This is a genomic window from Streptomyces sp. NPDC058812 (assembly GCF_042744565.1).
Lineage (GTDB): Bacteria > Actinomycetota > Actinomycetes > Streptomycetales > Streptomycetaceae > Streptomyces > Streptomyces thinghirensis.
On sequence record NZ_JBHYOB010000029.1, the window covers coordinates 1 to 57,368 of the forward strand.

At 71.6% G+C, this 57,368-nt stretch carries 51 protein-coding genes and 1 pseudogene (1 of these 52 running past the window's edge); 40 read left to right on the forward strand and 12 right to left on the reverse strand.

Going from position 1 to position 57,368, the window contains the following annotated elements:
• The 3 genes from ACFW48_RS35795 to ACFW48_RS35805 form a co-directional block, all read left to right on the forward strand.
• Nucleotides 1-1,077: vitamin B12 dependent-methionine synthase activation domain-containing protein (locus ACFW48_RS35795; RefSeq protein ID WP_386322419.1), on the forward strand; the 1,077-nt coding region annotated here is incomplete at its 5' end.
• 140 nt (nt 1,078-1,217) lie between these two features.
• Nucleotides 1,218-1,919, forward strand: coding sequence for an HAD family hydrolase (locus ACFW48_RS35800; RefSeq protein WP_386322421.1), 702 nt, complete (start codon nt 1,218-1,220; stop codon nt 1,917-1,919).
• Nucleotides 1,920-2,361: 442 nt separating this feature from the next.
• Nucleotides 2,362-3,963, forward strand: a complete 1,602-nt coding sequence (locus ACFW48_RS35805) for an ABC transporter substrate-binding protein (protein WP_386322422.1) — start codon at nt 2,362-2,364, stop codon at nt 3,961-3,963.
• A gap of 105 nt (nt 3,964-4,068) precedes the next feature.
• Here ACFW48_RS35805 and ACFW48_RS35810 read toward each other — a convergent pair whose 3' ends face one another.
• Together ACFW48_RS35810 and ACFW48_RS35815 are read right to left on the reverse strand one after the other, a co-directional pair.
• Nucleotides 4,069-4,740 carry a response regulator transcription factor gene (locus ACFW48_RS35810; protein WP_121746033.1) on the reverse strand — a complete coding sequence of 224 codons (672 nt, stop codon included), beginning with the start codon at nt 4,738-4,740 and terminating at the stop codon, nt 4,069-4,071.
• Nucleotides 4,741-4,754: 14 nt separating this feature from the next.
• Entirely contained in the window at nt 4,755-5,732 is a 978-nt protein-coding gene (locus ACFW48_RS35815; RefSeq protein WP_386322424.1) for a RecB family exonuclease, read from the reverse strand.
• Between the two features lie 174 nt (nt 5,733-5,906).
• On the opposite strand from ACFW48_RS35815, the gene ACFW48_RS35820 reads away from it, so the two are divergent.
• The 3 genes from ACFW48_RS35820 to ACFW48_RS35830 all read left to right on the forward strand — a co-directional run bounded on the left by ACFW48_RS35820 (nt 5,907) and on the right by ACFW48_RS35830 (nt 9,570).
• Complete coding sequence (locus ACFW48_RS35820) at nt 5,907-7,760, forward strand: site-2 protease family protein (RefSeq protein ID WP_386322426.1); 1,854 nt, start codon at nt 5,907-5,909, stop codon at nt 7,758-7,760.
• Nucleotides 7,761-7,843: 83 nt separating this feature from the next.
• Complete coding sequence (locus ACFW48_RS35825; protein ID WP_189230504.1) at nt 7,844-8,746, forward strand: tRNA (adenine-N1)-methyltransferase; 903 nt, start codon at nt 7,844-7,846, stop codon at nt 8,744-8,746.
• 245 nt (nt 8,747-8,991) lie between these two features.
• A complete protein-coding gene (locus tag ACFW48_RS35830; RefSeq protein WP_386322429.1) occupies nt 8,992-9,570 on the forward strand; it encodes a hypothetical protein in 579 nt (192 codons plus the stop codon).
• A gap of 74 nt (nt 9,571-9,644) precedes the next feature.
• Here ACFW48_RS35830 and ACFW48_RS35835 read toward each other — a convergent pair whose 3' ends face one another.
• A complete protein-coding gene (locus tag ACFW48_RS35835; RefSeq protein WP_386322431.1) occupies nt 9,645-9,950 on the reverse strand; it encodes a ferredoxin in 306 nt (101 codons plus the stop codon).
• A gap of 245 nt (nt 9,951-10,195) precedes the next feature.
• Here ACFW48_RS35835 and arc point away from each other — a divergent pair, with 245 nt between their 5' ends.
• The 6 genes and pseudogenes from arc (at nt 10,196) to prcA (ending at nt 16,011) form a co-directional block, all read left to right on the forward strand.
• The gene (arc, locus tag ACFW48_RS35840) at nt 10,196-11,962 is read left to right on the forward strand and encodes a proteasome ATPase (protein WP_310874198.1); all 1,767 of its coding nucleotides are present in this window, start codon (nt 10,196-10,198) and stop codon (nt 11,960-11,962) included.
• Between the two features lie 232 nt (nt 11,963-12,194).
• On the forward strand, nt 12,195-13,706 hold the full coding sequence (gene dop, locus ACFW48_RS35845; RefSeq protein ID WP_348273494.1) for a depupylase/deamidase Dop: 1,512 nt from the start codon (nt 12,195-12,197) through the stop codon (nt 13,704-13,706).
• A 178-nt stretch (nt 13,707-13,884) separates the two neighbouring features.
• Nucleotides 13,885-14,103, forward strand: a complete 219-nt coding sequence (locus tag ACFW48_RS35850; RefSeq protein WP_053128307.1) for a ubiquitin-like protein Pup — start codon at nt 13,885-13,887, stop codon at nt 14,101-14,103.
• Between the two features lie 149 nt (nt 14,104-14,252).
• Nucleotides 14,253-14,378: pseudogene (locus tag ACFW48_RS35855) on the forward strand (recombination endonuclease VII); the annotation flags it as partial.
• Nucleotides 14,330-15,175, forward strand: coding sequence for a proteasome subunit beta (gene prcB / locus ACFW48_RS35860; protein WP_386322434.1), 846 nt, complete (start codon nt 14,330-14,332; stop codon nt 15,173-15,175). The pseudogene ACFW48_RS35855 and the gene prcB, both read left to right, overlap by 49 nt.
• A gap of 59 nt (nt 15,176-15,234) precedes the next feature.
• Nucleotides 15,235-16,011 carry a proteasome subunit alpha gene (prcA, locus tag ACFW48_RS35865; protein ID WP_386322436.1) on the forward strand — a complete coding sequence of 259 codons (777 nt, stop codon included), beginning with the start codon at nt 15,235-15,237 and terminating at the stop codon, nt 16,009-16,011.
• Nucleotides 16,012-16,071: 60 nt separating this feature from the next.
• Here prcA and ACFW48_RS35870 read toward each other — a convergent pair whose 3' ends face one another.
• A complete protein-coding gene (locus ACFW48_RS35870) occupies nt 16,072-17,088 on the reverse strand; it encodes a LacI family DNA-binding transcriptional regulator (RefSeq protein WP_386322437.1) in 1,017 nt (338 codons plus the stop codon).
• Nucleotides 17,089-17,195: 107 nt separating this feature from the next.
• On the opposite strand from ACFW48_RS35870, the gene ACFW48_RS35875 reads away from it, so the two are divergent.
• The 16 genes from ACFW48_RS35875 (at nt 17,196) to ACFW48_RS35950 (ending at nt 33,500) form a co-directional block, all read left to right on the forward strand.
• Complete coding sequence (locus tag ACFW48_RS35875) at nt 17,196-18,455, forward strand: MFS transporter (protein ID WP_386322439.1); 1,260 nt, start codon at nt 17,196-17,198, stop codon at nt 18,453-18,455.
• A 9-nt stretch (nt 18,456-18,464) separates the two neighbouring features.
• Nucleotides 18,465-19,826, forward strand: coding sequence for a Pup--protein ligase (pafA, locus tag ACFW48_RS35880; RefSeq protein ID WP_109033662.1), 1,362 nt, complete (start codon nt 18,465-18,467; stop codon nt 19,824-19,826).
• Between the two features lie 145 nt (nt 19,827-19,971).
• On the forward strand, nt 19,972-20,973 hold the full coding sequence (locus tag ACFW48_RS35885) for an FKBP-type peptidyl-prolyl cis-trans isomerase (protein ID WP_386322441.1): 1,002 nt from the start codon (nt 19,972-19,974) through the stop codon (nt 20,971-20,973).
• A gap of 61 nt (nt 20,974-21,034) precedes the next feature.
• On the forward strand, nt 21,035-21,406 hold the full coding sequence (locus ACFW48_RS35890) for an FKBP-type peptidyl-prolyl cis-trans isomerase (RefSeq protein WP_121746021.1): 372 nt from the start codon (nt 21,035-21,037) through the stop codon (nt 21,404-21,406).
• Between the two features lie 137 nt (nt 21,407-21,543).
• Entirely contained in the window at nt 21,544-22,521 is a 978-nt protein-coding gene (locus ACFW48_RS35895; protein WP_337305418.1) for a WYL domain-containing protein, read from the forward strand.
• Nucleotides 22,522-22,539: 18 nt separating this feature from the next.
• Nucleotides 22,540-23,592 carry a helix-turn-helix transcriptional regulator gene (locus ACFW48_RS35900; protein WP_386322443.1) on the forward strand — a complete coding sequence of 351 codons (1,053 nt, stop codon included), beginning with the start codon at nt 22,540-22,542 and terminating at the stop codon, nt 23,590-23,592.
• A 29-nt stretch (nt 23,593-23,621) separates the two neighbouring features.
• A complete protein-coding gene (locus ACFW48_RS35905) occupies nt 23,622-23,882 on the forward strand; it encodes a hypothetical protein (RefSeq protein WP_053142264.1) in 261 nt (86 codons plus the stop codon).
• A 10-nt stretch (nt 23,883-23,892) separates the two neighbouring features.
• A complete protein-coding gene (locus tag ACFW48_RS35910; RefSeq protein ID WP_386322445.1) occupies nt 23,893-24,087 on the forward strand; it encodes a hypothetical protein in 195 nt (64 codons plus the stop codon).
• Between the two features lie 266 nt (nt 24,088-24,353).
• Nucleotides 24,354-24,641 carry a Sec-independent protein translocase subunit TatA gene (tatA, locus tag ACFW48_RS35915; RefSeq protein ID WP_210961737.1) on the forward strand — a complete coding sequence of 96 codons (288 nt, stop codon included), beginning with the start codon at nt 24,354-24,356 and terminating at the stop codon, nt 24,639-24,641.
• A gap of 47 nt (nt 24,642-24,688) precedes the next feature.
• Nucleotides 24,689-25,639: a twin-arginine translocase subunit TatC gene (gene tatC / locus ACFW48_RS35920; protein ID WP_386322447.1), complete on the forward strand. Its 951-nt coding sequence runs from the start codon at nt 24,689-24,691 to the stop codon at nt 25,637-25,639.
• Nucleotides 25,640-25,694: 55 nt separating this feature from the next.
• Nucleotides 25,695-28,547: a DEAD/DEAH box helicase gene (locus tag ACFW48_RS35925; RefSeq protein ID WP_386322449.1), complete on the forward strand. Its 2,853-nt coding sequence runs from the start codon at nt 25,695-25,697 to the stop codon at nt 28,545-28,547.
• A 360-nt stretch (nt 28,548-28,907) separates the two neighbouring features.
• Entirely contained in the window at nt 28,908-30,524 is a 1,617-nt protein-coding gene (locus ACFW48_RS35930; RefSeq protein ID WP_386322451.1) for a sensor histidine kinase, read from the forward strand.
• A gap of 26 nt (nt 30,525-30,550) precedes the next feature.
• Nucleotides 30,551-30,928, forward strand: coding sequence for a roadblock/LC7 domain-containing protein (locus ACFW48_RS35935; protein ID WP_247696687.1), 378 nt, complete (start codon nt 30,551-30,553; stop codon nt 30,926-30,928).
• Nucleotides 30,925-31,341, forward strand: coding sequence for a DUF742 domain-containing protein (locus ACFW48_RS35940; RefSeq protein WP_386322453.1), 417 nt, complete (start codon nt 30,925-30,927; stop codon nt 31,339-31,341). The genes ACFW48_RS35935 and ACFW48_RS35940 overlap by 4 nt, the downstream gene beginning before the upstream one ends.
• Nucleotides 31,322-31,942, forward strand: coding sequence for an ATP/GTP-binding protein (locus ACFW48_RS35945; protein WP_310874209.1), 621 nt, complete (start codon nt 31,322-31,324; stop codon nt 31,940-31,942). Before ACFW48_RS35940 ends, ACFW48_RS35945 begins: the two co-directional genes overlap by 20 nt.
• 67 nt (nt 31,943-32,009) lie before the next feature.
• The gene (locus tag ACFW48_RS35950; RefSeq protein WP_386322455.1) at nt 32,010-33,500 is read left to right on the forward strand and encodes a cytochrome P450; all 1,491 of its coding nucleotides are present in this window, start codon (nt 32,010-32,012) and stop codon (nt 33,498-33,500) included.
• Here ACFW48_RS35950 and ACFW48_RS35955 read toward each other — a convergent pair.
• On the reverse strand, nt 33,494-34,459 hold the full coding sequence (locus ACFW48_RS35955) for an RluA family pseudouridine synthase (protein WP_386322457.1): 966 nt from the start codon (nt 34,457-34,459) through the stop codon (nt 33,494-33,496). The genes ACFW48_RS35950 and ACFW48_RS35955 overlap by 7 nt on opposite strands.
• Nucleotides 34,460-34,538: 79 nt before the next feature.
• Between ACFW48_RS35955 and ACFW48_RS35960 the strand changes: the two genes are divergently transcribed.
• Complete coding sequence (locus ACFW48_RS35960; protein ID WP_386322459.1) at nt 34,539-35,120, forward strand: GNAT family N-acetyltransferase; 582 nt, start codon at nt 34,539-34,541, stop codon at nt 35,118-35,120.
• A 727-nt stretch (nt 35,121-35,847) separates the two neighbouring features.
• Here the strand turns inward: ACFW48_RS35960 and ACFW48_RS35965 are convergent.
• Entirely contained in the window at nt 35,848-36,693 is an 846-nt protein-coding gene (locus ACFW48_RS35965) for a siderophore-interacting protein (protein ID WP_386322461.1), read from the reverse strand.
• 140 nt (nt 36,694-36,833) lie between these two features.
• On the reverse strand, nt 36,834-37,778 hold the full coding sequence (locus ACFW48_RS35970; RefSeq protein ID WP_386322463.1) for a 5'-3' exonuclease H3TH domain-containing protein: 945 nt from the start codon (nt 37,776-37,778) through the stop codon (nt 36,834-36,836).
• A 203-nt stretch (nt 37,779-37,981) separates the two neighbouring features.
• On the opposite strand from ACFW48_RS35970, the gene ACFW48_RS35975 reads away from it, so the two are divergent.
• The 4 genes from ACFW48_RS35975 to ACFW48_RS35990 all read left to right on the forward strand — a co-directional run bounded on the left by ACFW48_RS35975 (nt 37,982) and on the right by ACFW48_RS35990 (nt 43,333).
• On the forward strand, nt 37,982-39,067 hold the full coding sequence (locus ACFW48_RS35975; protein WP_386322465.1) for a glycine betaine/L-proline ABC transporter ATP-binding protein: 1,086 nt from the start codon (nt 37,982-37,984) through the stop codon (nt 39,065-39,067).
• On the forward strand, nt 39,060-41,675 hold the full coding sequence (locus tag ACFW48_RS35980; RefSeq protein WP_386322467.1) for an ABC transporter permease/substrate binding protein: 2,616 nt from the start codon (nt 39,060-39,062) through the stop codon (nt 41,673-41,675). Before ACFW48_RS35975 ends, ACFW48_RS35980 begins: the two co-directional genes overlap by 8 nt.
• A 352-nt stretch (nt 41,676-42,027) precedes the next feature.
• The gene (locus ACFW48_RS35985) at nt 42,028-42,597 is read left to right on the forward strand and encodes a helix-turn-helix domain-containing protein (protein ID WP_386322469.1); all 570 of its coding nucleotides are present in this window, start codon (nt 42,028-42,030) and stop codon (nt 42,595-42,597) included.
• 10 nt (nt 42,598-42,607) lie between these two features.
• The gene (locus ACFW48_RS35990) at nt 42,608-43,333 is read left to right on the forward strand and encodes a helical backbone metal receptor (protein ID WP_386322471.1); all 726 of its coding nucleotides are present in this window, start codon (nt 42,608-42,610) and stop codon (nt 43,331-43,333) included.
• On the opposite strand, the gene ACFW48_RS35995 is transcribed toward ACFW48_RS35990, so the two are convergent.
• Entirely contained in the window at nt 43,260-44,417 is a 1,158-nt protein-coding gene (locus tag ACFW48_RS35995; RefSeq protein WP_386322473.1) for a TDT family transporter, read from the reverse strand. The genes ACFW48_RS35990 and ACFW48_RS35995 overlap by 74 nt on opposite strands.
• 70 nt (nt 44,418-44,487) lie before the next feature.
• Between ACFW48_RS35995 and ACFW48_RS36000 the strand changes: the two genes are divergently transcribed.
• Nucleotides 44,488-45,438 (forward strand): LysR family transcriptional regulator, encoded by a 951-nt coding sequence (locus tag ACFW48_RS36000; RefSeq protein WP_386322475.1) that lies wholly within the window; start codon nt 44,488-44,490, stop codon nt 45,436-45,438.
• 289 nt (nt 45,439-45,727) lie between these two features.
• On the opposite strand, the gene ACFW48_RS36005 is transcribed toward ACFW48_RS36000, so the two are convergent.
• Both ACFW48_RS36005 and ACFW48_RS36010 read right to left on the reverse strand, forming a co-directional pair.
• Nucleotides 45,728-46,420, reverse strand: coding sequence for a gamma-glutamyl-gamma-aminobutyrate hydrolase family protein (locus ACFW48_RS36005; RefSeq protein WP_386322477.1), 693 nt, complete (start codon nt 46,418-46,420; stop codon nt 45,728-45,730).
• A gap of 93 nt (nt 46,421-46,513) precedes the next feature.
• Nucleotides 46,514-47,272, reverse strand: coding sequence for a FadR/GntR family transcriptional regulator (locus ACFW48_RS36010; RefSeq protein ID WP_386322479.1), 759 nt, complete (start codon nt 47,270-47,272; stop codon nt 46,514-46,516).
• 74 nt (nt 47,273-47,346) lie between these two features.
• Between ACFW48_RS36010 and ACFW48_RS36015 the strand changes: the two genes are divergently transcribed.
• Genes ACFW48_RS36015 through ACFW48_RS36030 form a run of 4 tightly spaced genes read left to right on the forward strand, consistent with a single transcriptional unit; the run spans nt 47,347 to nt 51,936 of the window.
• Entirely contained in the window at nt 47,347-48,711 is a 1,365-nt protein-coding gene (locus tag ACFW48_RS36015) for a glutamine synthetase family protein (RefSeq protein ID WP_386322481.1), read from the forward strand.
• 17 nt (nt 48,712-48,728) lie between these two features.
• Nucleotides 48,729-50,111, forward strand: coding sequence for an aldehyde dehydrogenase family protein (locus ACFW48_RS36020; protein WP_386322505.1), 1,383 nt, complete (start codon nt 48,729-48,731; stop codon nt 50,109-50,111).
• Nucleotides 50,112-50,117: 6 nt separating this feature from the next.
• The gene (locus ACFW48_RS36025; protein WP_386322483.1) at nt 50,118-50,900 is read left to right on the forward strand and encodes a 3-oxoacyl-ACP reductase; all 783 of its coding nucleotides are present in this window, start codon (nt 50,118-50,120) and stop codon (nt 50,898-50,900) included.
• 37 nt (nt 50,901-50,937) lie between these two features.
• Entirely contained in the window at nt 50,938-51,936 is a 999-nt protein-coding gene (locus tag ACFW48_RS36030) for a DUF2510 domain-containing protein (protein ID WP_386322507.1), read from the forward strand.
• Nucleotides 51,937-52,010: 74 nt separating this feature from the next.
• Here ACFW48_RS36030 and ACFW48_RS36035 read toward each other — a convergent pair whose 3' ends face one another.
• Nucleotides 52,011-53,213: an amino acid deaminase/aldolase gene (locus tag ACFW48_RS36035; RefSeq protein WP_386322485.1), complete on the reverse strand. Its 1,203-nt coding sequence runs from the start codon at nt 53,211-53,213 to the stop codon at nt 52,011-52,013.
• 1,202 nt (nt 53,214-54,415) lie between these two features.
• On the opposite strand from ACFW48_RS36035, the gene ACFW48_RS36040 reads away from it, so the two are divergent.
• A complete protein-coding gene (locus ACFW48_RS36040) occupies nt 54,416-55,228 on the forward strand; it encodes a hypothetical protein (protein WP_386322487.1) in 813 nt (270 codons plus the stop codon).
• Nucleotides 55,225-56,430 (forward strand): type VII secretion-associated serine protease mycosin, encoded by a 1,206-nt coding sequence (gene mycP / locus ACFW48_RS36045; protein ID WP_386322489.1) that lies wholly within the window; start codon nt 55,225-55,227, stop codon nt 56,428-56,430. The genes ACFW48_RS36040 and mycP overlap by 4 nt, the downstream gene beginning before the upstream one ends.
• On the opposite strand, the gene ACFW48_RS36050 is transcribed toward mycP, so the two are convergent.
• Nucleotides 56,415-57,368, reverse strand: partial view of a serine hydrolase gene (locus ACFW48_RS36050; RefSeq protein ID WP_386322491.1) — the 3' portion only. The gene runs 54 nt beyond the window's last position; the window shows 954 of its 1,008 coding nt (coding positions 55-1,008); the start codon falls outside the window, past its right edge — the gene reads right to left on this strand; the stop codon is at nt 56,415-56,417. The two genes, mycP and ACFW48_RS36050, sit on opposite strands and share 16 nt — an antisense overlap.

The window sequence follows — 57,368 nt, forward strand, 5'->3', positions numbered from 1 at the left end:
CGCAAGCTGGCCGCCGACTATCCCGTCATCCTCGGCGGCGCGGCCCTCACCCGCGCCTACGTCGAACAGGACCTCCACGAGATCTACGACGGCGAAGTCCGCTACGCCCGCGACGCGTTCGAGGGCCTGCGGCTGATGGACGCCCTGATCGGCATCAAGCGCGGTGTGCCCGGCGCGAAACTGCCCGAGCTGCGCCAGCGCCGGGTCCGCGCCGCCACGGTGGAGGTCGAGGAGCGTCCCGAGGAGGGCCACGTCCGCTCCGACGTCGCCACCGACAACCCGGTCCCCGAGCCGCCCTTCCGGGGCACGCGCGTCGTCAAGGGCATCCAGCTCAAGGAGTACGCCTCCTGGCTCGACGAGGGCGCCCTGTTCAAGGGCCAGTGGGGTCTGAAGCAGGCCCGCACCGGCGAGGGACCCTCGTACGAGGAACTGGTCGAGTCCGAGGGCCGGCCGCGACTGCGCGGGCTGCTGGACCGGCTCCAGACGGAGAACCTGCTGGAGGCGGCCGTGGTCTACGGCTACTTCCCGTGCGTCTCCAAGGACGACGACCTGATCGTCCTCGATGACGCCGGCAACGAGCGCACCCGCTTCACGTTCCCGCGCCAGCGGCGCGGCCGGCGTCTGTGCCTGGCCGACTTCTTCCGCCCGGAGGAGTCCGGCGAGATCGACGTGGTCGGCTTCCAGGTCGTCACCGTCGGCTCCCGGATCGGCGAGGAGACGGCCCGGATGTTCCAGGCCAACGCCTACCGCGACTACCTCGAACTGCACGGCCTGTCCGTACAGCTCGCCGAGGCCCTCGCCGAGTACTGGCACGCCCGCGTCCGCTCCGAACTCGGTTTCGCCGGGGAGGACCCCGCCGAGATGGAGGACATGTTCGCCCTGAAGTACCGGGGCGCCCGCTTCTCCCTCGGCTACGGCGCCTGCCCGGACCTGGAGGACCGCGCGAAGATCGCCGACCTGCTCCAGCCGGAGCGCATCGGCGTGCACCTGTCGGAGGAGTTCCAGCTCCACCCCGAGCAGTCCACCGACGCCATCGTGATCCACCACCCCGAGGCGAAGTACTTCAACGCCCGCTGAGGCCGCCGTGGGACGCCTCCGTACCGCTTCGGCGGCCACACCAGGCGTTCCTGTCCCGCACGACGTACACTGGTCGGTCCACCGCAGGCCGGTTCCCTTCGTGGGAACCGGCCTGATCGTCCCTTCAAGGAGGTACGTGGATGACCAGTACGGTCCCCGCGCTCGGAACCCGTACGGCCGAAGGCTCCGCCCTGCAGGCCGTGCTCCTGGACATGGACGGCACCCTGGTGGACACCGAGGGCTTCTGGTGGGACGTCGAGGTCGAGGTCTTCGCCTCCCTCGGCCACACCCTCGACGACTCCTGGCGCCACGTGGTCGTCGGCGGCCCCATGAGCCGCAGCGCGGGATTCCTGATCGAGGCCACCGGGGCCGACATCACGCTCGCCGAACTCAGCGTGCTGCTCAACGACGGCTTCGAGAAGCGCATCGGCCGTACCCTGCCGCTCATGCCGGGAGCCGCCCGGCTGCTCGCGGAGCTCTCCGCACACGAGATCCCCACGGCCCTGGTCTCCGCCTCGCACCGGCGCATCATCGACCGCGTGCTGACCTCGCTGGGTCCCCAGCACTTCGGCCTCACCGTCGCGGGCGACGAGGTGCCGCGCACCAAGCCCCACCCGGACCCGTACCTGGCCGCCGCGGCCGGCCTAGGCGTGGACCCGGCCCGGTGCGCCGTCGTCGAGGACACCGCGACCGGCGTCGCCGCCGCGGAGGCCGCCGGCTGCCACGTCGTGGCCGTGCCCTCGGTCGCTCCCATCACCCCGGCCGTCCGCCGCACGGTGGTCGACTCGCTGGAAGAGGTCGACCTGACATTTCTGCGCGGCCTGATGACACAAATGCGCTAGGCGTTCACCCAGCGTGCGCCGGCGTTAACGCGGCAATTCCGGGAACGTCCGCGCGAGACAACGCGGGGCGCGCGGCGGGGAATTCCGCCGCTCCGGATGGCCGAATTCAGGCACCCGACGACAGCAGCTCCCGTGTGACGTTCGTCACCTTGTCAGGGGTCGACAGGGTGACGTCGGTGTGCTGGCTCGCGCCTGGCGAACGTTGTCGAGGCGCCCTTGTGTCCTGATTGGTGAAACCCTGCACTAATCCTTCCACTGTCGGGTTTTCGGTGTGTCCACGACCGGTTTCGCTCCGTGATGAGTCCTCAACTCCGGTGGCTGCGAGCCCCCGAGCGGGCGCGGACTAATCTCGTCGCGAGAACATCGGCCACTACCCCCGTGATCCGCCGCGACACCCCTGCATGCCGGATACACGGACCGACAGCTCTGGAGAAACTCGAGCATGAACCGCAAGACTTTGGTGCTGCCGGCCGTAGTCGGCCTGCTCGCGCCGGTGCTCGCCGCCTGCGGCGGGTCCGACAGCGGCAGTGGCGGGGACGCGATCGTCGTCGGCACCACGGACCGGTTCACCGCCTCGGAGGAGGCACCCGCGCCCTTCGACCCGGCGTACGCCTACGATGTCGGCTCCTGGAACATCCTGCGTCAGACCACGCAGACCCTGATGATCCAGCCCCGCGGCGACGGTGAACCCGTACCCGAGGCCGCCGAGAAGTGCGGATTCACCGATACCGGCAACGAACGCTATGCCTGCACCCTGCGCGACGGCCTGAAGTTCGCCAACGGAGACGCCGTCACCGCGGAGGACGTGAAGTTCTCCATCGAGCGTGCCCTGTCCATCAAGGCCGACAGCCAGGTCTACGGCCTGCTGTCGACCGTCGACACCATCGAGACGCAGGGCGACCGCGAGGTCATCTTCCACCTCAACACCGCCGACGCCACCTTCCCGTTCAAGCTGTCGACCCCGGTCGCGGGCATCGTCAACCCGGACGACTACGAGAAGGGCAAGCTGCGCGAGGGCTTCGAGCTGGACGGCTCCGGCCCGTACACCATGAAGGCCGAGGTCAAGAACGACGAGATGACCAAGGCCGTGTTCACCAAGAACCCCGATTACAAGGGGAGCCTGAAGGTGAACAACGACAAGGTCGAGATCGTGTCGTTCAACGACGCCGAGGCCATGGGCGCCGCGCTCGACAAGGGTGACATCGACGTGATGACGCGTGCGATGACGCCCGACCAGATCCGGAAGCTCTCCAACGCCACGGACGGCGACGTCGACCTGGTCGAGGTGGCGGGTCTCGAGATCCGCTACCTGGGCTTCAACACGGACGCGCCGACGGTGAAGGACAAGGCCGTCCGCCAGGCGATGGCCCAGCTCATCAACCGCAGCGAACTCGTCTCCGAGGTCTACGGCTCCCAGGCCGAGCCGCTGTACTCGATGGTCCCGGCCAGCATCACCGGTCACTCCAACTCGTTCTTCAACAAGTACGGCGACCCGAGCGTGGACAAGGCCAAGGGGATGCTGGAGGACGCGGGCATCAAGACGCCGGTGAAGCTGACCATGCACTACACGACGGACCACTACGGTGCCGCGACCAAGCAGGAGTTCGAGCAGCTGCAGAAGCAGCTGAACGACAGCGGTCTCTTCGACATCGACATCAAGGGCACGCCCTGGGACAAGTTCCGCCCGGCGGAGCTGAAGGGCGAGTACGACGTCTTCGGCATGGGCTGGTTCCCCGACTTCCCGGACGCGGACAGCTTCATCGCGCCGTTCCTCGACAAGGACAACACCCTCAACTCGCCGTACACGAACACGGAGATCAGGAACACGCTGATCCCCGAGTCCCGTCGCGAGGCCGACCGGCTCTCCGCCGTGGACAGCCTCACCGAGATCCAGGACATCACCGCCACCGACGTCCCGGTGATCCCGCTGTGGCAGGGCAAGCAGTACGTCGCCTCCGGGGACGACGTCACGGGCACGGCCTACGTCCTCAACTCCTCCTCGACGCTCCAGCTGTGGGAGCTGGGCCGGGGTGTGAGCGGCTGACGCCCCGCCGGACAGAACCGAAGGGCGCCCTCTTCTCGCGAGAAGAGGGCGCCCTTCGGGTTTCGTACGCGCCGGTGTCGCGCGGTCGGACGCGTGTGGAGCGGTCTACTGCGCGCCGGGGCGGACCAGGCCGCTCTCGTACGCGTACACCGCGGCCTGCACCCGGTCACGCAGACCCAGCTTGGTCAGCACATGACCCACGTGTGTCTTCACGGTGGTCTCGCTGACGAAGAGGTCGGCGGCGATCTCCGCGTTGGACAGGCCGCGGGCGACCAGCTTCAGCACCTCCACCTCACGCTCGGTCAGCGTGTGCAGCGCGTCCGGCACCGGCTCGTCGCCGGAGGGCAGGTGCGTGGCGTACTTGTCGAGCAGCCGCCTGGTGATGCTCGGCGCGAGCATCGCCTCGCCGCTCGCCACCACGCGGATCGCCTGCACCAGTTCGTTGGCCGGGGCGTCCTTGAGCAGGAAGCCGCTGGCGCCCGCCTTCAACGCCTCCACGACGTACTCGTCGAGGTCGAAGGTGGTCAGCACCAGCACCTTCGCCGGGCCGTCCCGCTCGGGCCCGGTGATCTGCCGGGTCGCTTCCACACCGTCCATCCGCGGCATGCGGATGTCCATCAGCACCACATCGGGCTGCAGGGCCCGCACCTGGTCGAGTGCTTGGAGGCCGTCTCCGGCCTCGCCGACGACCGCGATGTCCTGCTCGGCCTCAAGAATCATCCGGAAGCCGGTGCGCAGCAGCGGCTGGTCGTCGACCAGTAGGACGCGGATGGCCACGTAAGTCTCCTTCGCTAGTCCGGCCCCATTCTGCCCTGCTCGGTGCCGCCGGAGTCGGCCGCCCTCACCGGGAGCGGATAGGGCGGGGGAGTGCCACCGAACTCCGGGCAGTGCGCCTGGTGATCGCACCAGCCGCACAGCTTGGTGGGACGCGGTCGCCAGTCACCCGTCTCGGTCGCCAGCCGGATGGCCTCCCACAGCGCCAGCAGCTTGCGCTCGACCCGCTCCAGATCGGCGAGGACCGGGTCGTACGTGAGCACGTCGCCGCTGCCGAGATAGACGAGTTGCAGGCGCCGCGGGACGACCTTCCTCAGCCGCCACACCACCAGCGCGTAGAACTTCATCTGGAACAGCGCGCCCTCCGCGTACTGCGGCCGGGGTGCCTTGCCCGTCTTGTAGTCGACGATCCGCACCTCGCCGGTGGGCGCCACGTCGACCCGGTCGATGATGCCGCGCAGGCGCAGCCCGGACTCCAGCTCGGCCTCGACGAACAGCTCGCGCTCGGCGGGCTCCAGCCGGCTGGGGTCCTCCAGGGTGAACCAGCGCTCGACGAGCTGTTCCGCCTCGCCGAGCCACCGAGCCAGCCGCTCGCCCTCCGGGTCGTCCGCGAACAGCTCGTCCACCTCCGGCCTGCTCTCCCGAAGCCGGTCCCACTGGCCCGGGACCAGCGCCTTCGCCCGCGGTGCCGTGCGCTCGGCCGCCGGGGCGTCGAAGAGCCGCTCGAGCACCGCGTGCACCAGGGTGCCCCTCGTCGCCGCCTCGCTCGGCTTCTCCGGCAGGCGGTCGATGACCCGGAACCGGTACAGCAACGGACACTGCATGAAGTCGCCGGCCCGGGAGGGCGAGAGCGAGGCCGGCGCTGTGGCCACGGGCACGGGCGAGGGGGCGGCGGCCGCCGGGCCCACCGTCGTGTCTCCGTGGTCCGCCACCGTCGCCGCCGGTCGGGCGGGTCCGCCGGCGTCCTCCGCGACATCCTCGATGCTCGTCTCCATGCCCACAGACCTTACGGCCCGCCACCGACAGTGACCCAGCCCGCGGCCGGGACCCGTGCGACGGAAGGGAAGGACAGGGGTGCCGGGACGGAACGGGCCGCGACGGACGCATACCATCGACACGAGACCCTCTCGCCCGGCAGGCGCGGGAGACGCTTCGAACGAGGGGACACCGTGGACGTGAGCGGCGGGAGCGGGCAGCCGCGGTCCGGCAACGACGAGTCGGCCGAGCCCCAGGCAGGACCCACGGCCCCGGCCGCCGAGTCCGCGCAGCCGGACCCCGCGGACTCCAGCCCGCCCGAGCATCGACCCGCGGACCGGCCCCGGACGACGGGACAGGGCCGGGGGGACCAGCCCCGAACGGCGACCGACCCCGCAGAGGAGCACCCGCCGACGCCGGGTCCCAAGACGCCGGGCCGTCCGTCGCCGGCTCCCGAGACGCCGGGCCGTCCATCGCCGGGTCCCGAGACGCCGGGCCCCGAGACGCTACGGAAGAACACCGCGGGAGCCACCGCTCGGAACGAGAGCGCACGGAACGCCACCGCACGGAACACCCCGCAGGACGCCGCCCCGGATCCGGACCCGGACCCGAACCCGCAGACCCCATTCCGCGAGGCCGACCCCGTCGGCCCCGCGCGGGGCCCCCTGCCCGAGCGCGCCGGCGCGGGCGACCCGCGGGGCGGGCAGGCCCCGGGCGGGGACGGCGCCGTCCGACCGTCCACCGAGCCGTCCGTGAGCGGCGCGGGCGCCGAGGGCCGCCGACCCGACCCGTCCTCCGGCGGTGACCGCCCCGCCCACGCGCCCACGGAGCCCCATCGCGACGGTCGCGAGGCCCAGACCGAGGTCGGTCCCGGTCCCGGCCGGCCCCCGCAGCGAAAGCCGGAGCCCGGGGGCGGCCTGCTGATGGGCAGGCCCTTCGGCGTGCCCGTGTACGTCGCGCCGAGCTGGTTCCTGGTCGCCGCCCTGATCACCTGGGTGTTCGGCGGTCAGCTCGACCGCGTGCTGCCCGAGCTGGGCGCCGCCCGCTACCTGGTCTCCCTCTTCTTCGCGGTCGCCTTCTACGCCTCCGTCCTCGTCCACGAGCTGGCCCACACCGTCGCCGCCCTCCGCTTCAAGCTCCCGGTCCGCCGCATCCAGCTCCAGTTCTTCGGCGGCGTCTCCGAGATCGAGAAGGAGGCCGAGACCCCCGGCCGCGAGTTCGTGCTGGCCTTCGTCGGTCCCCTGCTCTCCCTCGTCCTCGCCGGCGTCTTCTACGCCGCCCTGCTGCCCGTCGAGCCCGACAGCGTCCCCGGCGTCCTGCTGGCCGGCCTGATGGTCTCCAACCTCCTCGTGGCCGCCTTCAACCTGCTGCCCGGCCTTCCCCTCGACGGCGGCCGGATGCTCCGCGCCGTCGTCTGGAAGATCACCGGCAAGCCGATGCACGGCACGATCGCCGCCGCCTGGGTCGGCCGGGCCCTCGCCATCGCCGTGCTGGTCGGGCTGCCGCTGCTCACTCAGTCCCTCGGTTCCGGCGCCGCGGACGACGTCGGCATGGACACCGTCCTGGACGCCCTGCTCGCCGCGATCCTCGCCGCGATCATCTGGACCGGCGCCGGAAACAGCCTGCGCATGGCCCGCCTGCGCGAGCACCTCCCGGAGCTGCGGGCCCGCGCCCTCACCCGGCGCGCCGTCCCCGTCCCGGCCGACACGCCGCTGTCCGAGGCGCTGCGCCGCGCCAACGCCTCCGGGGCCCGCGCCCTGGTCGTCGTCGACGGCGACGGCACCCCCGTCTCGCTGGTCCGCGAGGCCGGCATCGTCGGCGTACCCGAGCACCGTCGCCCCTGGGTGGCGGTCAGCACCCTCGCCCAGGACCTCACCGACGGCATGCGCCTGTCGGCCGAGCTGTCGGGCGAGGAACTCCTGGACGCCCTGCGCGCCAACCCGGCCACGGAGTACCTGGTGGTCGAGGAGACCGGCGAGATCTACGGCGTGCTGTCCGCGGCCGACGTCGAGCGGGCCTTCGTCAAGGCCATGGCCCGCCCCTCCTGACCACCGGCCCGACCACCGGCCCGACCACCGGCCCGACCACCGGCGTGGTCGGCGGCCCCGCCGGGGACCGGTAGGCTGGTCACATGTCCGAACCGACCGGTGCCGCCCGCAGGCGCGGGCCCTTCAAGGTCGGGGACCAGGTTCAGCTGACCGACCCCAAGGGCCGCCACTACACGTTCACGCTCGAGGCCGGGAAGAACTTCCACACCCACAAGGGTTCCTTCCCCCACGACGAACTGATCGGTGCTCCCGAGGGCAGCGTTGTCCGCACCACCGGGAACGTCGCCTACCTCGCGCTGCGCCCCCTGCTCCCCGACTACGTCCTGTCCATGCCCCGCGGGGCAGCCGTCGTCTACCCGAAGGACGCGGGGCAGATCCTCGCCTTCGCCGACATCTTCCCCGGCGCACGCGTCGTGGAGGCCGGTGTGGGCTCCGGCTCCCTCAGCAGCTTCCTGCTGCGCGCCATCGGCGACCAGGGCATGCTGCACTCCTACGAGCGCCGCGAGGACTTCGCCGAGATCGCCCAGCAGAACGTGGAGCGCTACTTCGGCGGCCCGCACCCCGCCTGGCAGCTCACCGTAGGCGACCTCCAGGACAACCTGTCCGACACCGACGTCGACCGCGTCATCCTCGACATGCTCGCCCCCTGGGAGTGCCTGGAGGCCGTCTCCAAGGCGCTCGTGCCCGGCGGCATCCTGTGCTGCTACGTCGCGACGACGACCCAGCTCGCCCGGACCGTCGAGTCCATCCGCGAGATCGGCTGCTTCAACGAGCCGACCTCCTGGGAGACCATGATCCGCAACTGGCACGTCGAGGGCCTGGCCGTCCGCCCGGACCACCGGATGATCGGCCACACCGGCTTCCTGCTGACCGCCCGCCGCCTCGCGGACGGCGTCGAGCCGCCCATGCGCCGCCGCCGCCCCGCCAAGGGCGCCTACGGCGAGGACTACGACGGCCCCAACGCCGGCGGAGGCTCCGGCCGCTGAGGCGGCCCGTGCCGCGATCAACGTACAGGCGCCGTGGTGGAGTTCCCGAGACCGCTCGGGAACTCCACCACGGCGCTTTCGTGTTGACCCGGCGGCCCGGCGGCCCGGCGGCCCGGCGGCCCGGCGGCGCGGCAGGCGGCGGCGCAGTCCGGCCGAGTACCCACCCCGGCGTTCCCCCGCACTGTGACGTGTGGCACGATGCTGGCCACCCCCCGCCGGCACAGCCCTCACAGGAGACACTCCTCGTGCAGCACCCCGCCGTTCCGGATCTGTCACACACCCACACCCGCCCGATTCACTGGGTCGCCACCGCCACGGCCCTCGCCGCCGTGGTGGCCCTCTCCTCGGTCCTTCAGCCCGACGCCGCGACGGCGGCGCAGACCGCCGCACCCGAGACGAAGAACGCCCCGGCGCACGGCACCCCGCCCGATCCGGCGGCCGTCGCCTTTCCCCTGGAGTGCGGTCCGGTCGAGGCGGTCGTGCAGAAGAAGGCCTCCGGCGACCTCGACGGCGACGGCCAACCCGAGACGGTGGCCGTCGTGCACTGCGACGCGCCCATGGGGACCCCGCCCGACGGGGTGTACGTCATCACGCGGGACGCCGGCGGCGGCAAGCCCCGCGTCGTGGCCACCCTCGTGAACCCCAGGGACCGCCGGACGGTCACCGACTTCGCGGTGCGCGGCGGCGCCGTCCACGCCACGCTTCTCGGCTACTCGTCGGCCGACGTGCCCAGTTGCTGCCCCGACGTCACGGACGACGTGAAGTGGCAGTGGGAGAACGGTGCGTTCGTCCGCGACACGCCGTCCCAGGCGCGGACCGTATGACCCACGGCCCTGCGACAGATGGTGTGAGACATCAGACAGCGGTCACGGAGAGTGTGGATTGAGTCACGGTTTGGTTACTCTGCGTCCGGGCCGTAGACCTCGGCCCTGTCCGAAACGCGACGTACGTGGATGCACTCGCCCGGACACTCCTTCGCGGAGTCGACCACGTCCGTGAGAAGCGGCAAGGGTACGGGCGTTGTCGCTCCCGCGGTCTGGAGAAGCTCGTCGTCCGCGCCCTTGACGTAGGCCAGACCGTCGATGTCCAGCTCGAACACCTCGGGCGCGTACTGGGCGCAGATACCGTCGCCGGTACACAGGTCCTGATCGATCCAGACCTCCAGTGCCTCGCCGTCGACTCCGGCCTCCTGCTGCACGGTCATCTCTCCTGCCGTTTCCTGCGCCGAGCCGTTCGGGAATCCGGCCAGCTCTGACGGGTGTTGAACGCTTCGACCCTACCTCCGGCTGGGTTCCACTCACGTTCCGTGGGTATTCCCCTGGCGTGAGGGAGAGCGCAAGGGTGAAGATCGGACACACCCCGACAGTCTTTGTGATCTAGGGGTTTCAATCGACACCCACCCAGGTAGGGTCTGGAAGCGTCCAGCTCCCCTTGGAGGAGGTGAGGACCGTGGCAGCCCACGACGACGACATGAACCGCGGCATCCGCCCGGGACGCGGGTCCGAGGACCCGGCCGGGCAGGTGGCCTACCTTGAGCAGGAGATCGCCGTCCTGCGACGCAAGCTCGCCGAATCTCCGCGGCACACGAGAATTCTCGAAGAGCGGATTGTCGAGCTGCAGACCAACCTGGCCGGCGTGTCCGCCCAGAACGAACGACTCGCCGGAACACTCCGCGAGGCCCGCGACCAGATCGTGGCCCTCAAGGAAGAGGTCGACCGGCTGGCCCAGCCACCGGCGGGCTTCGGTGTCTTCCTACAGGCGAACGAGGACGGCACCGCCGACATCTTCACCGGCGGCCGCAAGCTCCGGGTGAACGTCAGCCCGAGCGTCGAGCTCGACGAGCTCAGGCGCGGCCAGGAAGTGATGCTCAACGAAGCACTCAACGTGGTCGAGGCCATGGAGTACGAGAGCGTCGGCGACATCGTCACCCTCAAGGAGATCCTCGAGGACGGCGAGCGAGCCCTGGTGCTCGGCCACACCGACGAGGAGCGGGTGGTGCGCCTCGCGGAGCCGTTGCGCGGGATCAACATCCGCCCCGGCGACGCACTCCTGCTCGAACCCCGCTCCGGCTATGTCTACGAGGTCGTTCCCAAGAGCGAGGTCGAGGAACTCGTCCTCGAAGAGGTCCCCGACATCGGCTACGAGCAGATCGGTGGCCTCGGCGGACAGATCGAGGCCATCCGCGACGCGGTCGAGCTCCCCTATCTCTACCCCGACCTGTTCCGGGAGCACGAGCTGCGTCCGCCCAAGGGCGTCCTGCTCTACGGGCCTCCCGGATGCGGCAAGACGCTCATCGCCAAGGCGGTCGCCAATTCGCTGGCCAAGAAGGTCGCCGAGGTGACCGGCCAGGCCGCCGGCAAGAGCTTCTTCCTCAACATCAAGGGTCCCGAGCTGCTCAACAAGTACGTGGGTGAGACCGAGCGGCAGATCCGCCTGGTCTTCCAGCGGGCCCGGGAGAAGGCCAGCGAGGGTACTCCGGTCATCGTCTTCTTCGACGAGATGGAGTCCCTCTTCCGCACCCGTGGCTCCGGTGTCAGCTCGGACGTGGAGAACACCATCGTCCCGCAGCTGCTCGCCGAGATCGACGGCGTGGAGGGCCTGCAGAACGTGGTCGTGATCGGTGCCTCCAACCGTGAGGACATGATCGACCCCGCCATCCTGCGGCCCGGCCGGCTCGACGTGAAGATCAAGATCGAGCGTCCGGACGCCGAGGCGGCCAAGGACATCTTCGGCAAGTACCTCACCGAGCGCCTCCCGCTCCACGTGGACGACCTCACGGAGCACGAGAAGGACCGTGCGGCCACCGTCCAGAGCATGATCCAGACCGCGGTGGAACAGATGTACGCCGAATCCGAGGAGAACCGCTTCCTGGAGGTCACCTACGCCAATGGCGACAAGGAAGTCCTCTACTTCAAGGACTTCAATTCCGGTGCCATGATCGAGAACATCGTGGGCCGCGCCAAGAAAATGGCGATCAAGGACTTCCTGGAAGCGAACCAGAAGGGCCTTCGCGTCTCCCACCTCCTCCAGGCATGCGTGGACGAGTTCAAGGAGAACGAGGACCTGCCCAACACCACCAACCCGGACGACTGGGCCCGGATCTCCGGAAAGAAGGGCGAGCGGATCGTTTACATCCGTACGCTCGTCACCGGAAAGCAGGGCGCGGACACCGGACGCTCCATCGACACGGTGGCGAACACCGGTCAGTACCTGTAAAAGGCGGGGCGGCTGCGGGTGCCCTCAGCGGGTACCCGCAGCCGACTGTTTTCCGGAGCCCCGACTGGAGCAAGGCAATGCCGCAAATGATCTCCCCACCAGCGCAAAGGCGTTCTAGGCTCTTCCGTACCGCCGAGTCGCGCAGTGCGGGGACGGGCACCGCACACGCATCGGAGCGCCAGCGGTACTTGAGCGGCGCCCAGGACGGGCGCCGCCGGGCAAGGAGGGCCGCATGACCGTACGGCGAGTAATGGGCATCGAGACGGAGTACGGGATCTCCGTCCCCGGCCACCCGAACGCCAATGCCATGCTCACCTCGTCCCAGATCGTCAACGCCTACGCGGCGGCGATGCACCGGGCCCGCCGGGCCCGCTGGGACTTCGAGGAGGAGAATCCGCTGCGGGACGCGCGGGGCTTCGACCTCGCCCGCGAGGCCGCCGACTCCAGCCAGCTCACCGACGAGGACATCGGCCTGGCCAACGTGATCCTCACCAACGGGGCCCGGCTCTACGTCGACCACGCCCACCCCGAGTACAGCGCTCCGGAGGTCACGAATCCGAGGGACGCCGTGCTGTGGGACAAGGCCGGCGAGCGGATCATGGCCGAGGCCGCCGAGCGGGCCGCCCAGCTGCCCGGTGCCCAGCCGATCCACCTCTACAAGAACAACACCGACAACAAGGGCGCCTCCTACGGCACGCACGAGAACTACCTGATGAAGCGGGAGACCGCCTTCTCGGACATCGTGCGCCACCTGACGCCCTTCTTCGTCTCCCGCCAGGTCTTCACCGGAGCCGGCCGCGTCGGCATCGGTCAGGACGGGCACGAGCACGGTTTCCAGCTCAGTCAGCGCGCGGACTACTTCGAGGTCGAGGTGGGCCTGGAGACGACGCTGAAGCGGCCCATCATCAACACCCGCGACGAACCGCACGCGGACGCCGAGAAGTACCGGCGACTGCACGTGATCATCGGTGACGCGAACCTCTCGGAGATCTCGACGTACCTGAAGCTGGGTACGACGGCCCTGGTCCTGTCCATGATCGAGGACGGGTTCATCGCCGTCGACCTGGCCGTGGACCAGCCCGTGCGCACCCTCCACCAGGTCTCGCACGACCCGTCGCTGAAGCGCCTGGTCACGCTGCGCAGCGGCCGGACACTGACCGCGGTGCAGCTCCAGATGGAGTACTACGAACTGGCCCGCAAGTACGTCGAGGAACGGTACGGCGCGGACGTCGACGACCAGACCAAGGACGTCCTGGGCCGCTGGGAGGACACCCTCAACCGGCTCGAGAACGATCCGATGAGCCTGGCCGGCGAGCTGGACTGGGTGGCCAAGCGGGAGCTCATGGAGGGCTACCGCCGCCGCGACGACCTGGACTGGGACGCGGCCCGGCTGCACCTGGTGGACCTCCAGTACGCCGATGTACGGCCCGACAAGGGCCTGTACAACCGCCTGGTGGACCGCGGCCGCATCAAGCGGCTGCTGGACGAGACGGAGGTCGAGCGGGCCCGTACGAAGCCGCCGGAGGACACGCGCGCGTACTTCCGCGGGCGCTGCCTGGAGCAGTACGCGGACGACGTCGCGGCGGCCTCCTGGGACTCGGTGATCTTCGATCTGCCGGGCCGGGACTCGCTCCAGCGGGTGCCAACCCTGGAACCGCTTCGCGGAACGCGTAATCACGTCAAGGAGCTCCTGGACCGCTGCCGCACCGCGGAAGACCTGGTCAAGGTGTTGTCGGGCGGGTGACCTGGCCGAGCGGGTACACGGGAGGAATCGGCCGGACAGGGTGGAAACACCCGGGTCCGGGAACCATCGAGGTGGCACCCGTACGTTGGAGAAACTGCGGGGCCGATGTCGGACCCGGCTTGTAGGGTCTGATCTTGACCGAGCAACTGTGTCGGGCGAACCGAGCGGGGTGAGGGTTATGGCGACCAAGGACACCGGCGGCGGGCAGCAGAAGGCCACGCGTTCCACGGAGGAGGTCGAGGAGCAGGCGCAGGACGCACAGGCTTCCGAGGACCTCAAGGAGCGCCAGGAGAAGCTGAACGACGACGTGGACTCCGTCCTGGACGAGATCGACGACGTCCTCGAGGAGAACGCGGAGGACTTCGTGCGGTCCTTCGTGCAGAAGGGTGGCCAGTAGGCCTGCTGAAGGCCTGCTTCTCCTTCGCTTCACAGGCCCGAGGGCCGCATGAGGGGCGGACGAGCAGAACGTGAGGGGTCGCGCGCGGTGCGGTGGAAACCGTGCCGCGCGCGGCCCGAGACGGGGGCCGGGGTGTTCGTTCCATGGTTCCCGCCGAGTATGTGGATCACTGCCCGCAGCCGGGTAGGGTCCGTGGCATAGCTGTCGCATACGTGGAAGGAATCGCGTGGAAGCCAACACTCGTAGCACCGGGCGTCTACCAGCTGCCTTCCTGACGCCTGGGTCCTCTTCGTTCATGGATTTCCTCGGTGAGCACCAGCCGGAGATGCTCCCGGGCAACCGGCAACTGCCGCCGGTGCAGGGTGTGATCGAGGCGCCGCACGGCACCACGATCGTGGCGGTGACGTTCCCCGGCGGTGTCGTCCTCGCCGGTGACCGGCGGGCCACCATGGGCAACATGATCGCTCAGCGGGACATCGAGAAGGTCTTCCCGGCCGACGAGTACTCGGCGGTGGGCATCGCCGGCACGGCGGGACTGGCCGTGGAGATGGTGAAGCTGTTCCAGCTGGAGCTGGAGCACTTCGAGAAGGTCGAGGGCGCCCAGCTGTCCCTGGAGGGCAAGGCCAACCGCCTGTCCACGATGATCCGGTCCAACCTGGGCATGGCGATGCAGGGGCTGGCCGTGGTGCCGCTGTTCGCCGGGTACGACGTGGACCGGGGCAGGGGCCGCATCTTCTCGTACGACGTGACGGGCGGGCGCTCCGAGGAGCAGAACTACGCGACCACCGGGTCGGGGTCGATCTTCGCCCGGGGCGCGATGAAGAAGCTCTTCCGCGAGGACCTGACCGAGGAGCAGGCCACGACGCTCGTGGTCCAGGCACTGTACGACGCGGCAGACGACGACTCGGCGACCGGTGGTCCCGATGTCGCCCGCCGGATCTACCCGATCATCACTGTGATCACCGAGGACGGCTACCGCCGGCTGAGCGAGGACGAGGGCTCGGCGCTCGCCCGCGCGGTGCTGGAGCGGCGGCTCGAACACCCCGACGGCCCGCGGGCCGCGCTGCTGTAGCGGGTGCGTCCGTGTTGTCAGGTGGTCCAGTGACTTCTCCAGAAAGGGATGGATAACCGGTGTCGACGCCGTTCTATGTCTCACCCCAGCAGGCCATGGCCGACCGGGCGGAGTACGCCCGCAAGGGCATCGCCCGTGGCCGCAGCCTGGTCGTGCTGCAGTACGCCGACGGCATCGTGTTCGTCGGCGAGAACCCGTCCCGTGCGCTGCACAAGTTCAGCGAGATCTACGACCGGATCGGCTTCGCGGCCGCCGGCAAGTACAACGAGTACGAGAACCTGCGGATCGGTGGCGTGCGCTATGCCGACCTGCGCGGTTACACGTACGACCGTGACGACGTGACGGCTCGCGGCCTGGCCAACGTGTACGCCCAGACACTGGGCACCATCTTCTCCAGCCAGGCCGAGAAGCCGTACGAGGTGGAGTTGGTCGTCGCCGAGGTCGGCGACAGCGCCGACGGTGACCAGATCTACCGGCTGCCGCACGACGGCTCGATCGTGGACGAGCACGGCTCGGTCGCGGTCGGCGGCAACGCCGAGCAGATCAGCGGGTACCTGGACCAGCGGCACCGGGACGGTATGACGCTGGCCGAGGCGCTGAAGCTGGCGGTGCAGTCGCTGTCCCGCGACACGAACGGCAGCGAGCGGGAGATCCCGGCGGAGCGTCTGGAAGTCGCGGTGCTGGACCGCACGCGTCCCCAGAAGCGGAAGTTCAAGCGGATCGTGGGGGCGCAGCTGTCGCGGCTGCTGGATGAGGGAGCGGCAGCGGGAGCCGCCGGCACTGAGGACCTGCCCCTGCCGGACGAGGACGAGGGCGGGGACAAGGGCGAGGAGTAGCGGACAGCCGCTGCGCAGGAGCCTTCGCGCGGCGCCGGGTGCCATGTGCCCCGGCGCCGCTCACTCTTGCCGTGGCGGTGCCGTGGAGCCCCGTACGACCAGGTGCACCGGGATGTCGCCCTCCTCGGGTGCCTGTCCCTCCATGACCGCCAGCAGGGCGCGCATCCCGCGCTCACCGAAGAGTTCCGCGTCCAGGCGTACGGTCGTCAGCTCGGGGTCGATGGCCGTGGCGAGGCCGAGGTCGTCGAGGCCGGTGACCGACAGGTCGTCCGGAACGCGGAGCCCGGCCCGCCGGGCCGCCTTGTACGCGCCGACCGCTAGTTTGTCGTCGTCGCAGACCAGCGCCGTGGGCCGGGGCTCCGGAGCGGCGAGCGCGGCCTCCGTGGCCCTCTGGGCGCCCTCGATAGAGATGGGGGCGCGGACGGTGCGGAGGCCGGCGCCGGGGGCGGCGGCAAGCCGTGTGGCCAGTTCCCGGGCGCGTACCTCGAAGGTCCAGGACGGGACGTCCGCCGCGAGGTGCAGGAAGCGGCGGTGGCCGAGGGACAGAAGGTGCTCCGCGACCTGGCGGATGCCGTCGGCGATGTCCAGGTTGACCGTCGCGGCGCCCAGGCTGCCCTGCGGGTCGCTGTCCAGCATGACCAGGGGAAGCTGGTCGCCCCGGATCGCGCTGAGCGCGTCGGCCGCCATGGAGGACGCGATGACGCCGTCCAGGGCGGCCTGGGCGGAGGCGAAGGGGTCCCGGGCCGGGCCGACGCCCTCGGGGGAGGGGTAGAGGACCACCCCGAAGCCGTGCTCGGCGGCCACCCGCGCGGCGCCCGTGTACACCTCCGCGAAGAACTCCGTGGTCAGTGCGGGGACGACCAGCAGCACCGTGCGCGTGCGGCCGAGGCGCAGGTTGCGGGCGGCCAGGTTCGGGCGGTAGCCCATTTCGTGCGCGGCCTCCCGGACCCGCTGGGCCGTGGGCTCCGAGACGCGGCCGCGCCACTTGTCACCGAGCACCAGGGACACCGCTGCCTGGGAGACGCCGGCGGCCTGGGCGACGTCCCGGCTCGTGGGGCGGGTGCTGCCTCGTGCCACCGTTCGCCTGCGCTTTCGTCTGGACTCGTGAACAGGCGACATGGTACGTATGGCGACGGACGTTATACGTAAAACCTCATCGGTTGGTTCGGAGAAGGGGGTGGGTCGTGGTCGCCGGGTACCTGGACATTCTTCGGGCGCGGCATGCCGTCAGGCTGCTCGTCGGCACGCTCGTGGGGCGGCTGCCCAACGCCACCGCGGCGATCGCGATCGTGCTGTTCGTGCGGGCCGAGGGCGGCTCGTACAGCCTCGCGGGAGCCCTGGCCGCCGTGTACGGGGTCGCCAACGCCGTGGGACAGCCCGTGCTCGGGCGGTTCGTGGACCTGCACGGGCAGCCGCGGGTGCAGTTGCCGGCCGCCGTGCTGTCGGGCCTGGCCATGGCCGTGTTCGCCTTCGCGGGCACCGGGACGGTGGCGCTCGCGTACGTGGCCGTGGGAGCCGCGGGGCTGTTCACGCCCCCGCTGGAGGGCGGGCTGCGGGCGCTGTGGCCCAGCGTGCTCCGCAAGGAGGACCAGGTGCACACGGCGTACGCCATGGACGCCATCGCGCAGGAGGTCATGTTCACCGTCGGGCCGCTGCTCGTGACGGTGTGCGTGTCGCTGTGGTCGCCGCTGGTCGCCCTGCTCGTGCTGAACGCGGTGGGTGTGCTGGGGGCCCTGTCCGTGGTGGTGTCACCCCCCTCGCGCGCGTGGCGGTCGGCGCCGCGCGAGGCGCACTGGCTGGGCGCGCTGCGCTCGTCCGGGCTGCTCGCGCTGCTGGGCGCCTTCCTGTTCATCGGTATGGCGCTCGGGTCCATCACCGTCGCCTCCGTGCCGTACGCGGACGAACACGGCGGCGACGCCGTCTACGGCTGGCTGATGGCCGCCCTGGGGCTCGGAGCGCTCGTCGGCGGGGCCGTCTACGGGGCCCGGCAGTGGACCGGCGATCCCGCGCGCCGACTGCGGGTGCTGGTGGCCCTGCTGGCGGTGTGTTACCTGCCGCTGATGCTGATGCCGGGCGCCGTCGCCATGGTGCTGCTCACGGTGGTCGCGGGTGTCTTCCTGGCGCCGTGCATCGCCTGTGCGTTCGTCCTCGTCGACCGGCACGCGCCGCGCGGCACGGTGACGGAGGCGTTCTCGTGGCTGGTGACGACGTTCACCGTGGGTGCCTCGGTGGGTACGGGCCTCGCGGGGCCCGTCGTGGAGCACGGCGGGGCGCTGTGGGGGTTCGCGGTGCCCGGGGCGGCCGGGGCCGTGTCCCTGCTCGTGCTGGCGTGCACGGGGCGGGTCCTCGCAGCTCCCGCCAGGGGAGCGGTGGTTGCGGCTTCATCGGAAAATGATCCAAACCGTGCCGTCGAACCCCGTTTCAGTTCGGGTCATCAGGCGTAATGTTCAGTCATGGACCGCCGCATTTTCGGGCTGGAGAACGAGTACGGTGTCACGTGCACGTTCAGGGGACAGCGCCGCCTGTCGCCTGACGAGGTGGCGCGGTACCTCTTCCGCCGTGTCGTGTCATGGGGCCGCAGCAGCAATGTCTTTCTGCGCAACGGGGCCCGCCTCTATCTCGACGTGGGATCACATCCGGAGTACGCCACACCCGAATGTGACAACGTGACCGAACTCGTCACCCACGACAAAGCGGGCGAGCGCATTCTCGAAGGACTCCTGGTGGACGCCGAACGACGCCTGCACGAGGAGGGAATCGCGGGCGACGTCTACCTCTTCAAGAACAACACCGACTCCGCCGGCAACTCCTACGGCTGCCACGAGAATTACCTCGTGGCCCGGCACGGGGAGTTCTCGCGGCTCGCGGACATCCTCATTCCGTTCCTGGTGACCAGGCAGCTGCTGTGCGGCGCCGGCAAGGTGCTGCAGACACCGCGCGGTGCCGTGTACTGCGTCAGCCAGCGGGCCGAGCACATCTGGGAGGGCGTCTCCTCGGCGACCACCCGCTCCCGGCCCATCATCAACACGCGCGACGAGCCGCACGCCGACGCCGAGCGCTACCGGCGCCTGCACGTCATCGTGGGCGACTCGAACATGTCCGAGACGACCATGCTGCTCAAGGTCGGCGCCACCGACCTGGTGCTGCGCATGATCGAGGCGGGCACGGTGATGCGCGACCTCACCCTGGAGAACCCGATCCGGGCGATCCGCGAGGTGAGCCACGACATCACCGGGCGCCGGAAGGTGCGCCTGGCCAGTGGCCGCGAGGCGTCCGCGCTGGAGGTGCAGCGGGAGTACTACGAGAAGGCCGTGGACTTCTGCGAGCGCCGCGGCATCCGCACCGGCACCGTCGAGCGCGTGCTGGAGCTGTGGGGCCGCACACTGGACGCGATCGAGGCCGAGGACCTCGACCGCATCGACACCGAGATCGACTGGGTCATGAAGTACAAGCTCCTGGAGCGGTACCGGGCCAAGCACAACATGACCATGTCGCACCCGCGGGTCGCGCAGATAGACCTCGCCTACCACGACATCCACCGCCGCCGTGGCCTGTACTACCTGCTCGAGAAGAAGGGCCAGGCCGCCCGGGTCGCCAACGACCTGAAGATCTTCGAGGGCAAGTCCGTCCCGCCGCAGACCACTCGGGCCCGGCTGCGCGGCGACTTCATCCGACGGGCCCAGGAGCAGCGCCGGGACTTCACCGTCGACTGGGTCCATCTCAAGCTCAACGACCAGGCGCAGCGCACCGTTTTGTGCAAGGACCCGTTCCGTTCGGTGGACGACCGGGTGGAGAAGCTGATCGCCGGAATGTGAGCCGGACGAGGTGAGACAGGCGTTTCCGCACGAAAGGGCGGAACGCCACACGGGCACCGTACGTTAGCCGTACGGTGCCCTTCTCACGCCGTAGAGTTGCGCGCACTTCAACAGGACCGACCGACACCGATACGAGGCCCCCACCGTGCGCCGACGCTCACTCCTCATCGCCGTCCCCGCCGGACTGGTCACGCTCGCCGCATGCGGTGACGAAGACTCCGGCTCGAGCAGCACCGGCGACAGCGCGACGCCCGAGGCGTCGGGTACGTCGGCACCGCCGCCGCCGAAGATCGTCGACGGTCCGCTGCCGGCGATCACCGCGGGGACGAAGTTCGACGAGAAGCCGACCGTCGCCAAGGGCAGCGGCGAGCCGTCCAAGGACCTCGCGGTCAAGACGGTCATCGCGGGTGGCGGCAAGGCCATCGCGGAGAACGACTTCGTGTCGGCGAACTACCTGGGCCAGATCTGGGAGAGCGCGAAGGTCTTCGACAACTCCTACGACCGCAAGACCCCGCTGGTCATCCAGCTCGCCCAGGGCAGCATCATCGACGGCTGGCGGTACGCGCTCGCCGGCAAGAAGACCGGCAGCCGCGTCCAGTTCTCCGTGCCGCCCACCTGGGGGTACGGCGAGCAGGGCAACGAGCAGGCGGGCATCAAGGGTTCCGACACGCTGGTGTTCGTGGTCGACGTGCAGGACACCTTCAACGCCAAGAGCTCCGCCAAGGGCAAGGAAGTCCCCCAGGAGGACGCCGCCCTGCCCAAGGTCGGCACCAACACCGACGGCAAGGCGCCCTCCATCGAGCTGCCGAAGGCCGACGCTCCGAAGAAGCTGGTGGCGGAGTACGTCCTCGAGGGCGACGGTGCCGAGGTCGGCGCCCAGGACAGCGTGCTCGTGCAGTACAAGGGCGTGGTCTGGGACGGCGGCAAGGAGTTCGACTCGACGTACGGCAGGAAGCAGCTGACGTCGTTCTCGCTCCAGCAGGTCGTCAAGGGCTGGTCGCAGGGCCTGACCGGCAAGAAGGTCGGCAGTCGCGTCCTCATCGTCATCCCGCCGGACCTGGGGTACGGCGACAGCCCGCCGGAGGGCAGCGGCATCGAGAAGGACTCCACGCTGGTCTTCTCCGTCGACATCCTGGCGAAGATGTGACGCCTTCGAGATGTAAGACTTGGGCCGTTGCCTTTCCGAGAGACAAGCAGGAGCTGAACACGTGAGCATCGACAAGCCCGAGGTCGACTTCCCGGGCGGCGAGCCCCCGGCGGACCTCGAGATCAAGGACATCTGGGAGGGCGACGGCCCGGTTGCGCAGGCCGGTCAGACCGTGACCGTCCACTACGTGGGCGTGACCTTCAGCACGGGCGAGGAGTTCGACGCCAGCTGGAACCGCGGTACGCCGTTCCGCTTCCCGCTCGGTGGCGGCCGCGTCATCGCCGGCTGGGACCAGGGCGTGCAGGGCATGAAGGTCGGCGGGCGCCGCCAGCTGACCATCCCGGCGCACCTCGCCTACGGCGACCAGAGCCCGACCCCGGCGATCCCGCCCGGCTCGACGCTGATCTTCGTGGTCGATCTGCTCGGAGTCTGATCGAAGTCCGAGCGGACAGCGATCAGAGCCGGTCATCCGGGGTCCATGCCTGTCCGGGCATGGGCCCTCGGCTTTTGCCGCGCCACCGCGGGGCGGTACGGTCATCCGTCGTAAGCACCATAGGGAGAAGGGCGTCGATGGCCATTGCCAAGGCCGAGCGGCTGATGAACCTGGCGCTGTGTCTGCTCGGGACGCGGCGGCCACTCAGCAAGCGCGAGCTGCGCGACTCCATCGAGGCTTACGTCGAGGCCTCCAGGCCCGGCCAGGGCGCGGCGGGCTCCGACGACTCCTTCAACCGCATGTTCGAGCGGGACAAGGACGACCTCCGGGAACTCGGGCTGGTCATCGAGACCGTCGAGAGCCTCGACGGCGAGGTCGGCTACCTGGCCCGCCGCGACAGCAACCGCCTGCCCCCGATCACCCTGGACGCCGAGGAAGCCGCCGCTCTCGGGCTCGCCGCCAAGGTGTGGCAGCAGGCCCGGCTGGCCGGTGCCGCGAGCGGCGCGCTGCAGAAACTGCGCGCGGCGGGGCTGCCCGAGGACGTCGACCCGTACGAGGCGCACAGTGCGCTGGAGCCGCGCATTCCCGTCCACGAGGCAGCGTTCGAGCCGCTGATGCTGGCCTGCCGCGACCGCCGGCCGGTCGTCTTCGACTACCGCAAGGCCAACGCCGCCCAGCCCGAGCCCAGGCACGTGGAGCCCTGGGCGCTGGAGTGCTGGCGCGGCCACTGGTACCTGGCCGGCTTCGACCGCGACCGCGGTGCCGAGCGGGTCTTCCGGCTGTCCCGGATCACGGGCAGGGTGCGCTCGCGCGGCGCGCGGTTCACCGCCCCCGTGCCCGACGTCGTCACGGTCCGTGAGACGGTCGCGAGCTGGGCGGGGGAGACCGCCGACCGCTCCGCGCTGATCCGGCTGCGCACGGGCGCGGGATACCCCCTTCGTGCGAAGGCCACGGGGGTGCGGGAACTCGGTGGCGGCTGGGACGAGTTGGAGATTCCGTACGGGCACGGCCTGGACGCCTGGCTGGTCGAGTTCGGGCCGGACGTGGTGGTGCTGGAGCCCGCGGAGTTGCGTGCGGACGTGGTGGACCGGCTGCGTGCCGTCGCCAAGGGCTGAGGGGGAGCGGACAACACAGTGGCAGGCAAACCGGTCAGGCCAGTGAACGCCATCGACCAGACCCGACGGATGCTGTCCCTGGTGACGTATCTGCGGGAGCGCCCCGGCGCCCGGGTCGAGGACGTCGCGCGCGCCTTCGGCATCACCGAGGACGAGCTGGTCTCCGACCTCGACGTGCTGCCCATGTGCGGCACCAGCTTCCGCGGCGGCGACCTTCTCGACATCGACACCGACGGCGAGCGCATCTGGTGGCACAACCCGGCCGCCCTCGGCGCGGACGCCGCCGAGCCGCTGCGGCTCGCCGCCGACGAGGCCACCGCGCTGCTCGTCGCCGCCCGGGCCGTGGCGACCCTGCCCGGCCTGCGCGAGAGCGACCGGCAGGCGCTGCTGCGGGCCACCGCCAAGGTGGAGACCTCGGCCGGCGAGGCCGCGGGCGCCAGCTCACGCCTGTCCGTCACCTTCGAGTCCGAGGGCGGCGTCTTCGCCGACGTCGACCGGGCGATCTCGGAGCGCCGCCGGCTGTGGATCCGCTACTACTCACCGGCCCGCGACGAGGTCACCGAGCGCGAGATCGACCCCATCCGCCTGGTCAGCGTCGGGCACACGTACGTGGAGGCCTGGTGCCGCCGCTCCGAGGCCCGGCGCACCTTCCGGCTCGACCGGGTCGCCGAGATCCGCATCCTGGACGAGCCGTCCGCGCCGCCCGAGGTGGAGCTGCGGGACCTGTCGGAGGGGCTGGTGCAGCCCGCCGCCGAGGATCCGGAGGTCGTCGTGGAGGTCGGCCCGGGCGGGCGCTGGGTCGCCGAGTACTACCCGCACGACAGCGCGGACGAGCTCGCCGACGGCGGGCTGCGCATCACGCTGCGCACCCCCGACCCCGCGTCCCTGCGGCGGCTGGCGCTGCGGCTCGGGCGGGACGGCCGCATCGTCTCCCCGCCCGAGCTCGCCGACAGCGCCCGGCGGGCGGCCCGCGAGGCGCTGTCGGCGTACGACGGCAGCGAGGCGGTCGGGGCGCACGGCGGGCCGGACGAGGGACGGTACGAGCACGACAGGCAGGAGCGAGGGCTGTGAGCGAGTCCGTGGGGCCAGGTGCGCCGGGCATGACGGCGGCGTCCGCGTTCGCCGGCATGCGACGCGTGTCCCCGGTCGTGTTCAAGGCGGGCTGTCCCGACTGCCGGGGCCGCTTCGAGCTGGCCGCGAGTGCCCTGCGCCTCGCCATCGGCGCCACGAGCCGCACCACGTTCTACTCGTTCACCTGCCCCGAGTGCGGGTCCGCCGTGCGCAAGCCGGCGGGGGAGCGGGTCGTGGAGCTGCTCACCGGCGGCGGGGTCAGGACCCTGCGGCTGCACTCCACCGTCTAGGCTCGGCGTCATGTTCTGGCCGATGTTCGCGGTTGCCGTGGGTTTTCTGGGTCTCGCCGTTCTCGCGGTGTTCGCCGTGAAGGTGTTCGTGGAGGCACAGCGCCTGGGCCGGCAGGTGACGGACTCCGCCGACCGGATCAGCCGGGCGGCGGAGGACCTGGAGCGGGCGACCGCGAGCGCGGCCCGCGCGGTGGACGCCTTGTGACTGCTCGGATGCCTGGTCGGGACCCGATGGACCCATGCGAGTTGCGTATTGGGACGCTTTGCCCTGTCACCCCACAGGTCCCTGAAGGTACGCTGCTGGTCGCGGCCCGGAAAACGAGGCCCGGCCGCGGACGGGAGTACGCACGGGGATTGCCTCACGTTTACCCCTGAGCGTTACGATCGCTGCACAAGACGATCGATCGGACACATGTCCGACCGGTCGGACAGCACCCCCACCCAGCCGCCTCGGTGAGAAGGTAAAGACTTATGTTCGGAAGGCTCGGCGCCCCCGAGATCATTCTCATCCTCGTCGTCATCATCCTGCTGTTCGGCGCGAAGAAGCTTCCGGACATGGCGCGCTCGCTCGGCAAGTCGGCGCGCATCCTCAAGAGCGAGGCCAAGGCGATGAAGAGCGAGAGCAAGTCCGACGACTCCGCTCCCGCCGATCCTCCCAACCCCGAGCAGGCCGCGGCGAAGCGCACCATCCAGGCCGCCCCCGGCGATGTGACCAGCTCCCGTCCGGTCACCGAGCCGACGGACACGACCAAGCGCTGACGCAGGGCCGGTGACCTCCGGCCCGCCGCACGAGATGGGAATGTGGGTTGCTGAAGCCTGCCCGCAACAAGGAGAGGGATCCCGAGGGGCGGATGCCCCTCGCGGAGCACCTTCGTGAGCTCCGCAACCGGCTCGCGAAGGCGTTGTTGGCCATCGTCGCCGTCACTGTGGTCGCCGCTTTCTTCTACCAGGAGATCATCAACGTCCTCACCGAGCCGATCCTCGATTCGATCGGCTGTGAGAAATCGTTCGCGGAGCTGGCCCAGGCGGAGACCGGTGCGGAGCCGTGCGCGCAGATCACCATCAACGGTCTGCTCGGCCCCTTCACCCTGGCTCTGAAGGTGTCCCTGACGGCCGGCATCGTGCTGGCCTCCCCGGTCTGGCTCTACCAACTGTGGGCGTTCGTCGCCCCGGGCCTGCACAAGAGCGAGAAGAAGTACGCCTACGCGTTCGTCGCCACCGGTGCGCCGCTCTTCCTCGTCGGCGCCTACTTCGCCTACGCGGTGCTGCCCACCTCGGCGAAGGTGCTGATCGAGTTCACGCCGAGCGACGTCGACAACCTGCTGCCGCTGGACGAGCTGCTCGACCTCGTCACACGCATGGTGATCGTCTTCGGTCTCTCCTTCGAGCTGCCCCTGCTGCTGGTCATGCTCAACCTCACCGGAGTGCTGGCCGGCAAGCGGATGCTCGGCTGGTGGCGCGCCATGATCATGGGCATCACGCTGTTCGCGGCCATCGCCACGCCGAGCACCGACCCCCTGACGATGATCATGCTGGCCGGACCGATCTGGGTGCTGTACTTCGCCGCGGTCACCATCTCCCTGCTGAACGACCGTCGCAGAGCCCGCCGCGAGGCCCTGGAACCCGACGACGACGAGGCGTCCGAGCTGGACCTCACCCCCGAGGACATCGGCGGGATCGAGCCCGTGACCACCGCCCGCGCCCTGCCCGAGCAGGCCACGAAGGACCGGGTCAACGGCTACGACGACGTGACCTGAGGGCCGACGGGGCGGCGGAAGCTCCCCACGATCCCTCACGGGACCGATCCCGATAATGATCGTCCTGTTGTCAGTGCGGCCCGGTACGCTCGAAAGCACGATGACAGACGATCTCTCTCCGGCCGAGCGGTACGCGGCAGCCCGCCAGCGCGCTGCCGAGCAGGCCACCGCGCTCGCCTCCTTCCGCGAGATGTACGACTTCGGCCTCGACCCCTTCCAGATCGAGGCCTGCCAGGCACTCGAGGCGGGCAAGGGCGTGCTGGTGGCCGCGCCCACCGGCTCCGGCAAGACGATCGTCGGCGAGTTCGCCGTCCACCTCGCCCTCCAGCAGGGCAAGAAGTGCTTCTACACGACGCCCATCAAGGCGCTGTCGAACCAGAAGTACGCCGACCTGTGCCGCCGCTACGGCGCGGACAGAGTGGGCCTGCTCACCGGCGACAACAGCGTGAACTCCGACGCCCCGGTGGTCGTGATGACCACCGAGGTCCTGCGGAACATGCTCTACGCCGGCTCCCAGACCCTCCTCGGCCTCGGCCACGTGGTCATGGACGAGGTGCACTACCTCTCCGACCGCTTCCGCGGTGCCGTGTGGGAGGAAGTGATCATCCACCTCCCCGAATCCGTGACCCTGGTGTCACTGTCGGCGACCGTGTCGAACGCGGAGGAGTTCGGCGACTGGCTCGACACCGTGCGCGGCCACACCGAGGTGATCGTCTCCGAGCACCGGCCGGTGCCGCTGTTCCAGCACGTGCTGGCCGGGCGCCGGATGTACGACCTGTTCGAGGAGGGCGAGGGCCACAAGAAGGCCGTCAACCCCGACCTCACGCGCATGGCGCGCCTGGAGGCGAGCCGCCCGTCCTACCAGGACCGCAGGCGCGGCCGTGCCATGAAGGAGGCCGACCGGGAGCGCGAGCGCCGGCAGCGCTCCCGCGTCTGGACGCCGGGCCGGCCCGAGGTCATCGAGCGCCTGGACGCCGAGGGCCTGCTGCCCGCGATCACCTTCATCTTCAGCCGCGCCGCCTGCGAGGCCGCCGTCCAGCAGTGCATGTACGCCGGGCTGCGGCTCAACGACGAGGACGCGCGGGAGCGGGTGCGCGCCCTGGTCGAGGAGCGCACGTCCTCCATCCCGACCGAGGACCTGCACGTCCTGGGCTACTACGAGTGGCTGGAGGGCCTGGAGCGCGGCATCGCCGCCCACCACGCGGGCATGCTGCCGACGTTCAAGGAGGTCGTCGAGGAGCTGTTCGTGCGCGGACTGGTCAAGGCCGTCTTCGCGACCGAGACCCTCGCCCTCGGCATCAACATGCCCGCCCGCTCGGTCGTGCTGGAGAAGCTCGTCAAGTGGAACGGCGAGCAGCACGCCGACATCACCCCCGGCGAGTACACCCAGCTCACCGGCCGGGCCGGGCGGCGCGGCATCGACGTCGAGGGCCATGCCGTCGTGCTGTGGCAGCGCGGCATGAACCCCGAGCACCTCGCGGGACTGGCCGGTACACGCACGTACCCGCTGCGCTCCAGCTTCAAGCCGTCGTACAACATGGCGGTCAACCTGGTCGAGCAGTTCGGCCGGCACCGTTCGCGGGAGCTGCTGGAGACCTCCTTCGCGCAGTTCCAGGCGGACAAGTCGGTCGTCGGCATCTCCCGTCAGGTCCAGCGCAACGAGGAAGGGCTGGAGGGCTACAAGGCCTCCATGACCTGCCACCTCGGCGACTTCGAGGAGTACGCGCGGCTGCGCCGCGAGCTGAAGGACCGCGAGACCGAGCTGGCTCGGCAGGGCGCCAACCAGCGGCGCGCCGAGGCCGCCGTGGCGCTGGAGAAGCTGAAGCCGGGCGACGTCATCCACGTGCCGACGGGCAAGTACGCGGGCCTCGCCCTGGTGCTGGACCCGGGCCTGCCCGCCGGCCGGTCCAACGGTCACCGCGGCTTCGAGCACCACGACGGGCCCCGCCCGCTGGTGCTGACCGCCGAGCGGCAGGTCAAGCGGCTGGCGTCGATGGACTTCCCGGTGCCGGTCGAGGCGCTGGAGCGGATGCGCATCCCGAAGTCCTTCAACCCGCGCTCACCCCAGTCCCGCCGCGACCTCGCCTCCGCACTGCGCACCAAGGCCGGGCACATCCCGCCGGAGCGCGCCCGCAAGAAGCGTTCCCAGGCCGCCGACGACCGGGAGATCGCCCGGCTGCGCAAGGACATCCGCGCCCACCCGTGCCACGGCTGCGACGACCGCGAGGACCACGCCCGCTGGGCCGAGCGCTACCACCGGCTGCTGCGCGACACCTCCCAGCTGGAGCGCCGGATCGAGGGCCGGACGAACACCATCGCCCGCACCTTCGACCGGATCGTCGCGCTGCTGACGGAGATGGACTACCTGCGCGGCGACGAGGTCACCCAGCACGGCAAGCGCCTCGCCCGGCTCTACGGCGAACTGGACCTGCTCGCCAGTGAGTGTCTGCGCGAGGGCGTCTGGGAGGGCCTCTCCCCGGCCGAGCTGGCCGCCTGCGTCTCCGCGCTGGTCTTCGAGTCCCGGGCCGCCGACGACGCGATGGCGCCGAAGCTGCCCTCGGGCAAGGCCAAGGCCGCGCTCGGTGAGACCGTCCGCATCTGGGGTCGCCTCGACGCCCTGGAGGAGGACTTCCGGATCAGCCAGACCGAGGGCGTCGGCCAGCGCGAGCCCGACCTCGGCTTCGCCTGGGCCGCGTACATGTGGGCGTCCGGCAAGGGCCTCGACGAGGTGCTGCGCGAGGTGGAGATGCCCGCCGGCGACTTCGTGCGCTGGTGCAAGCAGGTCATCGACGTCCTCGGCCAGATCTCGGCCGCCGCGCCCGCCGAGGGCTCGACGGTCCCGAAGAACGCGCGCAAGGCGGTCGACGAACTGCTGCGCGGGGTGGTCGCCTACTCGTCGGTGGGCTAGCCCTGCGTATCGGAGGCCCGGCGGTGTTCCGCCGGGCCTCCGGCGTTTCTGGATGCCTTCGGCGTCTCTTTCCCTCATTACGGTGAGTGATTTTCGTACGCCCGCTCACCACTACACCGTGTGTTCGAGTGACTCCCGGGCGTGCAAATGGGCCCGAGACTACTCCAGTCCCAGTGCCCGTTTCAGGTGCTTGCTGAATATGACACGGCGATGATCCCCTCGGACTAAGCTCGCCCGCAGCGCACCGAGTTGAGGTGAAATCGCGCGCTTGTTCCCAATGCGCCGAAGATCCCGACAACTCCCAGAGATACCCCGCCGCAAGCTCCCCCATCCCAGCCGATTCGTTTTCAGAGGGCCTACATGGTGAGTGTTGATTCCCCTCCAGGTCGCCGTGAACTTCCCTACGCGCGAACGCTGTTGCTGCCGGCCATACTGATGGCCGCGGCCACCGGGGCCGCCGTCGCCCTGGTGACGGAACCGGCCCGGCTCGCCGTCGGCCTGTGCGGTGCCGTCGCCACCCTGCTGGTGATCGCCGCGGCGGCCGAAGCGGTACGCCGCGGCCGTGCGCTACGGGTCCTGCGTGCCGAGCACGCCCGTCACAGCGCGTATCTGGAACGCCGGGCCGCGAGCCATCACGAGGAGATGGTCCGCCTCGGCGGCGAAGTCCTGCCCAACGTCCTGGACTTCATGCGCTCGGGAAGCACACCCGAAGAGGTGATGCGCCGTCTCGGCGAGGTCGACCCCTCCTACACCGAACTCGGCGAGCCCCAGCGCAAGCTCATCCGCATGGTGTGCGACATCGTCGATCACCAGGACTCCATGCGCGAATCCGCCGAGCGTTCCTTCGTCGACATCGCCCGCCGCGTCCAGGCGATCGTCCACCAGCAGAACAAGGAACTCCGCGAGATGGAGGAGGACCACGGGCGCAACCCCGAGGTCTTCGACGACCTCCTGCGCATCGACCACGGCACCGCCCTGATCGGCCGCCTCGCCGACTCGATCTCCGTCATCGGCGGCGGCCGGCCCGGACGCCAGTGGCCCAAGCCGGTGGCGCTCTACAGCGTGCTGCGCGGCGCCATGTCCCGGATCCTGGAGTACCGCCGGATCAACCTGGCCTCCATCGCCAAGGTCAACATCAAGGGCACCGCGGTCGAGCAGGTCATCCACGCCGCGGCGGAACTCCTCGACAACGCCACCCGCTACTCGCCGCCGGGGTCCAAGGTGCACGTCACCGCGACCGAGGTGCAGAGCGGTGTGTGCATCGAGATCGAGGACGCCGGCGTCAGCCTCAGCGAGGAGTCCCGCGCCCGTATCGAGGGACTGCTGGAGCACGCCAAACGCGGCACCGACGTGCAGGACCTCGCCCACCACCCGCGGCTGGGCCTGTCGGTCGTCGGCCGCCTGTGCACGCAGTACGGCATGGACGTGTCCCTGCGGGCCTCCGCGTACGGCGGCGTCCGGGCCATCCTCATCGTGCCCAGCAAGATGATGACCACCGAGCCCGGAGTCGGCCTCGCCCACGGCATCGGCGCGGCGTCGATCCCGCAGCCGGGCCCGGACGCCCTGCCCGGACCCAATCGCCCGCCCAAGAAGCGCCGCCCCACCAGCCCCCGTATCCCCGACACGGTCTCCCTGGAGGACGACGTTCCCGAGGTGACCGAGTGGACGGCGGGCGGCCTCCCGCAGCGCCGCAGCCGGGTCAAGATGCCGCTCAGCCAGCGCCTCGCCGAACAGGCTGTCTGGGAGCGGGAGGACGCCGAGCGCGAGGCCCGCCTGGCCGCCGAGCGCGCCCGAAACGGCTTCCCGCCGGAGCCGGAGCCCGAGCCGGTGAAGGACGAGGGGCTCCCGCCGGGGCACTTCATCGGGGCCTTCTGGGAGGGCCTCAAGCAGCACACGGGCAGCACCCAGGCCCACCAGCAGTCCAGCAGCAACGAGCCGGCCCACGCCCCGGCAGACGACGAGGGGAACCTCAAGTGATCGAGCAGCAAGGCAAGTTCGACTGGATGCTCCGGGATCTCTACGACGGCGTCCCGGGCATCGAGATGATCGTGGTGCTCTCCGCCGACGGCCTGCGCATCGCCCGCTACTCCGGGGACCCGGACGCCGCCGACCGGGTCGCCGCGGCCTGCGCGGGCCTGCAGAGCCTGGCGAGTGCCGTCAGCCAGGAGATCCCGACCAGCGACGGCGACATGAAGATGGTCCTCATCGAGATGAACGGCGGCTACTTCTACCTGATGGCCGCCGGACCCAACGCCTACCTCGCCGTGCTCTCCGACGTCTGTTGCGAGCCCGGCCGGATGGGCCTCAGCATGGCCGACCTGGTCGCCCGCATCGGGCCCCATCTCACCAGTCCCGCCAGGCGCAACGGGCAGACCGTATGACTCCTCCCCAACGCCAGAGGCGATCTCCCGGGCAGGAGCCGTCCGCCGCGTCCTCCGCTGCCGGACCTCCCGGCAAGGACGACGGGACGCCCAACCCCGAGCGGCTGTTCGTCATCGGCGGGGAGGGCGGCGGCGAGCGCGCCGACATCGACCTGGTCACCCTGATCGTGGCCCGAGCCGACCCTCCGGTGTCCGCCACTCCCGAACAGGCGGCCCTGCTGCGGCTGTGCGCCGCGCCCCTGTCCGCAGCCGAGCTGTCGGCCTACCTGGGCCTGCCGTTCAGTGTGGTGACCGTGCTGCTCACCGACTTGCTGGCAGCGGAACTGGTGCAGGCCCGCGCCCCGATCGTCCGCCAGAAGGTCGCCGACCGAAACCTCCTCGAAGCGGTGATGCATGGACTTCAAAAACTCTGACACGATCCCGGGCCCACGGACCGAGGACCGGCTTCCGCACACGGCCGAGGCCGCCGTGAAGATCGTCATCGTGGGCGGCTTCGGGGTCGGCAAGACCACCATGGTCGGTTCGGTCAGCGAGATCAGACCGCTGACCACCGAGGAGACGATGACCCAGGCCGGCATCGGGGTCGACGACAACTACGGTTCCGCCTCCAAGACGGCCACCACGGTGGCCATGGACTTCGGCCGCATCAGCATCACCGACCAACTGGTGCTGTACCTCTTCGGCACGCCCGGCCAGGAGCGCTTCTGGTTCCTGTGGAACGGCCTGTTCGAGGGCGCCCTCGGCGCGGTGGTACTCGTCGACACCCGCCGCCTGGACGTCAGCTTCGACGTCATGGGGCGCCTGGAGGAGCGCGGTGTGCCCTTCGTGGTCGCCGTCAACACCTTCCCCGACGCCCCCCGTTACCCCGTCGAGGAGCTGCGGGCCGCGCTCGACCTGACCGAGGAGATCCCCATCCTCGACTGCGACGTGCGGCGCCGGGCCTCCAGCCGGGACGTCCTGCTGACACTGACGCGCTTCCTGCACTCCATCGCGATGAAGGGCGCGCTCGGCTGACCCGGCGCGGCCGACCGGCCTCCTCGAACCACACCCCTGACCCACACTTCTGTTGCGGAGCGACACTGTGACGCCTGAACGCCACTCCCTGACCGGAACGGGCGACCCCCTGCTCGAACCGCCGCCCGGCTGCCCCGCGCACGGCCTCGGACCGGGCGGACTGCACCGGCTGCACGAGACGGAGGACCTGGAAGAGCTGTACGAGAAGCTGCGCGAGCAACATGGTCCGGTGGCGCCGGCGCTGCTCCACGACGACGTACCGATGTGGGTGGTCCTCGGGCACGCCGAGAACCTGCACATGGTGAGCACGCCCGCCCAGTTCTGCCGCGACAGCCGGATCTGGACGCCGCTCAACGAGGGCATGGTCAAGCCGGACCACCCCCTCATGCCGCACATCGCCTGGCAGCCCATCTGCTCCCACGCGGAGGGCGACGAGCACAAGCGGCTGCGCGGCGCGGTCACCAGCGCCATGTCCGACATCGACTACCGGGAACTGCGCCGCCACATCAAGCGGTACACCCAGCGCCACGTCAACCGGTTCTGCGAGGAGGGCCGCGCCGACCTGGTCAGCCAGTTCGCCGAGCACCTGCCGATGGGAGTGATGTGCCATCTCCTCGGCATGCCGGAGGAGTACAACGACCGGATGGTCGAGGCCGCCCGCGACGCGCTCAAGGGCACCGAGACGGCGATCGCCAGCCACGCCTACGTCATGGACGCCCTGGACCGCCTCACCACCGCCCGCCGGGCCAACCCCGAGGACGACATCGCCGGGCGCCTTGTCACCCACCCCGCCGGGCTCACCGACGACGAGGTCAGGGAGCACCTGCGGTTGGTCCTCCTGGCCGCCTACGAAGCGACCGTGAACCTCATCAGCAACGTGCTGCGCGTGGTGCTCACCGACCCGGGCTTCCGCGCCCAGCTCAGCGGCGGCCAGATGACGGTGCCCGAGGCGGTCGAGCAGTCCCTGTGGGACGAGCCGCCGTTCAGTACCGTCTTCGCCTACTTCGCCAAGCAGGAGACCGAACTGGGCGGTCAGCGCATCCGCGCGGGCGACGGGCTGCTGCTCGGCATCGCCCCGGGCAACGTCGACCCGCGCATCCGCCCCGACCTGGACGCGAGCATGCAGGGCAACCGCGCCCACCTCGCCTTCGGCGGCGGTCCGCACGAGTGCCCCGGCCAGGACATCGGGCGTGCCATCGCGGACGCCGGGATCGACGCGCTGCTGATGCGGCTGCCGGACGTCCAGCTCGCCATCGACGAGGGCGAACTGCGGTGGCGCTCGTCGATCGCCTCTCGGCACCTGGTGGAACTGCCGGTGTACTTCGAGCCCAAGGCGCAGCAGGACATCAGGCAGCAGCCGAGCCACGCCCCGGTCCCGGAGCGGCGCACCGCCTGGCACGTCGGCATCCCGCGGCCGGAGAGCCGGCCCGAACCGCAGGCCCCGTCGTACCCGCCGGAGCCCGCGCCGTTGACGGCCGCGCAGCCCCAGCCGGTGCCGGAGCAGCCACGTCCCCGCGGTGCCTGGCAGCGCTTCCTGCTCTGGTGGCGCGGCTACTGACGGCCGGCGGCCCAGTCCTCATACGCCGTCCAGGCGCCGAGGGACCGTCCGCTGCGGAAGCGGTGCTCCCGCCCCGTGACCGGATCGGTGAACCCCAGCTCCCGCGCCAGCAGTTGCAGCGGGCGCCGGAAGTCGCCGGCCGGCACGGGGTCGGTCACCTCGGGGTAGAGCGGGTCGCCGAGGATCGGCACGCCGAGCGCGGTCATGTGGACGCGCAGCTGGTGGGTCTGGCCGGTGCCGGGCACCAGCCGGTACCGGCCCAGGCCGGTGCCCGGGTCCGGGCGGCGCTCGATCAGCTCGACGCGGCTCACGGCGTTCGGCTCGCCCTCGATCTCCTGGGCGGCCAGCACCCCGCGTTCCTTGAGGATTCGGCTGCGCACGGTCCGGGGGAGGACCAGCTCCGGATCGTACGGGGCGACGGCCTCGTACTCCTTGCGCACCAGCCGGTCGCGGAACAGGCCCTGGTACGCGCCGCGCTCCTCGGGGCGCACCGTGAACAGGACCAGTCCGGCGGTGAGCCGGTCCAGGCGGTGAGCGGCGCCGAGCGCCGGGACACCCAGTTCCCGGCGCAGCCGTGCGAGCGCGGTCTCGGTGACGTGGCCGCCGCGCGGGGTGGTGGCCAGGAAGTGCGGCTTGTCGGCGACGACGATGTGCTCGTCGCGGTACACGATCTCCAGGGGGAAGGGCACGGGTACCTCGGCGGGCAGCTCGCGGTGGTACCACACGAACATCCCGGGCTCGTACGGCGCGTCCTCCGGTACGGCCCGCCCGTCCGCGCCGACGAACAGCCCGGCGTCGAACATGCCGTCGACCACGCCGGCGCCGGCGCGTGCCAACCGCTCCGTCAGGTGTTCCCGCACCGTGGACCACGGCCCGTCGGCGGGCAGCCGCACCCGCACCGCGTCGATCCCGTCGCGCTGCGGGAGGGGCGAGGGCGGGGGAGGGGTGCGGCGTCTCATCGCCTGCCAGCGTACGAGGCGGCGGCCGGTGCCGGAAAACCGCTGGGCCGCCGAACGGGGCGTTGGCAGGATGCGGCCCATGCCCTACCTGACGCGCCCGGTCCTTCCCGCAGGCTCTCTCGCCCGTACCCCGCAGCCCACGGTCCCCACCGGCGACGGGCTGGTACTGCGCCCGTGGCGCGCCGAGGACGCGCCCGCAGTGCACGCGGCCTTCCAGGACCCGGTGATGCACCAGTGGCACATCCGCACCGCCGACTCCGAGGAGGAGGTGCGCGGCTGGATCGCCGAGTGGCAGCGGGGCTGGGCCCACGAGCGCAACGTCCAGTGGGCCGTCGCCGACGAGGCCGACGACCGGCTCCTCGGCAGGGTCGCCCTCCGCGAGGTCCTGCTCGACGACGGGGTGGCCGAGGTCGCCTACTGGACCACGGCGGCGGCTCGCGGCCGGGGCGTCGCGGCCCGCGCCACGAACGGGCTCGCCCGCTGGGCCCTGGACGAGATCGGCTTCCAGCGACTGGAACTCACCCACTCCGTCGCCAACGAGGCCTCCTGCCGGGTCGCCCGCAAGGCACGCTTCGCCCTGGAGGGCACCAAGCGCAGCGCCCTGCTCCATCCAGACGGCTGGCACGACATGCACCTGCACGCACGCGTACGCGGCGACTGAGGCCCGGACGCCTCGACGGCCGATGCGGGCGGCACGTAGTGGGCTTGACGTGGCCGACGCGGCGCCGCGCGCTGTACGCGGGGAGTGCGGCGGCCCGGGCGCGGCGGCCACGACCGCGCTCGACGGTGCGCGCGGGCCCGCGCGTGTGCGGGACACCGGGGCGGGGCGGGCCGGTGTGCGGAGTCCCGCGGCGTGACCGGCGTGACCGGCGTGACCGGCGTGGCGAGGCGTCGTGGGCCCGCTGTGCGCGATGCTGCGCGGGCGTGTGCGTGGCGGGGTGGGCCGAGGTGCGGGCTCGGCCGCGCGGCCGGTGGGTGGTGTGGTGCGACGGGTGGGTGGCCGTGCGGCGCTGTGCCTTGTGTGGCGGTGCGCCGGCCGACGGGTGTTCTGTCGGGCAGACCGTGTGCGCCGGCCGAGGCGTGCTCTATCGGGCAGGCCGTGTGCGCCGGTGGATACGTGATACGCGGCACACCCGGCGCGGCTCGCTATACGGCCGGGTGGTGGCCAGGGGCTCGGCCAGGCGGTCGGGTGGTGGTGGCGGGCTCGGTTATGCGGCTGGGGGTGGCCGCGGGCCCGGTTATGCGGCTGGGGGTGGCCGCGGGCCCGGTTATGCGGCTGGGTGGTGGCGGCGGGCTCGGTTACGCGGCCCGGTGGTGGCGGGCCCCGTTATGCGGCCCGGTGGTGGCCGCGGGCTCGGGCCGCCGTCGGGCGGTTGCCACCGGCTCGGTCACGCCGCCGGGGCGGTGCCCTCCTGCTCCGCCTCGATGCGTGCGTTCCACTCCCGCTTCGAGGCCTGCCAGCCGTCCTCGTTGTGGCCGAGGCGCCAGTACCCGGAGATGGAGAGGTCCTCGCGGGGGATCTCGCGTTCCACCCGGAGGAGCCCCCGCAGTTCCTTCACGCAGGCCGCCTCGCCGTGCACGAAGGCGTGCACCCGGCCCTCGGGGAAGTCCAGGCCGCGCAGGGCCTCGACCAGGGCCTGGCCCACCGGACGGTCGCCGCGGTGCAGCCAGACGACCTCCACGTCGGAGTCGATCTTCTGCTCCTCCTCGGGCCCGTCGACCTCGATGAAGGCGAAGGCGCGGGCACCGTCGGGCAGTGCCTCCAGGGACCGGGCGATCGCGGGCAGCGCGCTCTCGTCACCGGCGAGCAGGTGCCAGTCGGCGGCGGGGTCGGGGGCGTAGGCGCCGCCGGGGCCCATGAAGCGGACGGTCTCGCCAGGCTGGACGCGCTTCGCCCAGGGGCCGGCCAGACCCTCGTCGCCGTGGATCACGAAGTCCAGGGTCAGCTCACAAAGCTCTGCGTCCCAGTGGCGCACCGTGTACGTCCGGGTCACCGGCCACTGGTCGCGGGGGAACTCCTCGCGGATCCGTTCCATGTCGAAGGGCTCCGGGTAGGTCGCGCCCCCGGAGGGGAACAGCAGCTTCACGTAATGGTCGGTGCAGGTGTCCGCCGGCAGCCCGGCGAGTCCCTCGCCGCCGAGCACCACACGCTGCATGTGCGGGGTCAGCCGCTCGGTGCGGACGACCTGTGCGGTGTGCGGCTTGCGCGGCTTGCGTGCCGGACGGTCTGCCATGTCGGCCTCCCTGCTCCCTGCGTGAGGGTTCCCTGACTTAGGTTTACCTAAGTTAGCATCCTCGCGTGCGCCAAGTACGGCTTCCCCTCGTCGGAGCTCCGATGCGCCGGGCAGGCATTGCCTGCCCGGGCCGCACGGCTTCAGGCGCCGAGTGTCGTCAGCAGCCGCTGCAGTGATCCGCCCAGACCCCAGCGGGCCGCCAGTCCGTCCAGCGCCGCGGCGTCGCGCGGGGCGTGCGGCAGCGCGGTGTCGACGTCCGGCAGCGGGACGTCGTCGGCTACCCGGACGACCTTCGGGGCGACCGCGAGATACGGCGCGGCCTCGGTCAGCCGCTTGCGCTGCGAGGGCGTGAGCTTCGCCCTCGGGTCGTCGACGGCGGCCTGGATCCCGGCCAGGTCCCCGAACTCGGCGAGCAGCTTGGCCGCCGTCTTCTCGCCGATGCCCGCCACGCCCGGCAGGCCGTCGCTCGGGTCGCCCCGCAGCAGCGCCAGATCGGCGTACCCGCGGCCGTCGACGCCGTACTTCTCGCGCAGCGCGGCCTCGTCGGTGAGGGCGAGCGTGCCGACGCCCTTGATCGGATACAGCACGCGCACGCCACGGGCGTCGTCGACGAGCTGGTAGAGGTCCCGGTCGCCGGTGACGATGTCGACCGGGCCCGTCGCCCGCGCCGTGTAGGTGCCGATGACGTCGTCCGCCTCGTACCCGGCCACGCCGACGCGGGCGATGCCGAGCGCGTCGAGGACGGCCTCGATGACCGGCACCTGCGGCGAGAGCGTGTCGGGCACCTCCTCGGTGTCCGGGCCCGCCGGGCGCTCCTCGGCGACGCGGTGCGCCTTGTAGGAGGGGATCAGCTCCACGCGCCACTGCGGGCGCCAGTCGGCGTCCATGCAGGCGACGAGGTGGTCGGGCCGGTGGTCCTTCACCAGGCGGTCGATGAAGTCGAGGAGTCCGCGCACGGCGTTCACCGGCGTGCCGTCGGGGGCCCTCACGGAGTCCGGTACGCCGAAGTAGGCGCGGAAGTAGAGGGAGGCGGTGTCGAGAAGCATCAGTCGTCCGGTCACGCCTCGCATCATGCCGCAGGCCATGTGGCGAGGAGGTGGAGGACGTGTGAACTGGGTCACTCAAATGTTTGGGCCGGGACGATCAGGGCAGGCGCGCACCCGGGTCAAAGCTGGTTGATGCTTTCAACTGTTAGCGAGTCTTCGTATCTACGACTGCTCGCATCAGCGGGTCTGCGCATCGGCGAGTCTTCACGGCCCGGTCCCTGCCCCCGATGCAAGAGGTAAGCGTGTCAGCCAGACTAGAGGCCGAAAACCTGTACAAGGTCTTCGGCAGGAAACCGGACCAGGCAGCCGAACGGCTGCGCCAGGGAGCCGACCGGGAGGAACTGCGCGCCGACGGCACCACGGCCGCCGTCATCGACGCGTCCTTCACCGTGGAGCCCGGCGAGATCTTCGTGGTCATGGGGCTGTCCGGGTCCGGCAAGTCCACGCTGCTGCGCATGCTCAACGGTCTGCTGGAGCCGACCGCCGGGCACGTCCGGTTCGGTGGTCAGGACCTGACGGAACTCGGCGACCGCCGACTGCGCGAGGTCCGCTCCAAGCAGATCAGCATGGTCTTCCAGCACTTCGCGCTCTTCCCGCACCGCAGCGTCCGTGACAACGCTGCCTACGGTCTTGAAGTGCAGGGCGTGCCCCGCGCCGAGCGCGAGCGCCGCGCCGACGAGGCGCTCGCCCTGTGCGGCCTGGCCGGCTGGGAGAAGTCCTGGCCGGACGAGCTGTCCGGCGGTATGCAGCAGCGCGTGGGCCTGGCCCGCGCCCTCGCCACGGACGCCGACCTGCTGCTCATGGACGAGTCCTTCAGCGCCCTCGACCCGCTGATCCGCCGCGACATGCAGGACCAGCTGCTCGAACTGCAGAAGACCCTGAAGAAGACCATCGTCTTCATCACCCACGACCTCAACGAGGCCATGCGCCTGGGCGACCGCATCGCCGTCATGCGGGACGGCCGGATCGTGCAGATAGGCACCGCGCAGGACATCCTGATACGTCCCGCCAACGACTACGTCGCCTCCTTCACCCAGGACGTCGACCGCTCCCGCGTACTCACCGCCCGAGCCGTCATGGAGACCGAACTGCGCGGCGACGAGGCCGACTGCGCGTGCGACACGGCCACGCCCGAGACGCCGTTCACCGAGCTGTGCGCCATCAGTGCGCGCGTGCCGCACCCCGTCGCGGTCGTCGACGACGGCGACCTCGTGGGCGTGGTCCCCTCCCGCCGCCTCGTGGGCTTCCTGGGCGACGAGCAGGCCGAGGTCGGCACCTGCGACTCCCCGCGCGACAAGGGTCCCGAGAAGGTGATGGCCCGTGCCTAGGATTCCGCTCGGCGACTGGGTCAACAGCGCCGTCGACTGGCTGCTCGGACACGTCGCGTGGCTCTTCGACTTCCTCAAGACCGTCTTCACCGGCACCTACGACGGCATCAACGCCGTCCTCCAGGCGCCCGAACCGCTGCTCCTCGTCGGCATCTTCGCGATCATCGCCTTCTGGCTGCGCGGCACGGTCGCCGGTGTTCTCACCTTCCTCGGATTCGCGTTCATCGTCTCCATGGAACTGTGGGAAAACGCGATGATCACCCTGGCGCTGGTGCTCGTCGCCACCCTGATCGCGCTGGTCGTCGCGGTGCCCGTGGGTATCTGGGCGGCCCGTTCGGACCGGGTCAGCGGCGTCGTCCGGCCGGTGCTGGACTTCATGCAGACGCTGCCCGCGATGATCTACCTGATCCCGGCGATCCTGTTCTTCGGCACCGGCGCCTCCGCGGGCATCGTCGCCACCCTGATCTTCGCGCTCGCCCCGGGCGTTCGCATGACCGAGCTGGGCATCCGCCAGGTCGACAAGGAACTGGTCGAGGCCGCCGAGGCCTTCGGCACCACTCCCCGCAACACCCTGCTGCGCGTCCAGCTCCCGCTGGCGCTGCCCACGGTGATGGCGGGCGTCAACCAGGTCATCATGCTCGGCCTGTCCATGGCCGCGATCGCGGGCATGGTCGGCACCGGCGGCCTCGGCGGCGACGTCAACGAGGCGATCGGCCAGCTCAACGTCGGCCTCGGCTCCGAGTCCGGCATCGCCATCGTGATCCTCGCGATCTACCTGGACCGCATGACCAGCGCCCTGGGCACCCACGTCTCGCCGCTGGGCCGGCGCGCCGCGGCCCGGGCCCGGGCCGCGAGCGGCATGAAGATCTGGTCCTACCGTCCCCGTCCGCAGGTCGCCGTGATCGGCGTCGTGATCCTGGCCCTGGTGGCCGGCGGCATGGGCATGTTCGGCGGCTCCGGCGACTCGAAGAGCGTCGCCGACGGCAAGAACGTCGGCCAGGGCAAGAAGGTCTCTCTCGGCTACGTCCCGTGGGACGAGGGTGTCGCCTCCACCTTCCTGTGGAAGGAGATCCTCGAACAGCGCGGCTACGAGGTGGAGGCCAGGCAGTTCGACGCCGGGCCGCTCTACACCTCCCTGGCCCAGGGCGACATCGACATCGTCACCAACTCCTGGCTGCCGACCACGCACGAGCAGTACTGGAAGAAGTACGGCGACCGGCTCGACGACCTCGGCTCCTGGTACGACGAGACGTCGCTGGAGCTGACCGTCCCCGCGTACATGAAGGACGTCAACTCACTGGCGGACCTCAAGGGCAAGGCCGACCTGTTCGACGGCAAGATCACCGGCATCGAGTCCAGCGCCGGTGAGATGGCCCTGCTGAAGAGCAAGGTCCTCAAGGAGTACGGCCTGGAGAAGGAGTACAAGGTCGTCGACAGCTCCACCCCGGCGATGCTGGCCGAGCTGAAGCGGGCGATGAGCAAGAAGGAGCCGGTGGTCGTCACGCTCTGGTCCCCGCACTGGGCGTACAACGACCTCGACCTGAAGAAGCTGAAGGACCCCAAGGGCGCCTGGGGCGCGGGTGACGGCGTGCACACGCTGTCCCGCAAGGGCTTCGCCGGCGACGACCCCACCACGGCCAAGTGGCTCAAGGACTTCTCGCTGACCGAGAAGCAGCTCACCAGCCTCGAGGCCGAGATCAACAAGGCCGGCAAGGGCAACCAGCAGGACGCCGTCCGCACCTGGCTGGACGCCAACCCGGGCCTCGTCGACAAGCTCGCCCCGGTCGAGGGCGGCGCCGGCGCCACCCCGGCCGAGGCGAAGCGCCCGCTGGACATCGCCTGGTTCCCCTGGGACGAGGACATCGCCGTCACCTACCTGTGGAAGAACGTCCTGGAGCGGCGCGGCTACAAGCTGAACCTGAAGCAGATGGACGTCGGCCCGGTCTACACCGGCCTGGCCTCCGGCGACCTCGACCTCAACTTCGACGCCTGGCTGCCCTACGCCCAGAAGAACTACTGGGACAAGCACAAGAACAACCTCACCGACCTGGGCACCTGGTACGAGCCGACGTCCCTGGAGATCGCCGTCCCCTCGTACGTGAAGGACGTCAAGTCCCTCGCGGACCTCAAGGGCAAGGCCGACCTCTTCGACGGGAAGATCATCGGCATCGAGCCCGGCACCGGTGAGATGCAGCTCCTCAAGGACGAGGTCGTGCCGGGCTACGGCCTGGAGGACGAGTACGAGGTCGTCGACGGCTCCACGCCGGCGATGCTGGCCGAGCTCAAGCGCGCCCTGGCCAAGAAGGAGCCGGTCGCGGTCACTCTCTGGTCGCCGCACTGGGCGTACAGCGAGTACGAGCTGACCAAGCTGAAGGACCCCAAGAAGGCCTTCGGCGAGGGCAACACGATCCGCACCATCTCCAGCAAGAAGTTCCCCGAGCAGTACCCGCAGCTCACCGAGTGGATCAAGGACTTCCACATGAGCGAGGACGAGCTCGGCAGCCTGGAGGCGGAGATCAAGAACCGCGGTCAGGGCCACGAGGAGGAAGCCGTGGCGGCCTGGCTGGAGGAGCACCCGGACATGGTCGGGCGGATGACCCCGCAGTAGCGGTACCGGCCCACCCCTCGGGTCGTAGGGAGCCAGGACACGGTAAGGATTTGGACAACCACGGAGCGCCAACCCCCCGCCTGAGCATCCCTCCACCGGGACGGGAGGGGCTGGCGGGAACATGCGGGGCCCGCCACGCCTTGAACCGGTAAGGCGTCCGGCGCGGCGCGCGAGCGGCCCTTTCGGTGGCGAGAAATGTGAGGTCGCGGCCACCGCACCGTGACGTCGATGTGACGGCCGCATGAAACGGTTTGCCGAACATGCGTAGGGTGCAGAGAACTCATCAGGAGTACGGCGCCCGGACCGGGCGGCCGCGGCGGTACCGCGACGGGTGAAGGAGGGAGCCGGAGCGATGGGCGACCACAAAGATCAGCACCTTCGGGTGGGCGCGGCCGTACGGCGGCGGCGCCGGGCCCTCGAACTCACCCTCGCCGTCGTGTCCGAGCGCAGCGGCCTGTCCGTGCCCTTCCTGAGCCAGATCGAGAACGACCGGGCGCGGCCCAGCCAGACCTCCCTGGAGAAGGTGGCCGACGCCCTGCGCACCACCGCCGTGGAACTGCTCGCCGCCGCCGACCCCGCGTGCAGCGTCGACGTCGTCCGGGCCGAGGACCCCGATCCCGAGCTGGCACCCAAGGTGCGCTCGCTGGTGCGCGGACACCACCAGATGCACGCCTCCGAATACACCGGCGACCACGACGCGGGCCGGGAACTGCAGTGCCGCAACGACCAGTTGATGTTCGTCACCGAGGGCGCCGTGGAGATCGAGGCCGAGGGCCGCGCCTACCGGCTGGGGCGCGGCGACACGCTCTACCTCACCGGCGGGGTGCGGCACCGGTGGCGGGCCACGGTGCCCGACACCCGGCTGATCGTGGTCGCCGTCGCCGAGCACATCGAGGCGGTCCGGGAAGGGCCCCGCCGGTGAGGACGCGCCGGTGAGGGTGGTCTCCCTGGTGCCGTCGCTGACCGAGGCGGTGGCCCGCACGGTTCCCGGCACCCTCGTGGGGGCCACCGACTGGTGCACCCACCCGGCCGGCCTCGACGTCGCACGCGTCGGCGGCACGAAGAACCCGGACACCGAGCGGATCGTCGCCCTCGCCCCCGACCTGGTGGTCGCCAACGAGGAGGAGAACCGCGCCCCGGACCTGGACGCCCTGCGCGCGGCGGGCGTCGAGGTGCTGGTGACCGACGTGCGCACGGTGCCGCAGGCATTCACCGAGCTAGACCGGGTACTGACCGCCTGCGGCGCGCCGTCCCGGCCCCGGTGGCTGGCCGCCGCGGAGTCGGCCTGGTCGGCCCTGCCGTCCCCGTCCCCCGAGCGGCGCCGTACGGCCGTGGTACCGATCTGGCGCAGGCCATGGATGGTGCTGGGGCGCGACACCTTCGCGGGCGACGTACTCGCCCGCCTCGGCGTCGACCACCTGTACGCCGGGCACGCCGAGCGCTACCCGAAGGTTCCGGTCGACGAACTGCGGGCGGCCCGCCCGGAGATCGTGGTCCTGCCGGACGAGCCGTACCGCTTCACCGCCGCCGACGGCCCGGAGGCCTTCCCGGGCCTGCCCTGTGCCCTCGTCGACGGGCGGTACCTCACGTGGTACGGGCCGTCGCTGGCCGAGGCGCCCCGGGCGCTGGGCGCGGCCCTGCGAGCAGCGCGCCGCTGACCACGCCGCGCGCGGTGTGCACGGCGGCGACGGCCCAGGCGGCGACGAGGACGGCGTACAGGACGACGGTGAGCCCCTCGTAGACGACGAGCCCCGTGTGCCGGGCCAGCGCCTCCGCCCCGGTGACACAGGTGCCCACCGGGAAGGTGAACGACCACCACGTCATCGAGAAGCCCATGCCCTCCCGGCGGGCCCGCACGACGTGCGCGGCGGCGAGACACAGCCACATCAGCGCGAAGCCCATCACCGGCACGCCGTACAGGACGGCGAGCACCCCGAAGCCCTCGGCGTACGGCCCCGGAACGACTCCCGGGGCCACGTCCGCGAACTTGCCCACGGCGGTGGTCGACTGCCCGAGTGGTCCCAGCACCAGGAACAGCGACGGGGTGAGCGCGAGCGGCAGCGGGCCGCCGGTGAGCAGCCGGCCGAAGATCACCGGCAGTGTCACCAGCGTCGCGAGCAGACTCACCCCGAACATCGCGACACAGGCGAGCAGCAGCGTCTGGCGGGGCTGTCCCGGCGGGAGGTGCGGGACCAGCAGCGGTCCGACGGCCGCGGACACCATCGGCGCGACGAGCGGCAGCAGCCACACCGGGCTGGCCTGCCCAGGCTCTATCCGGTGACGTACGGCCATCAGGTACGGCACGGCCACCGCCGCCGCGAGCCCGATGACCGTACCGGCGGTGAACAGCACGGTGTCCAGGGCGACCGCGGCGGAGGTGCCGATCCAGTCCCGCCCGACGGTCAGGGCGCCGCCGCCCACGGCCAGCAGAGCCATCGCCAGACAGCCGTAGAAGGGAGCCGCCGCCGGGTCGAGCAGATGGGCGCGGGCCTGGTCGCGGTGGTGGATCCAGTGCAGGGACCGGGCCACCAGCAGGACCGCCAGCAGGACGAGGGACAGTGCCCAGACCGTGGTGCAGACGGCGCGCAGTCCTGGCGCGTGCCAGGGGAGCGCGGCTCCCGCGGTACCGACGATGGCGGTGCCCATGACGCAGGCGTACCAGTTGGGCCCGAGGTGCCGAACGGCCGGGACACGCCGGTTCGGGGTGGCGGAAGGGGACAGGGGCTGGGCTGCGGTGACCATGCGTCCACGGTCTCGGTGGCCAAAGTCCCTGACCAGGGACCATGTCTCTATGAGGGCATAAGCTGGGGTTATGAGCAGCGGTACGGGCGGTACGGAGGGCGGGCAGGAGACACCGAGGCGGCACGCGGCGGGCTCGCTGGCGCACCGGGTGCCGGATCTCGGGGCGATGGAGCTGCTGCTGGCGGTGGCGCGTCTGGGCAGCCTCGGCGGGGCGGCGCGCGAGCTGGGCATCACACAGCCGGCCGCCAGCAGCCGCATCCGCTCGATGGAACGTCAGCTGGGTGTCGCCCTGGTGGACCGTTCGCCGCGAGGTTCCCGGCTCACCGACGCCGGCGCGCTGGTCACGGACTGGGCGCGCCGCATCGTGGAGGCGGCCGAGGCGTTCGACGCGGGTGCGCAGGCGCTGCGGGACCGGCGGGACTCACGGCTGCGGGTGGCGGCCAGCATGACGATCGCCGAGTACCTGCTGCCGGGCTGGCTGGTCGCGCTGCGCACCCAGTTGCCGGACACGGCGGTGTCGCTGCTCGCCGGGAACTCGACGGCGGTCGCGGAGCGCCTGCTGGCCGGTGAGGCCGACCTGGGTTTCGTGGAGGGGGTGAGCGTCCCGGCGGGCCTCGACTCGGCCGTCATCGCCCATGACCGGCTGATCGTCGTGACCGCACCGGGCCACCCCTGGGCCCGACGCCGGCGCCCGCTCGAGGGGGCGGAACTGGCGGCGACCCCGCTGATCCTGCGGGAGAAGGGCTCGGGTACCCGGCAGGTCCTGGACGCGGCCCTGGGCGGCCTGGCCCGCCCCCTGATCGAGCTGTCGTCGACCACCGCGGTGAAGGCGGCGGCCGTGAGCGGCGCCGGCCCGTCCGTCCTCAGCGAACTCGCCGTCGGCGAGGAACTCACCACCCGGCGCCTGGTGAGCGTGCCCGTGGCGGACGTCGCCCTGGCCCGCGACCTACGAGCGGTATGGCCCACGGGCCACCGCCCGACGGGCCCGGCCCGGCAACTGCTGTCGCTGACACGGGCGTAGGCCTGGCGGCGGGGTGCGGGGTGCGGGGCGGCGGGCCCGTCCTAGGGGTGGGCCTCCGCCGGGCCCGGCACGCTCGGTGCGGGACGGCGCAGGCGGGCACGCCCTGGGCCGACCCGGCACGCCCACGTACGCGACCACTCGGCGGGCATGCCCTGCGCCCCACCGAGCCCGTCCAAGTCGAGCCCGTCCAAAGCCACTCCCCAGTCCCAGTCCCAGTCCCAGTCCCAGCCCCAGCTCCTGGCCCCTGCCCCCGGCGTCGTCCACGCCCCGTCGTCCCCGGAGCGGCGGGTCAGACCGGCCCCGACGCCTCCACCAGCGCCCGCATCACCCGTACGTCCTCGCCCATCTCCGGGTGCCACTGCACGCCGAGGACCCAGCCAGGTCCGGACGGCAGCTCCAGGGCCTCCACGGTGCCGTCCGCCGCGTGGGCCGACGCGGTGAGGCCCGCGCCGATCCGGTCCACCGCCTGGTGGTGGTACGTCGGCACGAACGTCTCCTCGGGTACGACGGAGGCGTACAGCGTCCCCGGCACCGGCTTGACCGGGTGCCCGCCGAACACGCCCACCACCTCGGCGTGGCCCTCGATGTGCTGGACGAGGGTTCCGCCGAGGGCGACGTTGAGCAGCTGCATGCCCCGGCAGACGCCCAGCAGCGGGACGCGCGCGGCCAGGGCCGCCTCGATGAGCGCCAGCTCCCAGGTGTCCCGGGCCCGGGCGGGTGGGCCGGTGCGCGGGCCGGGTTCGGCGCCGTAGCGGACCGGCTCCACGTCCGGGCCCCCCGCGATGACCAGCCCGTCGAGGCGGGCGACGGTGGCCGCGGCGTGCTCCGGCGCGTCCGGCGGAAGCATCGCGGCCAGTCCGCCCGCCCGCTGCACGAGCCGCGGATACCCGGCAGGCAACAGCGCCGCCTCCAGCTCCCACACACCCCAGCGCGCCCCGGACTCCAGGTACGTGCTGACGCCGATCAGCGGCCTGCCCGCCATCCGACCTCCAGACAATGGATCGTCCTCATACCTTTGCCGGGGAACGCCCCCACGGCAAGACGCCCCCACGGCGAGACGCCCCACGGGAGACGCTCACGCCAGGAACCCGCGCAGCAGCGCCGCCGTCCCCGCACAGTGCTGCCGCGTGATCTCCCGCGCCCCGTCCGCGTCCCCGTCGAGCACGGCCTCCACGAGGGCGGTGTGCTGGCGCTGGGAGTGTTCCAGGTTGCGCACCAGCAGCGGGATGCAGTCCAGCAGGTCGTTCAGGGTGGACCGGACGGCCGCGTACTGCGCGGCCAGGGCCGGGGAGCCGCACAGTTCGGCGAGGGTGAGGTGCAGCATCGTGTCCAGCCGCCGGTACTCCGCCAGCGGCGCGTCCCGCGTGCCGGCCAGCGCCTCGCGCAGCCGCGCCGCCCGCGCGTCCGTCAGCCCGTGCGCCGCACACAGCCCGGCCGCGCCCACCTCCAGCACCTCCCGGAAGCGCAGCACGTCCTCGATGTCGATCCCGGCGACCCGGCGCCGCAGCTCGTCCTCGCCGCCCGCGTCCGCCCGCGGCAGCACGAACGTTCCGCCGTACCGGCCGCGCCGGGCCTCCACCAGCCCCTGGTCCTGGAGCACTCTCAGCACCTCGCGCAGCGTCACCCGGCTGATCCCCAGCCGCTCCGCCAGCTCCCGCTCGGCCGGCAGTCGCTCGCCCCCCGACACCAGACCCAGCCTGACGATCTGGAGGATCTGCTCCAGCGCCTCCTCGAAGCCGTTGCCGGCCCGCACCGCCCGCAGCACCGGTGCGAGCCGGTCCGTCACGCTCCCGCCGGACCCCTCCGTCACGCTCCCGCCGGTTTCCTCCGGCATGCGGCCGCGCCCCCTTCCCAAGCAAAGGTTCCCGGCAATACCTTATGGCTCCCGGCCAGAAGGAGGCTCTCCCCGTGGCAGACCGCACACCCCCGCTCGGGGTCGAGGAACTGCACGCCCTCGTCGCCGCCGGTGACATCGACACCGTCGTCCTGGCCTTCCCCGACATGCAGGGCCGCCTCCAGGGCAAGCGGTTCGCCGCCCGCTTCTTCCTCGACGAGGTGCTCCGGCACGGCACCGAGGGCTGCAACTACCTCCTCGCCGTCGACGCCGACATGAACACCGTCGACGGCTACGCGATGTCCTCCTGGGACCGCGGCTACGGCGACTTCGCCATGCACGCCGACATGGCCACCCTGCGCCGCCTGCCGTGGAACGAGGGCACCGCGATGGTCGTCGCCGACCTCGCCTGGGAGGACGGCTCCCCGGTGCCCGCCGCGCCCCGCCAGATCCTGCGCCGCCAACTGGAGCGCCTCGCCGGGCACGGCTGGACCGCGCAGGCCGGCACCGAGCTGGAGTTCATCGTCTTCCGGGACACCTACGAACAGGCCTGGGACGCGGACTACCGCGGCCTGACCCCGGCCAACCAGTACAACATCGACTACTCCGTGCTCGGCACCGGCCGCATCGAGCCCCTGCTGCGCCGCATCCGCAACGAGATGGCCGGCGCCGGCCTCACCGTCGAGTCCGCCAAGGGCGAGTGCAACCCCGGCCAGCACGAGATCGTCTTCCGCTACGACGAGGCCCTGGTCACCTGTGACCAGCACGCGGTCTACAAGACCGGCGCCAAGGAGATCGCGGCCCAGGAGGGCATGTCCCTCACCTTCATGGCCAAGTACAACGAGCGCGAGGGCAACTCCTGCCACATCCACCTCTCCCTCACCGACGCCGACGGCAACAGCGCCATGGCCGGCGAGGGGGAGGGCGGCATGTCCGAGGTCATGCGGCACTTCCTCGCCGGACAGCTGGTGGCGCTGCGCGAGTTCTCCCTCCTCTACGCCCCCCACATCAACTCCTACAAGCGGTTCCAGCCGGGCTCCTTCGCCCCGACCGCCGTCGCCTGGGGCCACGACAACCGCACCTGCGCCCTGCGCGTCGTCGGCCACGGCCGCTCGCTCCGCTTCGAGAACCGGCTCCCCGGCGGCGACGTCAACCCGTACCTCGCGGTGGCGGGCATGGTGGCGGCCGGCCTGTACGGCGTCGAGCAGCGACTTGAGCTGCCCCAGCCGTGCCCGGGCAACGCCTACTCCGCCGGCTTCGAACGAGTCCCGACCACCCTGCGCGAGGCCGCCGAGCTGTGGGAGAACAGCACCCTCGCCAAGGCCGCCTTCGGGGACGAGGTCGTCGCCCACTACCGCAACATGGCGCGCGTCGAACTGGACGCCTACGACGCCGCCGTCACGGACTGGGAGCTGCGCCGCTCCTTCGAACGTATGTGAGGCACCCGTTGTCCGACCTGCCCGACCTGCTACGTGTGCTGAACCCCGCCACCGAAGAGGTCCTCGCCACCGTCCCCGCCGCCTCCGCGGCCGACGTCGACGCCGCCGTCGTACGGGCCGCGCGGGCGCAGACGGCCTGGGCCGCCCTCGCCCCCGGCGACCGCGCCCGACTGCTGCGCCGCTTCGCCACCGCGGTCGACGAGCACCTGGAGGAGCTGGCCCGGCTGGAGGTCCGGGAGGCCGGGCACACCATCGGCAACGCCCGCTGGGAGGCCGGCAACGTCCGCGACCTGCTCGACTACGCCGCCGGGGGAGTGGAGCGGCTCACCGGACGGCAGATCCCGGTCACCGGCGGCCTGGACGTGACGATCCTCGAACCGCTCGGCGTCGTCGGCGTCATCGCGCCCTGGAACTTCCCGATGCCGATCGCCGCCTGGGGCACCGCGCCGGCGTTGGCGGCGGGCAACGCCGTCCTCCTCAAGCCCGCCGAGACGACCCCGCTGACCGCGCTGCGCCTGGCCGAACTCGCCCTGGCGGCCGGGCTCCCCGAGGGCCTGTTCCAGGTGCTGCCCGGTCGCGGGCCGGTCGCGGGCGACGCGCTCGTCGAGCATCCGGGCGTGGCGAAGGTCGTCTTCACCGGGTCGACGGCCGTGGGCCGGCAGGTGGCGGCCAAGGGCGCGCGGCTCCTCAAGCCCGTCACCCTCGAACTGGGCGGCAAGAGCCCCAACATCGTCTTCGCCGACGCGGACGTCGAGGCAGCCGCGGCCGCCACGCCCATGTCCTTCCTCGACAACTCCGGCCAGGACTGCTGCGCCCGCACCCGCATCCTCGTCCAGCGCACGGTGTACGACCGCTTCCTCGCCCTCCTCGCCCCCGCGATCGAGTCCGTCCTCGTCGGCGACCCGGCCGACGAGCGCACCGACATGGGCCCGCTGATCTCCCGGGCCCAGCTGGACCGCGTCCGCTCCTACGTCCCCGCCGACGCCGACGGCATCCGCGGCACGGCCCCCGAGGGCGGCCCCGGCTTCTGGTTCCCGCCCACCGTCCTCACCGGTGTCGGCGCGCACGCGCGCGTGACCGTCGAGGAGGTCTTCGGTCCCGTCGCCGTCGTCCTGCCCTTCGAGGACGAGGCCGACGCGATCCGCCTGGCCAACGCCACCGACTACGGACTGTCCGGGTCGGTGTGGACCCGGGACGTCGGCCGCGCCCTGCGCGTGTCGAGCGCGGTCCGCGCCGGGAACCTGTCCGTCAACTCCCACTCCAGCGTCCGTTACTGGACGCCGTTCGGCGGGTTCAAGCAGTCCGGCCTCGGCCGTGAACTCGGCCCGGACGCGCTGACCGCCTTCACCGAGACCAAGAACGTCTTCATCAGCAACGTCTCGCCGAGCACGGAGGCCTAGCCACTCATGACCGAGGACATCATCTGCCGCCGTCTGGTCGGCCGTACCGCCGTCGTCACCGGGGCGGGCAGCGGCATCGGCCTCGCCGCGTCCCGTCGGCTCGCCTCCGAGGGCGCGCACGTCGTCTGCGGCGACGTGGACGAGACCCGGGGCAAGGCGGCGGCCGAGGAGATCGGCGGCACCTTCGTCAAGGTCGACGTCACCGACCCCGAACAGGTCGAGGCGTTGTTCAGGACGGCGTACGACACCCACGGCAGCGTGGACGTCGCGTTCAACAACGCCGGTATCTCGCCACCCGACGACGACTCCATCCTCGAGACGGGGCTGGAGGCGTGGAAGCGCGTACAGGAGGTCAACCTCACCTCCGTCTACCTGTGCTGCAAGGCCGCCATCCCCTACATGCGGCGCCAGGGCAGGGGGTCCATCATCAACACCGCGTCCTTCGTGGCCCGGATGGGCGCGGCGACCTCGCAGATCTCGTACACGGCCTCCAAGGGCGGCGTCCTCGCGATGTCCCGTGAACTCGGCGTGCAGTTCGCCCGGGAGGGCATCCGGGTCAACGCCCTCTGCCCCGGCCCGGTCAACACCCCGCTCCTCCAGGAGCTGTTCGCCACGGACCCGGAGCGGGCCGCGCGCCGCCTCGTTCACATCCCGCTGGGGCGGTTCGCCGAGGCCGAGGAGATCGCCGCGGCCGTCGCATTCCTGGCCAGCGACGACTCCTCCTTCGTGAACGCCACCGACTTCCTGGTGGACGGCGGGATTTCCGGGGCGTACGTCACACCGCTGTAGATCGCCCCGGGCAGCGTCCTACAGTGCCGGAATGAGCATGACGCCGCCACCCGGCTGGTATCGCGATCCGTCGGCCCCCCACCAGGAACGCTGGTGGGACGGCACGGCCTGGACGGAGCACCGTCGCGCACCCGAGACCACCGGGTTCGGCGCGCCCCCGCCCTCGCAGCAGCAGCCGATGCAATACCCGCCCATGCAACACCAGCCCATGCAACACCCGCCGATGCAACACCCGCAGCCGGTGCACCAGCGGCAGCCCAGGCCCGGGCGCGGAAAGGCCGTCGCCCTCACCACCGCGGCGGCCGTGCTGGTCGCGGCGATCGTCACCGGCGTGTTCGTCCTCGGCGAGGACGGCGGCGGCCCCGCGGCGCAGACCCCGCCGGCCACCGAGACGTCCACCGTCCCGGAACCCACGAGTGCGGCCCCGACCCCCTCGCCGACGTCCTCCGAACCCTCCGCCGACGACCCGGCCGTGGTCGAGGACCAGCTCAACGGCATCACCTTCCCGCTCCCGACCGGCTGGGTGCTGCCCAAGTACGTCACCGAGGACGACGTCATGATGACCACGGACGGCACCTACGACTGCCCCGGCGACGGCGGCGTGTGCCGGCACGGCCTCGTCATCTCCCGCACCGTCACCGCGAACGCCGAGTCCTCCCCGAAGGCCCTCGCCCAGCAGGACATCGAGGACGCGGCCGACGACGCCTACGACCGCGACCTGATCGGCAACAAGCCCTTCGGCGGCATCGAGTCCCACGAGGAGGTGGCCTCCGGGCAGGTCGCGGTCGCCGGACGCGCCGGGTACTACGTGCGCTGGCGGGTGAAGACGGCCAAGGGTCCCGGCGGCTACGTGCAGTCGCTGGTCTTCCCCTCCACCGTCGGCACCGAGTCCCCGATCCTCGTCCGCTACGTCTTCGACGTCGGCGAGGACGGGCCACCGCTCGACGACATGGACCGGATCACCAAGGGCATCCGCCCCGTCGGCGACGCGGACACGGGCGGCGGCGTGGGCAGCGGCATCGGCCCGTCGAGCTGACCGTAAGGGGCTACGGGCTCTGGGGCTGAGAGGCTGAGGGGCAATACGTGCTACGGGGCTACGGGGCTACGGGGCTACAGGAACGTGTGTCCCTCGCCCCGGTACGTCGGCACCGTCGCCGTCACCGCGTCCCTCTCCACCAGGTGCAGCGCGTCGAACCGCTCGCACAGCTCCCCGGCCTTGGCGTGCCGGAACCACACCTTGTCGCCGATGAGGAGGTCGTCGGCGGGCGAGCCGAGCAGCGGCGTCTGCACCTCGCCGGCGCCCTCCTGGGGGTCGAAGCGCAGGCCCTCGGGCAGGTACGGCACCGGCAGCCGGTCGGCGCCGGGCGCACCGGAGGCCGGATAGCCGCCGCCGAGGACGGCCACGGCCCCGACCCCCGGCCGCCGTACGACGGGCTGGGCGAACAGCGCCGCCGGACGGCCCCGGAACGACGTGTAGTTGTCGAACAGCCGCGGCACGTACAGCCCGGACCCGGCGGCGATCTCCGTGACCGCGTCCTCCGCGGCGGTGTGCTGCACGCTGCCCGTGCCGCCGCCGTTGACGAACTCCAGGCCGGGCACCACGGCCCGCACCGCCCGCACGACCGCGGCGCGCCGCTCGGCGAGTTCCCGGCGGGCGGCGGCCTGCATCAGCCGTACCGCACGCGACCGCAGCGGCCGGCCGGCCACCGCGTCCCCGACCCCGGCGACATGACCCTCGTACGCCATGAGCCCCACGACCTCGAACCCCGGCCGGCGGGCCACCGCGCGGGCCAGGTCGGCGACCTGGGCGGGGGAGTGCAGCGGGGAGCGCCGGGCCCCGACCCGCACCCGTCCGCCGAGCAGCTTCAGCGAGGTGTCCAACTCCAGGCAGACCCGCACGACTTCACGGCCGCCTTCGCGCGCGGCGTCGATGAGGTTCAGCTGCGCCGGGTCGTCGATCATCACGGTCACGGCGGAGGCCAGCTTGGGGTCGGCGGTCAGCTCGGCGTACCGGGCGCGGTCCGCCGACGGATAGCCGAGGAGGACGTCCTCGAAACCGGAGCGCGCCAGCCACAGTGACTCGGCCAGCGTGAACGACATGACGCCCGCGAAACCGTCCCTCGCCAGGGCGCGTTCGAGCAGCGCACGGCAGCGTACGGACTTGCTGGCGACCCGGACCGGCTTGCCGCCCGCCCGGCGGACCAGGTCGTCCGCGTTGGCGTCGAAAGCCTCCAGGTCCACGATCGCCACGGGGGCGTCCAGATGGGCGGTGGCCCGGTCGAAACGGGCCCGGTCGGCGGCGCGCGCAGTCATGTACGCAGCCTGCCAGACAGGATTACCGCAGGGTAGGGGGACGTTCCGGGCCAATGCCACGGGCGCGCGGACTGGTTCCCCGCCGGGCGGGGTCACGCCGTAGAGTGACGCCCACGCACGGCGGAACGGCCCGGGCGGCAGGGCCCGAGGCCCGCGCGCCGGGATGGCGGTCCACCCGTGCGGGTATGCGTGCCCGGGGACGGATCGGTCCGCGCCGGGCCGGGGCGGGAGACCACATCACCGGCCCGCGTCGAGCAACGGCCCGGGCCCGAGGAAGAGGAAGCGGGGGGCGCATGAGCACGGAAGCACGCCGCGCCTCCGTTCCCCCGCGCCCCGAAACCCAGCCCCACCCGGGCACGCCGCCTCACCGGGACACTCCGCCCCGCCCCGGCACGCCGCCTCCCCCGGAGGCCCCGCCTCGTCCCGGCACCCCGCCCCGCCCGGCACAGGCGCCGGCCGCGCGCGGCAGCGACGTGAACCGCCCGCACACCGCCTCCCACCGGGGCACCGACGCGACCACGGCACCGGAGGGCGGCAGCGCCCCGGGGCGGCGTACGGCGGCGGGGGGAGGCCGGGGGGACGGAACCGCCTCCTCGGGCGACGGCCGGGACTTCGGCCCGTCCACGCCGGGCAGGGACGGCGGCCGCGAGGTCTCCGGCCCCGATGGTGGCGCCCGGCCCCGCTACCCGCGCTTCCGGCTCGCCGATTCCCGAGGCACCGACCCCGGGGCCCCGCCACCTCGCGCCTCCGCCCGCTTCCCCGACGTCCCGCCGAACGTCGGCCGCGAGACCCCGGGCGGGAGCGGGGCACCGGAGACGCCGTCCCGCCGGCCCGCCGCTCCCGCGGAGACCCCGACGGAGACGACCACACGCCTGCGGCCGATCCCGGCAGAACCGGCACCGGAGTCGGCACCGGCACCCGCTCCGGCACCGGCACCCGCTCCGGCATCGGCACCCGCTCCGGCATCGGCACCCGCTCCGGCACCGGCACCCGCTCCGGCACCGGAAGTCCGAGCGGAACCCGAAGTCCGAATGGAACCGGAAGCCCGAGCGGTATCCGAGGCCCGAGCGGAACCGCATCCGCGACCACGACCGGTACCCACCCCGCTGCCCGACCCGACGGCCCTGTCCCCGAGTGTCGCCGGCCCCGACCCGGCCTCCTCCTGGAGCACGCCGGCGGCGTCCGGCGGCGGGCGGCCGCGGGTGTCGTTCGGGGAGCCCGAGGGCTACGACGAACTTGCCCGGCCACGTCCGCTCGGCGGGCGGCTGCGGCCCCAGGCCGTCGCCGCAGCCGTCTGTCTCGTGCTCGGGATGGGACTGGTCACCGGTGCCGTCACCGGCAGTTGGCTGGCCGGGGACTCCGGGGACGGTGGCGCCCGCGGCGCGTTCGCCGAGGCCGGGGAGCTGTGGCACAGCGTGCCGGTCGACCAGCTGTTCCCGGCCACCGTGCGGGGGCAGGGCGCGGGCCCCGGCGGCGCCGACCGCACCTGGACGCGGGTCGCCGTCGCCCCGGACAGCGACTGCGAGGGCGCCTTCGACCCGCTGCTGACCAAGGTCCTCGACCCGATCGGCTGCCGGCGCCTGCTGCGTGCCACCTACACCGACGCGACCCAGAGCTACGTCACCACCGTCGGCCTGCTCTTCGCCAAGGCCGACGCCGCCGCCATGACCTCGCTTGCGGGCCGGTTCGAGAAGGAGGGGCTGGGCCGCCGGGAGGACCTCATGCCGCTGCCGTACGCCGCGAAGGACACCGTCGCCGCGGGCTTCGGCGCGCGGCAGCGGGCCTCGTGGACCGTCTCCGTCCTCACCGACGCCCCCGTCGTCGTCTACGCCGTGTCCGGCTGGGCCGACGCCCGCACCGTCGACGAGCCGGAGCCCGCCGAGGAGGCCATGGAGTCCGATGCCACGTCGGCCCCCGCCCAGGCCGGCCTCAGCCACGAGGCGCAGGGCCTCGCCGACCGCGTCGAACGCGCCCTGCGCAAGAACGTCGGCCCGACCACGGAGCACCCGTCGTGAACCCCGCCGGCACCGTCCCGAACCCCGCCGGGACCCGGGCCCGCAGGACAGGCGCCCTGAGCCTCCTCCTCGCCGCCGCCCTCGTCCTCGTCCCGGCGCCGGCCGCGCACGCCGACGGCATCCGCGCCCAGCAGTGGGCCCTGGACGCCATGCACACCCAGGAGGCGTGGCGGACCGCCAAGGGCGCCGGTGTCACCGTCGCCGTCCTGGACACCGGCGTCGAGGCCGACCACCCCGACCTGGCCGGCAACGTCCTCACCGGCAAGGACCTGGTCGGCTTCGGCGCGAGCGAGGGCGACCGCGCCTGGGCCCGGCACGGCACCGCCATGGCCGGGATCATCGCCGGGCACGGCCACGGAGCCGGCAACGCCGACGGCGTCATGGGCATCGCCCCGGAGGCGAAGATCCTGCCCCTGCGCGTGATCCTGGAGGACGGCGACCCGTCCCGCGCCAAGGCCCGCAAGACCCGCGGCAACGCCCTCGCCGAGGGCATCCGCTGGGCCGCCGACCACGGCGCCGACATCATCAACCTCTCCCTCGGCGACGACTCGGCCTCCGCCCACCCCGAACCCGCCGAGGACGAGGCCATCCAGTACGCCCTGAAGAAGGGCGTGGTCGTCGTCGCCTCGGCCGGCAACGGCGGCGAGAAGGGCGACCACATCTCCTACCCGGCCGCCTACCCGGGCGTCATCGCCGCGACCGCCGTCGACCGCTACGGCACCCGCGCCTCCTTCTCCACCCGCCGCTGGTACGCCACGGTCAGCGCCCCCGGCGTCGACGTGATCATCGCCGACCCCGACCACCGGTACTACGAGGGCTGGGGCACCAGCGCCGCCTCCGCCTTCGTCTCCGGCGCCGCCGCCCTCGTGAAGTCGGCCCACCCGGACCTCACCCCGGCCCAGGTCAAGTCCCTGCTGGAGGACACGGCCCGCAACGCCCCCGCCGAGGGCCGGGACGACTCCCGCGGCTACGGCTTCGTCGACCCCGCCGCCGCCATCGAGGCGGCCGGACGGCTGAAGCCGGAAGGGCTGAAGTCGGCGGCGTACGGCGAGAAGTACTTCGGCTCCGGCCCCGACGCCCCGGCCTCCGACGACGACACCTCGGCCTGGGCCGCCCCCCTGGCCGGCAGCGCGGGCGGCGTCATGATCGTCGCGGCCGTCGTCCTGTGGCGGGGCCGCCGCGAACGCTACGACGACTTCTGACCACCGGCGGCGCCCACGGCCCCCGCGAACACGGACACCGCCGCTTTCGCCGCCGCCTCGGTCAGCGCGATCCCCTCCGCCTGCGTCGCGCTGCCCCGCGACACCACCGCCACCAGGCGGTCGTGACCACCCGACGTGACCCGCCCGATGCTGTTGACCACCCAGAGCCCGGTGGTGCTGCGCCGCAGCCAGCCGTTCTTCAGCGCCCACCCCGAGCCGTCGCCGCCCGAGCCGTCGCCACCCGCGCCACCGTCGGCCGCCGCCGACACGCCCCACCGCTGCCCGTCGGCGATCCGGCCCATCAGCTCCCGTACATACGCCCGTGACGCCTCGCTCAGCTCCGAGCCGTCCGCCACGAACACCTGCCGCAGCAGCGCGACCTGGTCGGCGGCCGTGGTCCGGGTCAGCCCCCACAGCGGGCCGTCGCCGCCGTCGGTCCCCGTCAGACCGAGGCGCTCGTTCGCGGCGTCGAGCCCGTCCGCCGTCCCGATCGCCCGCCACAGCGCCGACGCCGAGTCGTTGTCACTGTGCTCGATCATGGCGACGGCGTACGACTGCTCGGCCGCGGTCAGCGCTCGCCCCGCGTCCTGTGCCTGGAGCAGCAGCGCCGCGAGTATGTCGACCTTGACGATGCTCGCCGTCTCGAAGACACCCGTGCCGTACGAGGCGCTCTCACCGGAGTCCGCGTCGAGCACCGCCACCGACACCTCGGCGCCCTCCGCGACGGCCACCGGCGCCATGGCCGCGGCCAGCAGCGCGTCCCGGTCCACGACCGGCTCGACCGTCTCCACCGATGCCTCCCCGCCCGCGGGTGCCGAGGCCGATGACGATACGGTGCCGCCCGCACCGGGGCGCGCGTGGCCGTGCCCCTGCCAGTACAGCGCCCCGGTGGCCGCTGCGCCCACGACGGCGAACGCGATCAGGGCGGCACCCACCGA

Excerpts from the sequence above, each read along its gene's own strand:
- ACFW48_RS35800 (WP_386322421.1), top strand. The coding sequence starts at position 1,218 with ATGACCAGTACGGTCCCCGCGCTCGGAACCCGTACGGCCGAAGGCTCC.
- ACFW48_RS35805 (WP_386322422.1), top strand. The coding sequence starts at position 2,362 with ATGAACCGCAAGACTTTGGTGCTGCCGGCCGTAGTCGGCCTGCTCGCG.
- ACFW48_RS35815 (WP_386322424.1), bottom strand. The coding sequence starts at position 5,732 with ATGGAGACGAGCATCGAGGATGTCGCGGAGGACGCCGGCGGACCCGCC.
- ACFW48_RS35825 (WP_189230504.1), top strand. The coding sequence starts at position 7,844 with ATGTCCGAACCGACCGGTGCCGCCCGCAGGCGCGGGCCCTTCAAGGTC.
- ACFW48_RS35835 (WP_386322431.1), bottom strand. The coding sequence starts at position 9,950 with ATGACCGTGCAGCAGGAGGCCGGAGTCGACGGCGAGGCACTGGAGGTC.
- dop (WP_348273494.1), top strand. The coding sequence starts at position 12,195 with ATGACCGTACGGCGAGTAATGGGCATCGAGACGGAGTACGGGATCTCC.
- ACFW48_RS35850 (WP_053128307.1), top strand. The coding sequence starts at position 13,885 with ATGGCGACCAAGGACACCGGCGGCGGGCAGCAGAAGGCCACGCGTTCC.
- pafA (WP_109033662.1), top strand. The coding sequence starts at position 18,465 with ATGGACCGCCGCATTTTCGGGCTGGAGAACGAGTACGGTGTCACGTGC.
- ACFW48_RS35895 (WP_337305418.1), top strand. The coding sequence starts at position 21,544 with ATGGCCATTGCCAAGGCCGAGCGGCTGATGAACCTGGCGCTGTGTCTG.
- ACFW48_RS35905 (WP_053142264.1), top strand. The coding sequence starts at position 23,622 with ATGACGGCGGCGTCCGCGTTCGCCGGCATGCGACGCGTGTCCCCGGTC.
- ACFW48_RS35910 (WP_386322445.1), top strand. The coding sequence starts at position 23,893 with ATGTTCTGGCCGATGTTCGCGGTTGCCGTGGGTTTTCTGGGTCTCGCC.
- tatA (WP_210961737.1), top strand. The coding sequence starts at position 24,354 with ATGTTCGGAAGGCTCGGCGCCCCCGAGATCATTCTCATCCTCGTCGTC.
- ACFW48_RS35925 (WP_386322449.1), top strand. The coding sequence starts at position 25,695 with ATGATCGTCCTGTTGTCAGTGCGGCCCGGTACGCTCGAAAGCACGATG.
- ACFW48_RS35930 (WP_386322451.1), top strand. The coding sequence starts at position 28,908 with ATGGTGAGTGTTGATTCCCCTCCAGGTCGCCGTGAACTTCCCTACGCG.
- ACFW48_RS35935 (WP_247696687.1), top strand. The coding sequence starts at position 30,551 with ATGCTCCGGGATCTCTACGACGGCGTCCCGGGCATCGAGATGATCGTG.
- ACFW48_RS35940 (WP_386322453.1), top strand. The coding sequence starts at position 30,925 with ATGACTCCTCCCCAACGCCAGAGGCGATCTCCCGGGCAGGAGCCGTCC.
- ACFW48_RS35945 (WP_310874209.1), top strand. The coding sequence starts at position 31,322 with ATGGACTTCAAAAACTCTGACACGATCCCGGGCCCACGGACCGAGGAC.
- ACFW48_RS35955 (WP_386322457.1), bottom strand. The coding sequence starts at position 34,459 with ATGAGACGCCGCACCCCTCCCCCGCCCTCGCCCCTCCCGCAGCGCGAC.
- ACFW48_RS35960 (WP_386322459.1), top strand. The coding sequence starts at position 34,539 with ATGCCCTACCTGACGCGCCCGGTCCTTCCCGCAGGCTCTCTCGCCCGT.
- ACFW48_RS35965 (WP_386322461.1), bottom strand. The coding sequence starts at position 36,693 with ATGGCAGACCGTCCGGCACGCAAGCCGCGCAAGCCGCACACCGCACAG.
- ACFW48_RS35970 (WP_386322463.1), bottom strand. The coding sequence starts at position 37,778 with ATGGCCTGCGGCATGATGCGAGGCGTGACCGGACGACTGATGCTTCTC.
- ACFW48_RS35985 (WP_386322469.1), top strand. The coding sequence starts at position 42,028 with ATGGGCGACCACAAAGATCAGCACCTTCGGGTGGGCGCGGCCGTACGG.
- ACFW48_RS35995 (WP_386322473.1), bottom strand. The coding sequence starts at position 44,417 with ATGGTCACCGCAGCCCAGCCCCTGTCCCCTTCCGCCACCCCGAACCGG.
- ACFW48_RS36000 (WP_386322475.1), top strand. The coding sequence starts at position 44,488 with ATGAGCAGCGGTACGGGCGGTACGGAGGGCGGGCAGGAGACACCGAGG.
- ACFW48_RS36005 (WP_386322477.1), bottom strand. The coding sequence starts at position 46,420 with ATGGCGGGCAGGCCGCTGATCGGCGTCAGCACGTACCTGGAGTCCGGG.
- ACFW48_RS36010 (WP_386322479.1), bottom strand. The coding sequence starts at position 47,272 with ATGCCGGAGGAAACCGGCGGGAGCGTGACGGAGGGGTCCGGCGGGAGC.
- ACFW48_RS36025 (WP_386322483.1), top strand. The coding sequence starts at position 50,118 with ATGACCGAGGACATCATCTGCCGCCGTCTGGTCGGCCGTACCGCCGTC.
- ACFW48_RS36030 (WP_386322507.1), top strand. The coding sequence starts at position 50,938 with ATGACGCCGCCACCCGGCTGGTATCGCGATCCGTCGGCCCCCCACCAG.
- ACFW48_RS36035 (WP_386322485.1), bottom strand. The coding sequence starts at position 53,213 with ATGACTGCGCGCGCCGCCGACCGGGCCCGTTTCGACCGGGCCACCGCC.